The organism is Paenibacillus sp. FSL P2-0121 (genome assembly GCF_037975345.1).
Lineage (GTDB): Bacteria > Bacillota > Bacilli > Paenibacillales > Paenibacillaceae > Paenibacillus_AQ > Paenibacillus_AQ odorifer.
Genome location: NZ_CP150245.1, coordinates 6225321 through 6282991 on the forward strand (window position 1 = coordinate 6225321; position 57671 = coordinate 6282991).

Genomic DNA, 57671 nt, shown 5'->3' on the forward strand with positions numbered 1-57671 from the left:
TGCAGTTGTTGAAGGTGGTGCAGTCGGTGTTGATGTCGGTGATTCTGTTGGCGTTGGTGTTGGTGTTGGCGGTGTAGATGTAACCTCAACCTCCGTTGATGACTTCGGTGTCACGGAGTTCGAAACTTCAGAAGCTACACTACTACCAGCGCTATTAATCGCTTTAACTGTAAACGAATAAGTGGTTCCATTCGCTAGACCAGTTACCTTTATTGGACTTGTTGCCCCAACCGTTACGATATTACCCGGAGAAGCAGTTACCTCATAATTCGTAATTGGAGTTCCCCCGTTCGAATAAGGAACTGCAAATGTCACAGTCACCTCGCCATCTCCCGCTACCGCTATTAAGTCCGTAGGTGCAGATGGTGATGTTCTTGGTTTCGTGCTGACTTCGTTAGAAGCTGCACTCTCCCCGCCCGGATTAGATGCCTTAACTACGAAATAATAAGATTGGCCATTAGTTAACCCTGTCACATCATAGTTGTAGACAGATTCGCTTACTGTAGCCACTTGGGTCTCATAGATTCCAGAAGTGATACCTTGATATATAGTGTATCCAATCGCACCCTTCACCGGATCCCATGTTAAGCCGATGAGGCCATTACTTGCCACAGGTGAATGAAGTATTGGCGCGCCCGGCGCTGGAACCTGAGGCGTTCTAGTTACTTCATTGGAAGCCGCACTGATACCATCAGGATTAACAGCTTTAACAATAAAATAATAAGCAGTTCCATTAATTAATCCTACAGCATCGTAACTGTTCTCAGAGCCACTTATAGTAGCTACCTCAGCTCCATAAACACCTGAAGCTGTAGACTGATATACAGCGTAACTATCGGTACCATATACGGGACTCCAAGTAATACGAATATGTCCGTTTCCTGCTGTTACAGACTCAATACTTGGCGCAGCAAGTTCAGGCCAGGTAAGGTCAATAACTGCACTAGTGATCTCTGTAAGTCCTGTCGCATCAAATGCCAATTGGGCTCCGGTGATTCCAGCTGCATTCGTAGCTCCCAGATCCGTAAAGGAAATGAGGCCCGCTACTGCTGTCAACGTCGTATTCCCCGTCAACGTCCAGCTTCCTGTGTCCTTCTTCGACACAGTAACAACCGTACTGTTGTCACCAAGGTTTACATTCCCAAACTGATCCAGCAAAGTAATTACTGGCTGCTGCGCGAAGCTGCCGCCGTTAGCCTGCGGCGCACTTACGCCCGTAGTGAGCTTCATTGTCGCTGTGCTACCTGCGACAGGTGTAACGTTCAGCGCTGTTGCTGCTGGCGTGGCTACGCCTGCTTGGCTGAACACAACCGCTTGCGCGCCAGCTTTGTTCAGCTTCAGGTTCACCTGTGCTACACCCTCAACGAAATCAACGTTGATCTTGCTCGGTGAAGCTGCCAAAGCGGTACTTCCTAAGCTTCCGTACGTTCCGTCCGGCGCAACACCATAACCCGTTACCGTCACTTCTTTCGTTCCGGTGAACGTTGTATCTGTATTACCCAGCGAATTTTTCACGGTCAGCGTAATGCCATTATCTACACCTACAACTGGTGTCAAAGTCGCCGCTGAGGCAGTGATGCTTTGCGCTCCCTGTGGTTGTGGAAGATTCACGGTAGCGCTAGTGATCTGTGGAAGACCTGTCGCATCAAATGCCAGTTGCGCTCCGGTGATTCCAGCTGCATTCGTAGCTCCCAGATCCGTAAAGGAAATGAGGCCCGCTACTGCTGTCAACGTCGTATTCCCCGTCAACGTCCAGCTTTCAGTGTCCTTCTTCGACACAGTAACAACCGTACTGTTGTCGCCAAGGTTTACATTCCCAAACTGATCCAGCAAAGTAATTACTGGCTGCTGCGCGAAGCTACCGCCATTGGCTTGCGGGGCACTTACGCCCGTAGTCAGCTTCATTATCGCTGTGCTACCTGCGACAGGTGCAATGTTCAGCACTGTTGCCGCTGGCGTGGCTACGCCTGCTTGGCTGAACACAACCGCTTGCGCGCCAGCTTTGTTCAGCTTCAGGTTCACCTGTGCTACACCCTCAACGAAATCAACGTTGATCTTGCTCGGTGAAGCTGCCAAAGCGGTACTTCCTAAGCTTCCGTACGTTCCGTCCGGCGCAACACCATAACCCGTTACCGTCACTTCTTTCGTTCCGGTGAACGTTGTATCTGTATTACCCAGCGAATTTTTCACGGTCAGCGTAACGCCATTATCTACACCTACGACAGGCGTCAAGGTCGCTGCTGAGGCAGTGATGCTTTGTGCTCCCTGTGGCTGTGGAAGATTCAACGCTACACTAGTGACCTGTGGAAGTCCTGTCGCATCAAATGCCAGTTGCGCTCCGGTGATTCCAGCTGCATTCGTAGCTCCCAGATCCGTAAAGGAAATGACACCCGCTACTGCCGTCAACGTCACATTCCCCGTCAACATCCAGGTTCCAGTGTCCTTCTTGGACACAGTAACAACCGTACTGTTGTCGCCAATATTCACATTCCCAAACTGATCCAGCAGCGTTATCACTGGCTGCTGCGCGAAGCTACCGCCATTGGTCTGCGGGGCACTTACGCCCGTGGTCAGCTTCATTGTCGCTGTGCTACCTGCGACAGGTGCAATGTTCAGCGCTGTTGCCGCTGGCGTGGCTACGCCTGCTTGGCTGAACACAACCGCTTGCGCGCCAGCTTTGTTCAGCTTCAGGTTCACCTGTGCTACACCCTCAACGAAATCAACGTTGATCTTGCTCGGTGAAGCTGCCAAAGCGGTGCTTCCTAAGCTTCCGTACGTTCCGTCCGGCGCAACATCATAACCCGTTACCGTCACTTCTTTCGTTCCGGTGAACGTTGTATCCGTATCGCCCAGCGAATTTTTCACGGTCAGCGTAATCCCATTATCTACACCTACAACTGGTGTCAAAGTCGCCGCTGAGGCGGTAATGCTTTGTGCTCCCTGTGGCTCTGGAAGATTCAACGCTACACTAGTGATCTGTGGAAGTCCTGTCGCATCAAATGCCAGTTGCGCTCCGGTGATTCCAGCTGCATTCGTAGCTCCCAGATCCGTAAAGGAAATGACACCCGCTACTGCCGTCAACGTCGTATTCCCCGTCAACGTCCAGCTTCCAGTGTCCTTCTTCGACACAGTAACAACCGTACTGTTGTCGCCAAGGTTTACATTCCCAAACTGATCCAGCAAAGTAATTACTGGCTGCTGCGCGAAGCTGCCGCCGTTAGCCTGCGGCGCACTTACGCCCGTAGTCAGCTTCATTGTCGCTGTGCTACCTGCGACAGGTGCAATGTTCAGCCCTGTTGCTGCTGGCGTGGCTACGCCTGCTTGGCTGAACACAACCGCTTGCGCGCCAGCTTTGTTCAGCTTCAGGTTCACCTGTGCTACACCCTCAACGAAATTAACGTTGATCTTGCTCGGTGAAGCCGCTAAAGCGGTGCTTCCTAAGCTTCCGTACGTTCCGTCCGGCGCAACATCATAACCGGTTACCGTCACTTCTTTCGTTCCGGTGAACGTTGTATCCGTATCGCCCAGCGAATTTTTCACGGTCAGCGTAATCCCATTATCCACACCTACGACAGGTGTCAACGTCGCCGCTGAGGCGGTGATGCTATATGCAAGAGTAGGTCCTAGGTTCAGGGTCATTTTAGTGAAATAATCCCCCACGACCTTAAAGTTAGTACCATCGTAAATAATGCCATTAAGATTAGAGGTAAGATCAGATGTTTCCTGAGTCCACGTGGATCCGTCTGCCGAAGAGAATAACTCCCCCTTCAATCCAACAGCCAGAAAACTCCCATTACCAAAGCTGATATTATTTAGTGCGCTAGCTGACATTGTAACCTTCGTAAAAGTTACCAAATCTTCTGTGGTTAGAATTACTGCCTGCTGGCTAAGTGTATCTTCTCCAACCAGAATATAAGCTCTACCATCATAGGCAATTCCCTTTAAAGAAGTATTGGGGAACCCAATCTCTAAGGGCACATTCCACTGTATTCCATCTGATGATTTTGCGATAACAACGCTCTCTTGCTCATAAGTAGTACTATTGTATTTCATCCCAAGAGCTACAAATTGATTATTCAAGTAAGCTACTGTATTAAATGCAAAATCCCCATTTTTAAATTTCTCTGTCCATGAGGTTCCGTTAACTGAAGAATAAATTCCGCCATAATCGGAAACAGCAACGTACTGATTTGTGCCAAAAGCAACGCCAGTCAGATTGTCCTGCACTCCGGTATCTGTCATAGTCCAAGTATCACCGTTGGTCGAGGTCACCACTTTGGCGTTAAGATTGTAGTTTTCTTTATCTGTAACCGCAATAAACTTCCCTGCTCCATAAGTGACCGCATTCATTCCCGGCAGCTTGGAGGGTGTGACATCGTTCCATACTGCGGAGCTATTAGATTTGTAAATAGAGCCATATTCCCCGGATGAGACGGCAACATAATTGCCATTACCATCCTTAGCAATACTTTTCAGATTACCGCTGACATTACTCCACGCCGATAGGTCAGAAGAAACCAGTAAGCCGTTACCCCCTGAAGCAACATATTTTCCATTTCCGTAAACCATATTGTTCATCATCATTGTTGTATGGGTATCCGAAGATGTCCACTGGGTGCTGTCCAGCGGAGCCGCAGAAGATTTATAAATTACACCCTGCCCAAACAACAAATAGCTCCCATTTAAAGAACCTCCCCCATAAAATTGCTTGTTATCCCATGAGGCATCAACGGTCCAATTAGCACCGTCTGTAGAGGTGAATACTTTTTTAGCATAAGGAGTCACGATATAACTAAAGAAACGATTATTTAAATAGATTACATTCGTAACATAAGGCCAACTAGAGTTATAGTGGTTGATCACAAGATCGGTTAAGGTGACCGTTGTCCAATTGATCAGATTCGTTGAGGTATAATAGACAGCATTGTTAGCAGAGACCACATATTTGTTGTTGCCATAAGCAATATCCGTTAAGCTTTGCATTCCGAATATTGCATTGGTAGAAGTGATTCCTGTGTCTGTCCAGTTAATGCCATCCGAGGATTGTAGTAGAGTTACATCATAAGAAGGTGGATTGGTGCCAGGTTTATATACTGACTGCCATACAAAGAACTTTTCATTGACCGCTTTCAACCTTTCCGGTGTGATAGCTAACGTTTTTTTTGTCCAATTTTCACCATCGAGTGAATTGTATACTGCCTTTTCGCTACCATCAATAGCTAAGAACAGCCCATTAGCGAACACAATAGAAGTTAGTTTGGGGTTCCCCGCCTTTTTTGAGATAGACCAATCTACGCCATTTGATGATGTAGATATCCCTCCTTGGCCCACCGCTACAAAAACATTGTTACCAAATGCAACACTGCTCAAATTTCCAGCTGATGTGGAGCTTTGATCTATGATATTGCTATTGCTGGGTGCTGCATAAATTACTGCAGGCATAAACAGAGAACTGACGATAGAGAATACTAAACTTATTGCTAATAAAAGATTGCCACTCCGCTTAATCACAATTTTCCCCCTTTGGCATTACACCAAAATATAAATACTTCCACCATATGGAGATTAGATGTCTTTTCTAAGATTTGTAGCCATTTGGTTTGATTTTTATATCGGTATAATCCGAGAGAATTATTACGAATTTAACATTAAATTTTGATTAAAAACAACAATAATTTACACGCTTCACCTATCCATTTCCACAACCTTACAAATGAGAAAAAAACCTATTAAATATCAGGACTAATCCTGAATTTAATAGGCTCTCAAGCTTTTGCTCGTAGAACTTTTTAATCTACTTAATCTTTTTTATTAAATAGAAATCGCTGCTTCTAAAGCTACTTCCATCATGCCGTTGAAAGAATTTTGTCTTTCTTCTGCCGTGGTTACAGCATGAGTAACTAACGAATCGGAAATGGTAAGAATACATGCAGCTTGTTTACCTAACACTTTCGCATTATGGAACAACGCATAACTCTCCATTTCTACACAAACACAGCCATGTTCATTGTAAAATTCATTAACTCCAGGCACATTGTCTTCATGATAGAATACATCGCTGGAATGAATTCTCGCCGTCAGAACTGGCTTGTTAATACGTGTAGCCGCTGCTTCAATGACTTCGTTCAATTCTTTACTTGGCAGCTGGATATCTCCTTCTACACCGCTTTGCACATAGGCATATGTAGATTCACTCCACGCGCTATCCGCCAACACCACGTCAAATAAATTCAATTTATCAGTATATGCTCCAGCACTACCGATACGAATGATGTTTTCCACACCATAGTTTTTGTATAGTTCATAAGAATAAATACCGATACTTGGCATTCCCATTCCCGAACCCATTACCGAAACCTCTTTGCCTTTATAAGTTCCTGTATATCCAAACATATTACGTACCGTATTAAATTGGGTTGGGTTCTCCAAATAGGTTTCTGCAATATACTTCGCTCTCAAAGGATCTCCTGGCATTAATACTGTTTTGGCGATTTCACCATTTTGTGCTGCATTGTGCGGCGTTGACATAATTTATTCCTCCTATGTTGATTACTCATTACTATCTTACTATACCATTCATGATTTTAAATATACGTTTAAAATTTTCTTTTATTGCGACAAAAATACTGCTACTGAATCTCTTTTTATAATTTATTAGCAAACTCATTAAGTTTTTGGGACATTATCTTTATTTCCTCAATAAATGTAGAAGTATGCTGAACAGATGCCGCCTGTTCTTGGCCGATAGCTGCTATCTTCTCTATCGAATTAGCCATTTGATTCGTAATTCCCTTAATCTGTAACATGGTTTTATTTATGTTTTGCGTCGAGGCGACGGTTTCCCTTGAAAATTTCCGGATTTCCTTGGCTACGACTTCAAAACTTCTACCTTTCTCACCTGCATGCGCTGCTTCTATTGCAGCATTCAGCCCAAGTAAATTCGTTTGATCAGCAACCCTGTTTATAATGGATAGGACTTCTGTTGTATTCTCCACATCTTTTCCAGCCTGCTGAGATTGAATGAGTAGTTCCTGAGAGTGATCCGAAAGTGAACTTACGCCATAGGAAATATTATTAATTTGCTCATTGGCTTGGGATAATGATTCCGAGATTTGTTCTACAATGGCTTTTAATTCACTTTGTCTTCGAATCTGAACTGCAATCCCGCCAATGACTTGTCCCGTTTGATCGTGAAGAGGTGTTGCTGTACCTGTAAACTCAAATCCATAAAAGTGGGCTGGAACATCGGACTTCAAGGTACGATTCTCTTGTATCGCTAAGTAAAGTGGTTCTTCTTTGTGTAAAGGTTGTCCTTCGTTAATGTTTAAATTTATGGTGTCGCCAGGAAAATAAGCAACGAACCGTTCCAAATCACATATCGCTATTGATAAATCAGCGGGGATAGATAATTTTATAATTGGTATAAGTGAGATAAATTTGTCTAAAGATTCAATGTTGTTAATCACAGAAATATAGTCTCCATTCCAGCAAAACGTTATTTATAGCGCACCAAGTCTAACCAGATTATGCCTTGCAGACATGCATTTAATCTAAATCCTTAATTTTGCTTAATTCATATTTTAGATATGTATTCGCGAAAATCTTCATAAAATCCTCCAAAAAAGTTTACAAACACCCATTTCTCTCTCACAAAAGATAAAAAAAGCCCCCACTTTGTGAAAAGTGAGGGCTTTCGTTCTCTTGCTGTTACTAACAATATCGATTAGTTACGGATCAGATAATCAAATGCTCCTAGCGCTGCAGTTGCACCGGATCCCATCGAGATAATGATTTGTTTATAAGCACTATTAGTGCAGTCACCAGCAGCAAATACTCCTGGTAAGCTAGTAGCACCATGGCTATCTACAACAATCTCACCTACGCGAGTACGTTCAACTGTGTCACCTAGCCATTCTGTATTTGGAACCAGACCAATCTGTACAAATACACCCTGCAATTCAACATGGTGAGTCTCTTCTGTCGCACGATCAACATAAGAAATACCATTTACCTTATCAGTTCCGGTAATCTCTTTAGTTTGCACGTTTTTAAGAACAGTAACGTTAGGAAGGCTATAGAGACGATCTTGCAGTACAGCATCAGCTTTGAGCTCTGGAGCAAATTCCAGAACCGTTACATGCTTCACTATACCTGCAAGGTCAATAGCTGCCTCAATACCTGAGTTACCGCCGCCAACAACTGCAACATCTTTGCCTGCAAACAAAGGACCATCACAGTGTGGGCAGTAGGCTACACCTTTGTTCTTGAATTCAGCTTCACCAGGCACGCCCATATTCCGCCAGCGAGCACCTGTAGACAGAATGACCGTCTTACTCTTTAGAACAGCACCGTTCTCGAGTTCAACTTCAATTAAGTCATTTTTGTCTAGACGTCTGACACGCTGCAATTTCATCACATCAATGCCATACTCTTTTACTTGCTCTTCAAGTTTAGCTACGAGTTGAGGACCTTCAGTGTACTTCACACTAATAAAGTTCTCGATACCAAGCGTGTCGTTAACCTGTCCGCCAAAGCGTTCAGCAACAATACCTGTACGAATACCTTTACGTGCCGCGTAAATGGCTGCACTTGCACCAGCTGGGCCGCTGCCGACAACAAGCACATCATATGGAGCTTTATTGTCAAACTCAGATGCGTCCACACTGCTGCCCATTTTAGCTAAAATTTCTTCAACCGTCATACGACCACTTTCGAAAAATTCACCATTAAGGTAGACGCTTGGAACAGACATAATTTCTTTGCTTTCTACCTCTTCTTTGAATACTCCACCGTCAATCATCGTATGGGTAATGCCCGGATTAAAGATACTCATAAGATTCAGTGCTTGTACAACATCAGGGCAATTATGACAGCTCAGGCTAACATAAGTTTCAAACTTATATTCACCACTAATGCCTTTGATCTGATCAATTACACTTTGCTCAACCTTAGGAGCTCTTCCGCTAACCTGCAACAGAGCCAATACTAATGAAGTAAATTCGTGTCCAAGCGGAGTTCCGGCAAAGGTTACGCCTGTATCTTCACCCACACGATTTACACTAAAGCTTGGGGTTCTAGACAGTTCGGTTCTTTCCACCGTAATCCTAGGTGACATTTTGGCAATTTCATCAACTAGTTCGGTCATCTCTTGTGATGCCTCGTCAGCGCCTGCACTGAGTTTCAGTACTACATCGCCTTCCAAGAGTTCTAGGTATTGCGCTAGTTGAGCTTTTATTTCTTGATCTAGTTTCATTTAGCTTTCGCTCCTTAAATCTTACCTACAAGATCGAGACTTGGTTTAAGAGTTTCTGCACCTTCCGACCATTTCGCTGGGCAAACTTCACCTGGATGATTGCGTACATATTGCGCTGCTTTAATTTTGTTAACAAGAGCGCTAGCATCACGGCCGATACCACCAGCATTAATCTCAACAGTTTGAATAACACCGTCTGGATCAATGATGAATGTACCACGATCTGCAAGACCGTCAGCTTCGATCAATACATCAAAGTTGCGGGAAACCACATGGGAAGGATCGCCGATCATAATGTATTTCACCTTGCCAATTGCTGCGGAGCTTTCATGCCATGCTTTATGTGTAAAGTGTGTGTCAGTAGAAACGGAATATACTTCAACACCTAGTTGTTTGAGGGTTTCATATTGGTTCTGCAAATCTTCTAGTTCAGTTGGGCATACGAATGTGAAGTCAGCTGGGTAAAAGCAAACTACACTCCATTTACCTTTGAAGTTTTCTTCTGTAACATCGATAAATTTCCCATCTTGAAATGCGCTTGCTTTGAATGGTAGTACTTCTGTTCCGATTAATGACATATTGTTTAATCTCCTTTGGGTTTAATTTATGAATAGAGTGGATACTATTTATAATTATTATAATTAACCAAATTAAGGCCTGTCAAGTTATTTATAATAATTCTAATATGATAATCGTTGTCAGTCGCTAAATGTTCATACAAATTCCTTTCTTTCGGATTTAAATACAACACTTTATCATCTGACTGATGCTCATTCGTGCTTATTGACTATTATGGTTTAGTTTACATGTTTTATGTAGTTCAATTTCTACAATTCGATGTCTTCTACTATTAGATTGATAATATTCAAGGATTCTTCCGCTACTGTTGGATTAGAATATCGATTTCCATTATAGGTGATCAGTGCTTTCCATAAAGCCCACCCTCTTGCTCTATTCCACGTTTGTGCATCCATGTTTAATACCTTTTTAAAGATTCTTCTACTAGCCTCATCAAAAAAAGTCCACGCCATTGCAGCATCACAAGCAGGATCACCCACCCCTAATATGCCAAAATCAATGACTGCACAAAGCTGTCCGTCTTTGACTAATATATTTCCAGGTGCGACATCACCATGAACCCAAACTGGTTCTGACTCCCATTCAGAGTCTAATGCCAGTTCCCAGATCTTTTTCAATAGACCTTCATTAAAAATATCTTTATTATGCTCAATCGCATTTCTAGATTCCTCATCATATACAGCTAAGGACCCACCTCTATAAAAATTATGCTCTCCGGCTAAAGGTCCCCCACTAGCATCAATAGACTGTAATTCAATTAAAAAGCTTCCCAAGTCTCTCGCAAATTGATTGAGATTATTAATGTTCTCATGGGATAAAGTCTCTCCCTCTAGCCAATTATTAATAGACCAAGGCCAGGGATATTCTTTGGTAGGTGTCCCTTTCGCTAATGGTGTTGAAATAGGTAACGTAAGTCCTTTCTTTAAAAAAGGTAACCATTTTTGTTCTTTCTCCACTTGAGGAACATAAGCGGCTGCACTTGGTAATCGCACACTCATCTGTTCACCTAAATGAAAAGTCCGATTATCATGCCCACTGAATTTTACAGGCCTGATCTCTAAATCGGACCATTCAGGAAATTGTTCATTTATTAATCTTGCTACTAAATCGACGTCTATAGTATGCATAAATATCTCCAATCATGATTTACAAGCATTATTTGGTTGTCTTAAATATTTTCTTGTGACATATGGTATGTGTAAGCTTTATATATTAGTTATAAAGTACAAAGAGAATATACTTTTTTATAGCTCGATATATATCAGAAGGAGATCTTTGTATATGGAATATGATAGCCTTATCAATGAAATTAAACACTCCTATCAAATAAATATAGAGAATATCAACCTTCATCGTGAGATGATCGGTAGGGTGTATTTTTTGCAGAACCAAGAGAAAAAGTATATGTTCAAAATATTTCGTAGCTTTAAAACGGATGATGCTCTGCAGACGGTTCGCATCCTCGATTATTTAAAAGCTAACTCATATCCAGCAGTTTCTGTGATTAGAACTGTACAGAATGATAGCCACATTATACTCAGTAGTCAGGCTGGCAGCTGCGTTGGAATACTATACGATTATGTCGAGGGAGCAACACCCGATGGTAAAATCGAGGCGAAGAGCATCGGGACACAGATCGGGAAACTCCATAACTTAATGGAGCGATACCCCGAGAAGCTTATCCGTAGAACAAAATTCGATTACATCGATGGTTATATCTCCAATATGCAAGATCTCCAATTTGACCCAGGAAAAATCCTTGAACTAAATCATTACGGCAATGAATTATGGGAACGTTTCACAAGGCTTCCCAAAAGCTTTTGTCACGGTGACCTTCACACAGGAAATATGCTCAGAAATGAGTGCGGTGAATATATTCTTTTGGACTTCGATGATGCTTCGGGTGATTATCCGAGTATGGATGTTGCATACATGTGTGATGCTACCGATTTTAATCACTCAAATGAATCGATGTATGATCAAATCATGCGTTTGTACGAACGTTTTTATTCGGGTTATAGTACAACACGTACAATAAGTAGTAATGAGTTTAAGGCTCTTTTCGATTTTATTGCGATCAGACATTTTCAAATCATCTCAAGAATAGTGCAGTGTCAAGGATTGCAAAGTATATCCAAAGAATTCTGCGATGAACAATATAGTTGGCTTATGAAATGGCAAGAACTTTGCATTAAACACGGGTAAAAATACTGACGTTTCAATCTGTACTATATAAAATCAACCTCAGTACGGGTTCATCCCGAACTGAGGCTATTTTTGATAACTAATATACAAGGTCCTACTTCAAATAGGTTCCTGACTCTCCGATTCCACCACTACCGTTCAATACATACACCCGTGCATTTCCTTTACCGGAGCAGTTGATTGTGATCACACCGTTGGTAACGGTTTTGGTATCACCAGTGACCGCATCCACATATGTTCCGTTAGGAATTCCGGTGAATGTTGCATTTCCTGAGATCGTAACCAAAGCAAAGCTATCGATTCCTTTGCTACTATCAGTGTATCTTCTTTTAAATGCCAAATCACCTGATACATTTTCTGTGGAATATTGGCCTTTTTGCAAAGCAGGAACTGCTCTTCTGATTAAATTAAGTTGTCTGATATGTTTCGCCAGAGGATAATTTAACGAGTCTGCAAGTGTGCCAGTAGCATTGGTATATTTACCGTAATCTTGAACAGTAACACTACCCTCAATATGATCGCCAAAGTAAGCACGGCCTGTTGTACTTAACGGCGCATTTGGACCTACATCAATGACTGATCCTTTTTTGAACTCAATTTCAGAACCATAATAGATCGCAGGTATTCCTCGGAAGGTGAACATCAGCGCGAGATTCTCAGCCCAAGTGTCCTGTGTGCCGGCAAATCTTTGATTTTCTGGTGCTTGGTCAGGTGCATAGTCATGAGAGTCAATATAAGTTACATTCCAGGTAGCATCATTATAGAATTGATCACCGCTTCTCATACTGAATGCTTCCTGAGCAGTTTTGAAAGCCCAGTGCATTGGAAAATCAATAACATCCATACCCGATTTCTTCGAATAATCAGGCGTATGATAAGTATTTCCTGTTAAAAAAGCATTGTTCGAGGTAGGTTGTCCTGCTGTAGTAGAGTTATCTGCCCACTCTTGTTCCACCGATAGCTTGTTGGAAGCGTAGTCATTTTGACCGTCACCTGGATAGGGTTTTGAGCTTTTCCAAGTATAAAATGGTGTTGATATCGCCGGAATTCCACTGTTCCACACATCTCTGTACCGAGTAGCCACTTCCCCAAAGACAAAGAAGTCTGAGCCCCCTCTTGTTTTCCATGCCGGCACAAAATATTTGTTAAAAATATACCGGCTTACATGCTTTACAGTATCGACCCGGAAAGCATCCACACCCATATCAATATATTGATTATAGCTGTCGATTAGATACTGATTCACTAGAGGATTCTCTGTGTTTAAGTCCACACAGTCTCCCGCAATCTGTCCTGTCTGGACGGTGTAAGACTCCCAAGAAAGACTTTTTTCCGTATGGTAAATATTATTGTTAGTCTCCGCAGTCTTCATTAAGGCAAGTCTTGCCTGATATTGCTGATCCGGGGTCATGGAATCATAGTTAGCTGGCAGCTTATCCGTAATTTTGAGCATGTTACTCACGGTGTCCGCCGCCGTTGGATCTTTTTTGAACATCGGGAACAGATTTTCTTCTCCAAAATTACCGGTATGATTGACGACAATATCTTGAATAACCTTTATCCCTCTAGCGTGTGCTGCATTGATCAAATCCTGATAGGATGCCCCTGCGGATTCATATCTTGGATCTACTTTTGCAAAATTTATTGCATGGTACCCATGATAATCATAACCGCTGGCATTCTGCACCACAGGTGTAATCCAGATGGCACTGAATCCTAAGGCTTTAATGTAATCGAGCTTTTGAATCAGTCCTTTGAAATCCCCTCGCCAAGCTGGATCCGAGTCCGGATTTCCTGCCTTGGCATCCTCCCATGCATGCTCGTTGTTACTCGGATCACCGTCATAGAACCGGGAAGTGATTACAAAATAAATCGTATCTTCACGAAAATCACCCTTATTACCAATGTTATAAACAAAACTCTGTTTGGTTTCATTTCCGGCACCATCGATCACAAGGAATTTTAAGGTTGTCGTCTTGTTAATCAAGATAGACGGTCCCGCAAGAGATGTTAGTGCATTGCCTGAAATATAGACTTTTGAACTCGTTGTTGGTTCCGTACCATTATCTGTGTAATATGCTGTGGTTGTTGCCGCCTTGTTGTCTTTTATATTAAAAGATACGGAAACCGCTGAGCTCGAATTCCCAACAGGCAGATTCGCAGTGATAATCGGAGCTTGCAAATCGGCATTCAGATCAATCACATAAGCAAAAGAGCCTACATTACCCGCTTGCCCTATAGAGTTAACGCCGAATGCTTTGATAGTCAAAGAAGAAGGTACTTGGATTGGAGTCGTATACAACGTTGAGGTTGTCGTAGGTGTTGATCCGTCGGTCGTATAATAAATTTTATCGCCGCTATTTGTACTGGATAGTGTCACCGTTTGGGCAGAATCATAGGTTTTGGGCACAGGAGAGACGGATATCACCGGAACCTTAGGAACGTCTGGATTGGCGTCATACCATACGTTATCTGAGTTATACCAGCCCTCTTTTACGCTGCGAGATAAGTCAGCCGTCTGTTTGCCATTGCCGTCATTAAAGATCAGGCTTGCCCCTGTAGCATTTGGAACAGTATAGCTATACCAATCGTTCCCGTCCGATTTCATCAGTATTCCCGGCCACGCTCCACTAGTCGGAACGGTTGCCGGATTCAGATTCCAGTAATGGATGCGGATCGCTGCATTCCAGCTTGCTGGTTTCTTAAAGTGAACGGTTAGCCCCGCTGAAGTAGGTGTAGGTGTTGGCGTCACTGTTGGCGTTGGCGTTGGCGTTGGTGTGGGTGTTATGGTAGGTGTTGGCGTCACTGTTGGTGTAGGAGTTACCGTAGGTGTAGGAGTTACCGTAGGTGTTGGCGTCACTGTTGGTGTAGGAGTTACCGTAGGTGTAGGAGTTACCGTAGGTGTAGGAGTTACCGTAGGTGTTGGCGTCACTGTTGGTGTAGGAGTTACCGTAGGTGTTGGCGTCACTGTTGGGGTAGGAGTTATCGTTGGTGTTGGTGTAGCTCCGGCCGAAAGGGTCACATAGTCGATATTAATATTCCCGCTATCATCTGAGTCATATTTATAAGCAAGCGTGTTATTTCCTGCCTGTAAGGAGAGTGTTTCTGTTTGGTCTGCCCATGTATCCCAGTTGGTCAGGTTGGCTAATGTTGTCTGTGTAACCTTTATTCCATTGACATAAATGGACACCTTTTTAGCACTGCCGGATGCATTAGCATAGTGAAGCGTGGCATTATAGGACCCTGCTGCGGAAGCCTGGACGTTAAAAGTGGTGGCTGCTCCTGTAGTTGTATATCCATCAACAAAACCAGTGCCCGAATATCCGGTGTGATTCGTATTTACTTTTGCACCACCAGACAAGGATGCACTCTCTGCTTCGTATTTCCCGGCGACCGGAATAACAACCGTCCAGTTCTTCCCGCCGTTATTGTCCCAACTATCCGTTGGAGCCGTGATGTGATAACAATAAATTAGGGTAGCACCTTCCTGAACATTGAGGTTGGCGATGAACGTGGTTCCATTTTTGGTCATCACCGTGTCCGTAGTATTAGCCCAGTTATTCGTAGTCCAATGTAAGGTCACAGCTGCCGCTGTAGGATTTGTATAGGTGACTGTATGATCCGTATTGCTGGCCGATGCTCCACCCGATAAACCAAATAAACTAAAAATGAGTAAAAAAATAATTAACCACGAAATATAACGCCTGGATTGTTTGGATACCAAGTAAATAACCTCCTCATAATTTTAAGTGCAGCTTACGATTTTAAGCGCCATCGTGGGGTGCAAACGTTTGCAAAAATGAGAAAAAAAGAAATACTTGATAGGTTTGATCTCCTCCTTCAATGATTAATAAGGAAAAAACTCATTGTATGCGTTTACAAACAGCTCTATATCTGATGGATTTTCCTTGTTAAGATTATAGGCGCCAAACTTTTGCTGGTCAATGCATCTTTTAGGCTATAATTCAATCGTTTTCACTATAAGTTCCCTAAGATAGCAGGTAAATTGTTCAGGTTCTTAGCCAGCCAATTCATTTCTTTTGCAAAACGTTTTGGAGGTACACTATGTTTGTCCATCGCGGCATTAATCCACCACGGGCTTTCCATATACCACAACAACTGCAATGATTTTGTTAAATCCCCTTGCTCCACCGTTCGTTCCTCACGATATCCGTCAATAAATGCTGAAGCTAGCGCTCCATCTAAATCTTCATCTAAAGCACATGACATCACTGCTCGCGCTACATCAAGCTGCGGATAATCATATTTGAACCGATCAAAATCTAGAATTGCAGACAATTGGCTATCTTGAAATAAAAGATTATCAACCCATAAATCACGATGTGCCCATCCAGCTACAAGTCCTTCGAATATTTCCGGATCTATTTCTTCAGTCGCTCTCAGTTGTATCTCTAGGTCAGTGATGAGTGAAGTTTTGCCCATTTCCTTTGATTGTTGTAGGAGTACATTCCAATGTTCTAAACGTTCCTCAGGGCTTTGGGGAATAAATTGTGGGGTTCTTTTCAAACTAAGGGTCCCATCATTTAATAAACGATGCATTTTACCTGTGCCACGACCCAAATCAAACATTTGAAGGATGTTAATTTTGCCCGGCTCTATGACACGCCCTTCACAATATTCCATAACCATAAACGTCTCTCCCATATCTGATTCCAATAAAACTTTATGGTTATAAGCCAACAATCCGGGACATGGGAGCCCCTGTAGATACAGTCTTTTCTGTTGAGAAAAAGCAAAGTTCAGCTCTTCTGGGTTATACAATTTATATCTTTTTTTGTTGTATTGTTTAAGTAGAAATGGTCCTGAATCCGTTATGATTTTCCATTTAAGATTTAACCAGCCACGTTTTATTGGGGTAGCATGAAGGACTTTCAATCCAAAAAAATGATAGAAACTATTACTTAAATCCTCTAAAATGGCTTCCTCTGAACGAATCGCTTCCAATTCATCAACTCCTATCTATTCAAAGTATAAAAGAAGAAGCCGCCAATGACGACTTCTTTTAGATATTTCTTTTTAGCAGAAAAAGTTATCTATAAATGAGGCTCCCGCCTTGGAGAAACTCTTGCGCCTTCTCTTGCATTCCTGATTCAATTCTCGTCGTATTCCGGATATTATGAGAGATCTTCATACTGCAAAATTTCGGCCCGCACATGGAACAGAAATGAGCTGTTTTAGCGCCTTCCGCAGGCAATGTCTCATCATGATATTCGAGCGCTCGCTCAGGATCTAACGATAAATGAAATTGATCACGCCAACGAAATTCAAAACGGGCTTTCGAAAGAGCATTATCCCGGTCTTGTGCTCCTTTATGCCCTTTCGCCAAATCTGCGGCATGAGCCGCTATTTTATAAGTAATGACCCCTATACGTACATCTTCCTTATTAGGCAGGCCAAGATGTTCCTTCGGAGTTACGTAACATAACATAGCTGTACCGAACCAACCAATCATCGCTGCACCTATAGCAGAGGTAATATGATCATAACCAGGCGCAATATCTGTAGTCAGTGGACCTAATGTATAAAAAGGGGCTTCGTTACAAGTTTCAAGTTGCTTATCCATATTCTCTTTAATCAAGTGCATCGGCACATGTCCTGGACCCTCTACCATTACCTGTACATCATGACTCCAAGCTATAGCTGTTAATTCACCTAACGTCTCTAACTCGGCAAATTGTGCTTCATCATTCGCATCAGCAATCGAACCCGGACGTAATCCATCGCCTAGGGAAAAAGAAACATCGTACAGCTTCATGATTTCACATATCTCTTCAAAATGTGTATATAAAAAGTTCTCTTGATGATGCGCAAGACACCATGCCGCCATGATGGAGCCACCTCTTGAAACAATGCCTGTCATACGTTGTGCAGTCAACGGGATATAACGAAGCAGAACCCCTGCATGAATGGTAAAATAATCAACCCCTTGCTCCGCTTGCTCTATGAGCGTATCACGGTATACTTCCCACGTTAAATCTTCCGCTTTCCCATTCACTTTTTCCAACGCTTGATAGATAGGCACCGTTCCAATAGGAACAGGAGAATTACGGATGATCCACTCGCGTGTCGTATGGATGTTTTTACCTGTGGAGAGATCCATTATATTATCTGCACCCCAGCGGGTGGCCCATCTCATCTTCTCTACCTCTTCTTCTATGGATGAGGATACTGCGGAATTTCCTATATTGGCATTGATCTTCACTAAAAAATTGCGTCCAATAATCATTGGTTCACTCTCTGGATGATTGATATTCGCTGGAATGATGGCGCGGCCGCGGGCTACTTCATCTCTTACAAATTCCGGTGTCACATTCTCACGAATCGCAACGTATTCCATTTCAGAAGTAATAATCCCTTTGCGTGCATAATGCATTTGAGAGACATTACGCCCCTTTTTCGCTCGCAAAGGTTTTCTATGGAGCGCTGGAAACACTTCCGCCACAGCTTTTCCCGTTGCATTCCCGTTATCTTCAGGCTTCACGGTTCTTCCTTCGTACGCTTCCGCATCCCCTCGTTCCTCAATCCAGCTCAGACGATTGGGCTCTAACCCCTGACGAATATCAGTATGAATATTAGCATCCGTATAAGCCCCGCTTGTGTCATAGACATGAATTGGAGCATTCTCCTCTTCGCCGTCTATGCCCGCAGTTGGACTAAGTGAGATCTCCCGCATAGGCACCTGAATATCAGACCGTGAACCCTTTACATACACTTTTTGACTTGCTGGAAAAGCTGATAGATTGATTGGATCGTTGTTCAATTCGCTTGTCATCTCAATTCCTCCTATAAGGTGATTTGATCAAGCGGAGACGGTCTACTCCCCACACATAGAAAAGGCCACATCTGTATAAGATGCGGCCTTAGAGTAGACAAATAGAAATAGAGCTCCATTTCCTCCGCTGGCATTATCCAGATCAGGTTTGACGGTCGATAGTTATAACTATCCTCTCAGCCTGGTCCCACCAAGCTCCCGTGACTATATAATTGCTACTTCAAAGTATAACCGAAAAGAGAGAATTATCCAAATCTACTCAAATGTGAGATCAATGTATACGTTAGTTTAACACCAATACCCCAAATCCTTCCAGAAGCACCTCGCCCGACAATGTTGTGCCGCTCAGTAAATCTGTTTTGGTCTCATGAAGATGGATCGTGACAGGAGTCTCATTATAATTAAGCAAAAAAGCATAACTGGAAGAAGCTCCGGTACGGACTTGCAGTTCTACCTCTTCTGGGAGCTCCAGCCAATCTGCTGGCGATTGTAGATCAATTAAATTTATGATCTCAGCCGCTGCCTGTTCATTAAATACGGCTCCGTAATACCAAACCTCACCCTTGCCGCGACGATTTCTAGTTACCGCCGGTTTTCCCGCATAATAATCAGAGGCGTAAACCGCCATCACTTCAACCGAAGCTTCCTCTATTTTGAGAATATCATTAAAGTCATCTGCTCCTGTAACGACTTCGGTCACGCCCGACCAGCTAATTGTTGTTGGCTGACGACTGCCCTTAACCATTGTGAATTCTTCAACTGTGATCCCGCATAGATCCTTAGCAGCACCTGGGAAAGGACGCATATAACATTGACCGTGCTCATCCTTATAGCCGGTTCTACAGCCGAAGATCAGTTTGCCGCCTTGCTGAACATATTCATCCAGCAGTGCTGCTGTCTCATCTGTCATAATCGCTGGGTGAGGATAGATAAGCACGTCGTACCTTGCAAGCTCCTCCAGCGTTGTTTTTTTGCGTAAATAGAGTACGTCATTCGGGATATGCTTCCGCTGAAGCGCCTTGTACCACTCCTTATTGCTCTTCCACATAAACGGGCCATGCCAAACATCGTATTCTCCATCCCACTCATTGTCATAATCACGAACAATAGCAATGTTAGCCTGATTACGAGTACCGACAAACGCATGACCTGCTGCTGCCAGCTCCTGACCGATCTGCCCCGCTTCCCGCACTCTCCGGTTAGGCTGATTATGATAGTCATTGATTCCATGCCAATAAATTTCATTACCCATCGTAGCTGTCCGCCAGCGGAAATATAACACCATATCTGCTCCATGAGCGATCGACTGATAAGTCCATAACCGCATCTGCCCGGGCTTTGGAGAAGGCATATCCATCCGGTTCACCCAGCCACCCGGGCCCGACTGCTGCTCCATAATGCAGAAATTCGGGGATATCGAACGAACAACAGATAACGACAGTCCCCAGCCTCTATCATTCAGCGGATTCCGCTCATTCGGGTCATAAAAAATAGTAGAGAACTGAGGATAGGAATCATAGCTGAAGAAATCCAACAGTTCATCCGTCATTTCATGGCTATCGAGATGCCCGAACAGACCGTTCGTGGTTACCCACTGCTTAGGGGCAAGTTTACGGATGATATCCGCTTGGTTTTTGGCAAAAGAAATTGTATTGTCCGAAATAAACCGTTTTTCATCCAATGCCTGATGAGGATTGGGTTGCTTCGGTACTGGAGTCGGACGTGGAAGATAGACCTGAGACCAGTCACTATAGCTTTGATTCCAAAAAACAGCTCCCCAGGCCTCGTTCAAATGCTCAAGTGTAACATATTTCTGCTGTAGCCATTCCCGGAAAGCCTTATGGTCACTCTCCGAATAAAATTCACTGATCTCACAGTTGAGCTCATTATCAATTTGCCAGCCAACTACACCCGGATGATTGCCGTAATGTTCAGCCATTTGTTCTGCAATACGTGCACACAGTTCCCGGTATTTAGGACTGCTGTAATTATAATGACGGCGCATGCCATGCTGAAGTGTAACACCTTCGTAGGTTACATTTAAAACTTCGGGATACTTATCAGTCAACCAAGCTGGAGGCGTCGCCGTCGGAGTACCAAGTACAACCTGAAGACCATATTTATGTGCTAGATCAATCGCCCGATCAAAGAGCCCGAACTGAAACTGCCCTTCTGCCGGTTCAAAAATAGACCAAGCAAACTCGCCCATCCGAATGATCGTAAAGCCGAGTTCACGCATCCGGCGATAATCGTCCTCCCACATGTTTTCTGGCCAGTGCTCCGGATAATAACAGACGCCAAGCTCGAATTTTTCAGTTGCGACAGGTTTCTTCATCATTACCTCCAAAGTATTAAAAATATGCTTTCAATATTTTATAATTCTATTGTAGTATCAATGATAAGAGGTCTTATATAACAAAATATTGCTATCATATAACAATCTTGCGTTCATTGCCTTAATCCAACTTGCGCTCTGTTGCGCTACAGAAACGGGTGCTGCCAAACATGAAGAAACAATGGTATTTGCCGACACCGGCTTTTTCGAAATATGTCTGTTATCCTGAATTTTTGGGACATTACACTCACTTTCCACAACATACAGAGAGAAGAAGCGAAGGTTTTCTGGGGAGTTATAACCTGCATTTGATCTTTGATGGGGAGGGTTATGTATTCCATGAGGGCGAACGTATTCCGATGAGTAGAGGACGAGGTTTTCTGTACCCTAAAGGGGCTTATCAGCAATACGGCTCTGACCCAGGCGAGCCTTGGGATGTCCGCTGGGTTCATTTTAACACTGAAATTGTCCTTCCCTTATTAGAAGAAGTGGACCAGTCTCGTGCATACCTGTTCACTTTTGATTTGGATGCTAAGCTGGACGAGCTATTCGAGGAAATGTACCTACTGAGTGCTTCCTACGTGACCCGTAGCGAGCCAAGACTATCTGCTCTGCTGTATGAGCTTCTAGTAAACTTGCTGCAGAACTCCGAGCCGCTTCACGGCTCAGTACCGCACGAGGTTAGGCAGTCCATCCGCAGTGCTGCAGATATCATTCATGTCGAATGTGCCAGCCCTTGGTCTCTTGAATCGATGGCAAGATTGACCGGTTACAGCAGCTATCATTTTCTAAGGCTGTTCCGGGTGGTTATGGGTAAAACTCCAAACCGTTATTTAACCGATTGTCGGCTGGCTAAAGCCAAGCTTTTACTGGTTTCCACAGGACTCTCCATTGCTCAGGTTGCGACTCAGTCCGGTTTTGCCCAGTCCAGCTATTTCATTAAAGTGTTCAGAAGGTTTGAAGGCATGTCTCCTGTGAAGTACCGGCAGGCTTTTGGGGCGTAGAGGATCTTCCTTCAGTCCGTAGAGATTCAATCTTAGTCTCTTGGATTTATCACTCTTAAAGATCATCCTTAAGAGAAATTTCACTCTCAATATCTAAACTTATTGTTTCGGAATGAAGCTCCCCTTCATTATCATTCCATGTAATAGATAAAGTGGTGTTTTCATAATTTTGTCTATTTTTATTTAATTCGTCATATAAATATGGACCAGTTATAGACCCGATATCAGTGTTACTTAATATTGAAACGGGTCCATCCGTTGACCTAGCTTCATTTACAAGAACTGTTTCATCCTTATTATTATTGTTTTTTTCATTAACTTCATACTTATAATAGCTACTATTCACTAAAGCGCTTGGGTCTCCCTTGAACACTAACTTCCCATGTCCCCGTAAAATTTTGCTAGATGAAATTATTATTTTGTAATCTAAAACATCCCATGTATCCCCTGTACCCATAAGCGTATATACTTGAACACCAGTGTTTAAATTTGTTTCGACCTCTTTATTGAAATATAAATAACTCCATATCGCATTCGAAATAATAACCACAGCTACAAGTACTAGGATTAGTTTTTTCATATCTGCTCCTTTATAAATACTCCCCAGCCATTATTTATATCTTAAATTCCACTCCTTAGACCATTTCGGGAAAGCTTCTCCGGTCAATTCTTCGAGTGTTTTTCCATCAATGGTGTAAACCCAGCCCATATGTAATTCATCGAAATCAGGAAAACTATAGCCTCCTATCACTTGATCGTCTGCTTCTAGCAGAAAAATCAGGGTTTGTTTTTTTGTATTATCCTTCTCATTATCTAAGGGGTGGTTTTTAACGATGAACTTACTTGTAGTTATTTCCTTGCCTATATAATCGATTGGATCAACACTTTGAACACTCCAATATTGTATGTATGGCATTTCCGTCAGCAGTTTTTTATCTAATAAATATTCAGAAACAATTCCTTCATTACTAATGATCAGATAGCCCATATCGGTAATAAATTGTTCAGCTTTGCTATATTCTTTTTTTGAATTATCGCTAATTTGCTCCTTACTACATCCCAATAAAAAGATTAAGAATAACGGAACTATGATTGCCCTTAATTTGTTCATAGGTTCCTCTCCTTGGAGTGTTTATTATCTCCTTAATAGTCTCATAGATTAATCTTATTGTATGAATTTAGTATCATCAAACTCTTTAGCGTCTTATAGGCTCTCCATTCCAACCTCGCTGTTTCACCGGGAGGCTCCCATGTTATCTGCCATCCTCCATCATCCTCCTGTTGGTGTTCTAATACTTTTAAGTGATCAAGAATGGTTTCATCAGAAAATATGCTGCTACAGTAAGAAGTGGGTGATGGCGAAAATTCTAGAGGAGAGAGTCCATAACTGTGGGATGCGGCATCCATACAAAAGAAGTTGGCAGTAATAAGCTCCTTAGATAATTTTTGAAATAATCCTTTGATATAATCCGATTGAGGTAGGCTTTCCAATAAATAAAATGCAGTCAAAATTGTATGCGCATCGTCATATGCTTGTGCGTGAATATCTTCCAAACAAATTTCTGTCGCTTTATCAAGCCAGGAATGTTCTATCCCTTGCCACTTAAGAAGCCCGACAAGACCAGTAAGTCTGCTAAATGATGGCTCTGTAGAAAGAGGGTTACTCCAATGTTCTGCTCTTGGATAGTTTGCTGATGAAGGAAATATTGTTGGAATCCCTTTTTTTAAATCAGCATGCTTTGAAATATAATCACATGCTTTTTGAGAAAGTTCTTCGTCTTTTATGTTACAGTCATATAAAAAACGTAGTGCAAATTCCATGAAAAGTGGCTGACTACCGGGTACCCGTAAATCCGGCTCTATTGCATTTCCAAACCCACCATCTTCGTTTTGGTAGGCTGTTAGTGAAGTCATAACATTGCTCATTGATCCACCGTGGAAAATATATTCAAAAACCCTTCTTTCTAATAATCTGCCATGTGTCCAAATGAAATGGGCTGCTTTCTCAAAATCCATCTGTTCCCCTCCTCAAAATTTAGGCTAAGTATTTAAGTATTCAATGACACTTTTAATATAGGATTCAATCGGTTCCTTTGTATTAACAATATGTATTCTGACATTAGATGGCTTTTTAGCATTTTCAATAGTTTTTAGCAATGTCTCTTCAGAAGGCACTCTTTCAATCTGGCTAATCATTCTTTTTCTATTTCGCAGTCTATTATTGAGCTCATCATAGTCATTTAATAGACATTCTACATATTTATATTCCACATTATATTTCCGGGTCAGATTCAATCCTCTCTCTATCATTTCAGAGTATAAACAAGGGCTATCGAGTATAACATTATGACCTTGAGATAAGTGGAAATCTATCAAAGCCCATTCAATGTCATACGAAATTTTTCCAACTTCCTTGAACCCAATGTTTGCTCCAAGTGATTCCATAAGAGAAGACTTTACAATGTCGTGATCAAGAATAACAGCAGAAGTATGCTGCGCTATTACTCTGGCTAATGAAGACTTCCCTGATCCGGGGTATCCAGACATCTGAAGAAAAAACAACGAGGGCCACTTCCTTCAGCATTAATGAATCTGCTAAGTATTTGATATATGTTGTCGGGATTCATTTTCTAAAATATTAGCTATTTGCTCCCTTAACATACGAACGTATGTTTGTTATAATGAACAAACTGGTTATGATTACATATAATAAACTAGAAAGGGGTTTAGTATCTTATGCTAATTTATGAGAACTTACGTCAACAGTTCCCGTTTACTTTCCTTGAACCACTAATTCCTGCGCATGTTCACGAGCATATCATAAGAATTATGAATGCAAGCTCAACATCTGAATTTTCTTGTAAGATTGAAGATACGACTCCAAATATCTACATTTATTTAATTGAGAGTAGTCTAAAAGAATCCTATAAAATAGGACACTTTTTTTTCTGTGATAGAATCGGAATTGATTACACCTATCAAAGTATGCCTTTAGAACAGATAGTGACTTTTGGCCAGTTTATTTCCCAACTATCGAATTTGTAGACGATGAATTTTTTTCTTTCTTAATACGTTCATACTCTTCTTCTATTGATCTTGATAGTAGTTCTGTTGCTGTCATTCCCATCTGTTTAGCCGCTTCTGCCAACTGTTGTTTAATGTAAGCTGGTACATCATAATGAAATTTCACCTTATTACCATAGGCCATTTTTGTATCTCTCCTATCCAATAATTTCTTGATATTTTTTTTCAATAATACGAATCAATAGTTGAGTAGCAGACATTTCTTGCAAGGAAGCAGCCTCGATTAGTTTTTCCTTGATTTCGGGTTGAAACTCATAAGGTAGCTTTAATTTAGGCTCGGCCATACGGCCCTCTAGCGTTTTTTCCGCATCTAAGGCAAGCTCCAGCAGTGTTTGTAATGAAGAAGCGCTAGAAACCTCTCTCCCATACTTAGGCAACACTCGAATTAGATATTGCTTCAAAGCCCGCTGATCATCTTCAAGAATGTTAATATGCAATCCTTCATTTCCCACGGTTAATTGACAATCAACGTTATAACCAAATAGATTTATGGTATATTTCATGGTTAACCTCCTTATTTATTTTGATCATTATATAGCGATTTGTTACGTCCTACCATATTCTTCACTTTTTCATTTGTTATATCCTTTAAAATTTAATTAATACTCATCAAATCATTACAATGATTTTTGGAATTTTGATAATTAAGTGAGATAAGCCTTCCTAATCAGAAATATTTATAGAGATAGGATTTAATAATATTTATAGTAACACAAAAAAATATTATAAAAAGATATAACGTATCGTGACAATACACTTTATTTTTATGTTCTTAAACCTTAGTAAAGAAAAGTTTCCTCATGAATGAAAAGTCTGTTTTTTCATAATTGGATATTTTTATTAATTAAATATTGCGTTACGTTACGCTATATGATATATTAATCTTTGAAAAGAATGTTTGTTCCTAGAAGAAGGGGATTCTTCTTGTGAACTTACATCCCCCATTCTTTCAATAAACTTTTTGGAGGAGTTAAAATGAACGAAAACAATCAATTTATCAAAGAATCATCGCTGGAAGAATTACTAAATATAGAACGGGCAGAAGCAAGAAATCAGCAAGTAATGGCAGGTGTTGGAAGTCCGGAAGTTCGTGCTACGGAAACCAATTATATTTCTAAGACCCAGCTTGTAGATATGATTAACTCTCACGTTGGGAGTAGTTATACCGGTCTCGGTCTCGCTGTTACTTCAGTAGGAATCGGGCTAGCTACTAACGCTATAAAAGCTAAGCTTCCACCCTTTATTGCAGGTGCTCTTGTTGCCGCAGCAACACTAATTACAGTTGGTCAACTTATTCAACAGGTTGATAGCTATACACCCGCTAATCAGTTGAAAGAAATTCTTAATACCCTCTTAAATGACTATAAAAATTTCACTAGAATTAAAGTTACAGTTACTACTTGGCAAAAACTTATTGTAAATCCAACCATGTCCTACTGGACGTATTACACAACTACAGAATATACAGCAGTAGCGTAAGTACATTGATATATAAAAATGAGAGGCGACCCAAATTGGGGATCGCCTCTCATTTTTATTTGCAGATTACTATTATTTAGTCAGTCTATTTTTTGATGTTCTTGCTTCAATTAACATTTTAATTTCCGCATAAGCAAACGCTCCTTGAGCAATTAATAGAAATATCTTATACCAAATAGGTACTTCAATAAAAAAGGCGATGATAAAACTTACAATACCAATTAACACTACTAGTCCACCTATAACGATTACACGTCTCTGATTCTTTTTAATTTGAATATTAGAAGAAGAAATGAGAATTACTTGGATAAGTAAAAGTAAAACGAATAACGATATATAAGTAATAAATCCAAAAATATATGACACACTAATCCACACTAGAATTAGGCCAATAATACTTATCCACTTTGAAGAATCTCTAAAGAATTTCATATTACACCTCCTATTGATCAAGAGTCCGCGATTGTCGAAAGATTCCTAGACCTCTAAATTATAGTTTAGTACCCATAATAATTCAAACAAACACATTTAGAATACTTCCTAATCTTAAATTCCTTATAAATAAATGAATCACTTTATCATCGATAGAAAACACCAGCATTAATTTAATATGAGATTACGATTGAGCGTGATGAAGTTATCAGCTGAATCAACCTGGGAATACACGCCAGTTAACGAATGGCGACAAAAGTAGAAATGTAGAGTTCATTTAAGCCACTGTTCATGGCATTCTAACAACAGCTGCAGAATGTACAAACGAGAATTTTAGCGAATTTTTTGAAGTACGTACTTTTTGTTGTATATAATACTTCTTATCTCAATACCTAATACAGTTATATCCCAATTATTCCACTTCAGCTTATACAATGTAACTAAATAATGGCTTGTTGACTTACAACTTGTTAGTGGTCTTTCAATCAAACCTAACTAAATCCTTATAAACATTTATCGACTTCCATATAAGCTCCTCATCCTTAATTCCATCATGGACAAATAACTTTATTGGAAAAAAGATTCCTTCCATAATCGATAATCTAACGTCCTCCACAAATTGTGTGTACGTGTATGCGCTCCTGATTTTATTGTTAATTGAATGAAAATACAGATCAAAAATACGTGTAGTCTCCTCACTGCCGTGAAACAAATCGTGGATAAATAACATAACGATATCCTCAGTACAAAGCCCAACCTTCACTGCTTCAAGATCAATGATGCACGGCCTTGAACTGCTGAACATCGGATATAATAAATTGACAACATTTAGATTACCATGGATGCATGTTGTATTTTGATATCTGGATATAATTTATCAGAATCAATAGGCACTTCCCAGTCCGCTAAATTGTTATGTGTCGGGGTCAGATCTTCCATCAACAATATTCCCTCTTGTCCGACTGTGTCATATTTATTAAAAAAGACTCTTTGAATGGAAGCAGCCATTTGTCTCACTTCCATTTTTCATCATTCAGCAGGTTGAACTAACGTGTATAAATTCGCTTCCAACATTCCGTCCACCTTCCAAAATATTGAATATTTCGTGCTGAGAATTCAAATAAAAAAGACAAATCACATATTAAAAGTGACTTGTCCTCCGGTGCTTCCACATATAAATTTGCTTAAAATGAATTGAACGCTAAATAATACATTTTATTTCCGCCAAAAAGTTGAACAGTCTGCCTTATCCAAAATATTAAACTCGATCATTTTTTTAAGTAATGAGAAATCAACGGGACTTTCCCACCGGATGCGTAACAACTGCTTGGTGTGATCATAACCTGCCTGCACTATTTCATCAGAAAAACGATTAATTCCTGCAATTTCAGGGGCAACCGCCAAATGATGTTTGGATACACTAAAACCAATAATAAAAGTCTCGTGATCGGTAAACATAGGCTGATTCCACGCAACTTTTGGCTTTAAATCAGTAAATTTTCCAGCTACCCAAGCCAAAACTTCTTCCATTCTTTCCCGATGTTGCGGGTTATCAATTTGCGCTAAATATTCTGAAAATACTTCCATGTCATTCTCTCCTAATAAAATATTTTCGAATGGTCTAATTGATGTTACGTCATTCCAATTACATTCTCTTAGCATAATAATTAAACAGGAAAATTCCTAAGGAGATTTGAAAAACAAAAACACCACATAACACAGTGACTACAGTTTGATCTACTCCCATTAAACTAAATACAACAGTTAGAGCCATTAGGATGTAAAAGTTAACAATATTAGTTTTCCAACCCGCTTTTTCTCTTATTCTTATTTTCCGTTCATCATTAGCCTCAATTTTACTCATTCTAACTTTCTCATCATTCTTTATTTTGTTCTGGGGCTTATTAAGCCATAACGAATACACCATATTTCCTACTCCAAGCACTGCAAGGACTGAACCCACACCAATGAGCAAACCGGAAATTCCTTTTAGCTTCTCGTCAGTTAAAATAAATCCACCCATATAAACCATAATAGCACCTGCAATTGTTAAGAGCACCCATTTACTTGCCGTTTTCATTACCCAGCTCCTCCTCGTAAATGAAAATATCTTCAATACTCATTTCAAAAAATCGCGCAATCTTAAATGCAAGAATGATGGATGGGTTATACCGGCCATTTTCAAGTGAACCAATCGTTTGCCTGGATACTTCCAATTTATCCGCTAGTTCTTCTTGTTTAATGCCCTTTTCTTTTCTAATCTCTTCAAGCCTGTTTTTCAATATCTTACCTCCTGAAGCAATTATGGAAAGTTAACTTTCCGTAAGAATAACATATTGGATTATACATGTAAAGCTAACTTTCCATCAGCTGAAGTTGATTGCAATTTAACCCGTGATCTTTATAGGTGTAATGATTTAGGGCACGCCTTGTTGATACTACATCTGTAGAATCGGGCATGAAAAAACGCCACTCGTTAACTCCCTAATAGGAGTACGGGTGACGTTGAGTGTTTCACGGGCGACAACTTATAAAAAAACACTTCAGTTAGCTTAGTCTGCCTCAAGAATATACCCTCCGAAAGTTTGCCTTTTGGATAAAAAAGTGTCATTGTCAGCAGAAAATAAAATATTAAGACTGTCTCTGTTTCATTGAACAAAAGTCTCCTGTTAGCTTAAACGACATTACGCACCGAGTTTAGCCTTGCAGGGGTGTCTGTTGGCGTAGATATGATTTAATAAGCTGTCGGCAGCTTCTTCGACTATAGATTCAAATTTTTCTCTTACTTACTATGGTTTATTAAATGAGCAATTTCTTTAACTCTCTCCATTGTAATTCCTTCTCTTTGTTCAACTGCAAGTGGATGATTCGTTTGTTCTAATTCTATTAACGGAACAGCACCAACCTCTTGTGTATGCACCATTGTCTTTAACGATAATGTAGTTATTGGATATATTGAAAGTTCAGTCGATAACCAACCAAAATAAGGTTCTTCCGTCTCCCTTCCTTCTACGTGCAATAATTCATTAGACTTCAGAAAGTTTTCTTCACTAAGAGAAACCCACACACTCCATATAAATTTCTCTTTGCTATCGATTATTGGTATTTCAATATGGCCTCTAATAAAGAAATGCTGTTCATCAATTACACAAAAATCTCTAATTAATTCTGTTCTTTTCTCTTCTGGTACAGTGTAAAAATAATATGGTGCTTCACTTCCGTAACATAAAGGAAGTTCACTTAATTCGTTGTTACAGTGAGGGCATTTCATGTTTTCTGCTCCTTATAGTTTCTCGCCGATTTCTTATAACGTCTTATTCGGGAACTTTGTGATAATTCCATCTTTTGAGTATTCGCGAAATTACTGAGTTATCCTGCCCCTTTACTTCAATAAAAACGGCAGCTGATCCTCGGATCGGCTGCCTTCTTGTTGCGATTAAACTATCGTGATCCGTTATTTTAATCATATCAACTCTGAGATAAACATTGGTGTAGCTCCATCCTCTGTATTAAAGCCAAACTTATTATAAAAATCCACTGCATGCGGATAAGAAATTAATACCTTTGTTTTACACCCTTTATATCTATCAAGCATTATATTCATCATTTCCTTACCTATACCTATACTCTGATAACTCGGATTAATAAGCATATAATGAAAATATACCGTTAAAACACCATCTGACAAAGCATTTATTAAACCGACAAGCTTTCCTCCTTCCCAAGCGGTAACAATTGAATGAGACCCTCCGATTGCTTGTAAAAGCTCGTTTGGATACTTGCCAGACTCCCATTCTACCGAAAGAAATAACTCTTGGAGTGCATCCTTAGTGATATCCTCTTTGCTTGAAGCGTAATAAATACTCACCCCTACACCTTCCTTTCATAAAACTAACTACGGCACACATCTGTTTTAAACTCCCATATTTCGATGGTTTTGCAATCCTTACGAAGCCATAAAATAATACCGACAAAGCAATTTCGGATTTATCAAAGTGAATAATCACTTTATTTACCTCAATATACTATAAAAATATGTATAGAAAATGGATTAACTGCAGTGGAATTTGTATTTATTCACATTAGAGAATTCATGAGAATACTTTTTTCACTTAAGCATACTATTCCTAAGACTTATAGCGTTAATCTGCCAGTTAGCTAAATAGATAACATTGAACTATAGTTAAATATTTAGCTAATCGGCGAAGTATAACATTCTTGTCCTCAGCCTGGGGCAAGAAACGTGCTTCCTTAATCAAAAAAAGCCGCTAAATTAGCGACTTTTAATCAAACAATTTTCTTTTCCTAAACCCTTTCCTTTGTATTTAATCTAACATGTGCGTTTTTTAATGAACAGTTGTATCTGATAATCCCACTGCAATATTCCAGTCACAATAATGTTATGAAGAACAAAATCTGGACACACATCGTATTCCGTCTTTGCCCTTTCAAGTAAATTTTGTAATACAGCATTCTTATTCTCTTCGGTACAGTTTGCACACAGATAGTCCCCTTCTGGTAGCACAGTTAACCCCTCTAAAGACGGATATTTCAAGCAAACAGCAAATAACCGTGTTATTCCTTCAGTCGTGAACATTCCCGCCATATCTTCAAACAGAAATTGTGAATGCACAGAAGTCTCAATTTGTTGATAGAAATGTCTGTGATAGTCCCATAAATTCTTAAGTGTGGGGCTTTCCATTTTATTCGAAAGCATAATTACCCTTTCCTCTATGTTTCTGACAAAGTAATTTTCACTTTGACTATAACCGTTGTGGAACTTATTTTCATAATGTAGATAGGCACGTTTAATTTTCGATTTTGCATACTGCAGACGAGCAATTTTATCGTCTGCTCTTTTTTCTGCCTGTTTTAGAAATTCAATTACTTTAGAGAGATCATTCTGCTGCAATATATCTTTAATATCCATTAAAGTAAGATCCATTGCTTTGAGCAGTTCAATGGTTTGCAGCTTTACGAGCTCCTGCTCGGAATAGTATCGATATCCCGACAATTCATCTTTATGGCATGGCTTGACTAATCCAATACGATCATAGTGCCGCAAGGTCTCACTGGTCGTCTCTACGATTTCTGCTGCTTGCTTAATTGTAAAATAGTTGTTCATATCTACCCTCTTGACCTTTTTGTAACACAAAAGTTTATGATGATTAAAACATATGCGACTGATAAACGCAACGAAATACAAAAATGGATTTATTACTTTTTCAAGATGATTATGTTCAACTCTAATACTTTGTTGCATATCGCAATTTTTTTGCAGAGCAGCTTAGGTTTGGTATTCGTAGGACTGGCTATATTAAAAAGAAAAATGATTTAACGAAGGAGCATTTTATAATGAAAAGTACTGCAAAAAAATTACTAACTACTATAGGCATATTGGTGACACTATTGATAGCATTGGCAGGATGCTCCTCCCACTCCACTTCCATGGAGAAAAAAAATTACATCATCCCTGCCCAAAAGATTGATACCTTAACAATTGATGCAAAGGACAAAAAAATAACTATTCTCCAATCTAAAGATGAACAAATTCATATTGTTTACTATGAAAGTGAGAAAGATTTTTACAAGATTGATCTATCTGACGATAAAGAACTGTCAATGGTAAGTGACAGTAATAAGGAATGGAACGACTATATCGGAGGAAAAGACTCGCAAGTAACCAGAACTATTCAGGTATGGATACCTGATGCAACTTTAAAAAATTTGACATTAAAAACATCAAATGAAAATATTGTATTACCAACAATCGCGTTTTTAGGGACAGTGGAAGTAAACATAAATAACGGAAATATCCAACTGGACAAATTGAATGTAGGGACGGCTATAACCCTTGAAACAAAAAACGGAAATATTAGCGGTTCTATTCTAGGGCCATATGATGATTTCGCGATCTTAAGCAAGGTAAAGAAAGGAGATAGCAATTTGCCTGCCAATAAAGAGAATGGTTCAAAAAAATTATCTGCTTATACAAATAACGGCGATATTACCTTACAATTTTCTGAGTAGCCAGTAGTTAAATATTAGCTCGTATGAAGTCAGATACAATATTGAAAGGGATAACCCCTGTTTCACTTTTGAAACTTCTGGTCCTACCTCTTCGACTATTCCACCGGCCTATAACCGATAAAATATCCGTCTTGTAATGGAAAATCACCTTGATAAAGTTGTTGATCCGACCCGTAAATCGATTATCTTATGATGTACCCGAAGGCCAAAATATATAAGCTTGATAGTGAATTCCATCAAAATAAGGTATAAGCCGCATTACAGCGGCTTATACCTTCATGATTTTGTTTGACTGTTTTGAACCATCCTTTGGAACTCAATGTATCCGATGCATATAAAAAGTACTACTATCGATATAATTAATATAATACCGTATATTGGATATTCAAACTATCCTGCCAGTTAGCTTAATGAAGCATCGTCAGTCTAATCGGGTTTTCATCTGTTTCATTTAAGGTTTCATTTAAGATCAACGAATTGGGATACGATTTAAGAAATGTTGATTCATCTACTTTTAAAAAAAACTCGCCTTCAAAAATTAGTTGATTCGTATTAGGCCCGATTTGATCTAAATTTCTTGCTATCTCCGATTCCTTAAAGATACTTTGTTTATCTGCTCGCAAGAACATGCCATGAGGTGTATATAGTTGACTATAATACCCTTTTGCGATTTTTGATTCTACGGATTCTACGTTTTTTACTGATTCTACGGATTTTACGTTATTTGTTGAAAAATTAGTGTTAACAGGATTTTCAACTGCCTTATTTACGGTTTCCATTTCTGGATAGGTGTCTGCTTTTGAATTTGATATTAATGCCACTCCTGAAATAATAGTCACTGCAAAGGCTATTAAATATATTTTTTTAAACATATTATCCCGCCCTTTCTATACCAATAAATTATTTCCTACTTCAAAACATTATATTCACTTAAATGTTGAACGAATGGATAAGGTCCGTAAAGGAAAAGATCAAACTAAAAAATGTATTATTTTCCTTATTTTATTATACTACCTTTTAAAGTGCATGTGAACATCAGTTTACTATAATATTAATTTCCTTACGCAATAATCTCCAATTCTCCTCTATGTAATATTATGTTCTAATAAGTCTTTTAATGTGTAGTCTACATGGACACAGATCAATCCACTTACAAAGAGTAGCCGAAGTATGGTGAAATTATTGAAGAGCAGGTGCTTCGGTATCCTGTCCTTTGTTAAACTATTCTCCCTCTATGAGGAATCACTTTTCTCTTGAATGCTCGTAATATCTTAGGTTTCTGATTTTATTCGTTCAGTGCAGACGACTTCATGGTGGAATCAAGTTGAAATCGAAGAAAATGTTGGGACGAGGAAAAGCGCAAAAGAACATCTCCTTAACCACAGTCTGAAGAAAGTGGTTACCTAGGAAAAGTATGGTTGCACTTATGTATCTCCACATTCCTCATGGAGGTCAACCCTCCCAAGTCTCACAGTCCACGCTCTCACATTCCTTCATTCAACCTGTCCATGAGGTGGAGGTCAGATATGCTGCCCGACAGGATCTTCGTCCGTATGATAGTTTCGTTCCGACTCATCCGTGCTTCAGTTGTCTGTATCTCACTGTTTTGGTTCGAACGCTAATGAACTACTATTTCGTTATGCTGCCGTACTTAAAACATTGAATTGAGGGATATCCTCCCGTTAGTTTAATAAAAAGAACGCTCCCGCGCCTTCGCTTGGGCTGCGTCCTCCTCATTATATTCCATTTCCAATTACCTATTAAAGAACGTACGCGGGTAGCACACCATCAACATATTAACAAAATTAAATATCCTCGTCGAATAACCAGTTTAAATCAACATTAATTTCTTTCCTTAATTCTTTTAGAGTTTCGGCAGAGGGTTTAGTCTTTCCCTGCTCAATTTCACTAAGTCGGCCTTGTGAGATCATCTTCCCCCATATAAAAAAAAGATAAAGCCGCCCTGTATTTTCAGGACGGCTCTAGATGTCAGTGTTGCTGTTCCACACTCATTTTTTTCTTAAGCTTTTCAAAACACAACTTTATTGCAATTTTGTTACTCAAAACAATACTTTAATGTTCAGAACGACACATTAATGTAATTAGTCAATGTTCAGTGACATTATAGTTGGTGTCTGAAAAAACCAGTAAAATTAAGTGATTTTCTTATTTTACCTCTAATTAATTTCACAATATAGTTGGTGTCTAAGAAAAACACATAAAATACTTGATGACATTAAAGTTTGTGTCTGATTTTTACATTAGAGTTGGTTCCTAATACTTATTTGCAACTACCAATTTTACTTTTCCGTGGTTGCATAATGTTTTGAAATATTGCAAACTCTTGTTGGCAGTAGGTGTTTCCTTTTTACATCATAAGATACTTTCTCTTAATAAATATCCATGTATAGAACCTCGTTCAATCATGAAATCAAGAATCGGAATAATCTTGTTTTTCAATCTTATTTCTTCTTTAATTTTTTGTCTATTAATGAAAATATATTTTCTCAAAAACATTTCCAAATAGTATAAGGTATTTGATTCTAAATCATCAAGGTTTAAAAACTTGTTATTCGATACAATTGTATGAAGCCACTCAATACCTTCATCTTTAAAATTGCTTCCGATTGAATTCGAAATTTTGACAATAGAATACAATACAGATGGAATATTTCCAATTTCTTTAGAAGCGCTAGTATAGAGAGTCAAATTTTCCTTCTTTAAGCTATGCCACTCTTCAATTCCTTCACGCCACCAACGCCATGCGAATTAGTAATTTATTATGATTTCTGTTAAATGATAGCCACGTGGATTTGAACATAGTTCTTTTATTTTAGGATACAGGTTATCCCAAATATGCCAAAATTGTTCATGACGGTTTAGGTTATCTTCCGCCAATACTAATTCTTCAATAATTGAAGCCGTTTCTTCTGTTGAAGAAAACGAATCAACAAATGGTTTTAGAAACACATCAATTTCACTTTTTTCTCTTTGTAAAATGAAATAAGCAAATTTTTTGAAAATATGATTGCGTAACAAGTATATGTTAGAGTTGTCCCCCGAATCATCTTTGTAACTTCTTCTGTCTTTTAATAACTGTGAAGCTAATGAAGGCAACGATTTCGTATAAATGTCTAAGTGTATTTTATCTTTCGTCTCCGAAGGAATTAATTGAAGAACTATTTCCAAGTCATGAATATCAAGTGAGGCAATATCATTTATATCAAATGATATATTTTCAAAAGTGAAATCGTCATCTATCTTGCCTAACCTTTCAAAAATTGAACTTTTAGAAATTTGTCCCCAACCTTTTTCTTTCCTTATTTCAGCAATGATATTTTTATAAATAGGTTTGAATTTTATATAACCAAACAAAATTGATTGTGCAACTTTTGAATCCCGTTCCCATAAATTTGATTTGTGAATTGATTCAATAACGTAGTCACATATTCTCTTGTAATGCCCAATTGGTGTTTCATCTAAAAGTGCCAAAACCATTATCGAAACATAATCTTCTGTTTCTTCTGGATTTTCAATTACTAATGCTGGAATTGCATGGACAGCTGCTTCAACTCCGTCACTTATTTGATAACCGTAATCATCTGCAAAAAGATTAGATATTGTTGCAAGAACTATTTCTTTGCAAAAAGCCTTATCTTCTTTTGATAGTTTGTCACTGTGCTCACGTAATAATTTAGAACACGAAAACGCAGGTATGGAATATTCAAACATACCCATTCCGTCTCGTCCCTCTTTCAATTCTTCAACAAGTTGTTTTGTCTCGGATAATGCTAAAAGAGGATTGTTGTCATATTCCTCTTGTTTTGTGGTTTTAGTTTGATTTCTTGCACCAGCCAAAAAATCTGCCCACACTCTTAGCGAAGAATATTTAAAAACATCTTGGTATTGATTTAAGGCTTCTTCACTTTCCTTTTTAAGTTCATCAGAAAGCTCTATGGGACTAAATTCTATTTGTAAATGGTCGTCGTCATGTTGTGATACTTTTGGTTCTAAATTTCGTCTGTCCATTCTTGCCATCAAAATTCCGTAAGATTTACTTGCTAAGGTGTTTGATTTGTGTTGGTCAATTATCCCATACAATTTTTTGATGAATTCAGTATTTTGTTCCTCTGTAAAACCTTTTACGCCAAAAAGCTGATAATTTAAAAACAGTGATTCTAAATTTGAGTTTCTATGTTTATCCTCGCAAGTTTTCAATCTTTCATCTGTGTATAAAATATCTTTAATTTTATCCATTCCATATCCTATTGAATATAGCGATTTTGCTTGAAATTCATTTGTGCACCTGAAAGTGTCCAAATGAAAGAATTCTATTGTTTTGAATAAAATTAAAGCGACATCATAAAACTTATCAGGATTTGCAAGCACAACGCTACATACTAGCGTGGGTTATTGCAGATATTAATCCCCAAACTTTACTATCAGTTGCACGTGTTTCACGCATATTTTGTTTCCTGGTTACTATCAAAATAAAACATGAACTGCTTATTTTTTGCGTGATAATACATCTATTGTTTTTTCAACTTCTTTCACGCCTTCTTCATCCATACAACATTTTAAGACTATCGTTCCATCATTATTCCAACGTAAAGGTATTACATCGGTATCTATATTTACCTCGCCGTCCATATCATAGGAATTATATATTTCTTTAAGTGGAATTTTTGTCGGTTGGGAAAAGTCGAAAAAGAATGTACTTGAAGGGCAAGCCCAATAGCATCCATCAACTGCCAGAATATTATTTTGAGCACAGTATAAAACACTCGTCCAAATAAATGTTTCTTTATGTTCCTTAAAACTCTCGGCTGGGATGAAATGATGTGTACTTAAATCAGACAAATCTAAAACACTATAGCCATATAGCTCAGTCGAAAACAACAGATAATTCTTACCGTTGGAATGTTCAACCATTGAAAAAAAATCAACATGGTAGTCTATATTCTTTAACTCTGTTATTATATTTCCCCTTAGGTCCAACACGTCAGTTTTTGAAGCTCTTACATTGTATTCTGATACTTGGTGGCTATCATCATAGTAATAATATGTCTTAAGTATATGCTTCCCATCCGGCAACAGTCTTTCATTGATATCTTTGGACATAAACTTTTTATTAAAAATATATTCGAACTTTTTCTTATGCTCCTGATATTCATTTGTATAAGCAACATTAATTTCTGACATAATTTTCAACTCCAAATTTATTGTGTGTATTTATGTTCAGCGTATTTCAAAGAACTAATAATTATACGAACAGTTAGACCCCTAATTAATTTTCACAGGTATTCCGAGGTTCCCCGCATAACGTATTATTTACGAATTTCGTGAATATTCTACAATTAAATTATTCGCGAAGTGATTGAACTATCCTGCCCGTTAGCTTAATGAAGTGTCGTCAGTCCAATACTTTATTTTCTCAGTCTACAACTTTGTTTGCTGCTTCAACATAGAACTTTATTTTCATTTGACGGTTTATACATAAGTGAATTTTGAAATAGGATAAAGTTTCATTAATTAACCTATCATAAAAAAGCCCGATGATGTAAGACATCATCGGGACTTTTTTATGATATTTAATGGGCCTATTCAACTTCTAAGACCAACTATTTTGTAAAGGTACTGACATTATTGTCTGAACACTTTCATTAATGTCTGTTCACCAACTTTAATGTCACCAGACAAACAACTGTACTTTTACATCACCAAACCTACTCCACAGTAACACTCTTCGCCAAGTTACGTGGTTTATCCACATCATGACCCAGCGCAAGAGAAGCATAATAGGACAATAATTGCAGAGGCACTACGGACAAAGCTGCTGTCAGCATTGGAAGTGTTTTAGGAATCACGAACACTTGATCAACTGATCTAAGCAGGTCAGTTAAATGCTCTTGGTGCGTGATTGCCAGCACATCTGCGCCCCGAGCTTTCACTTCTTTGATGTTGCTGACGGTCTTCTCAAGTACAGCTTCCTGAGTTGCCAGGGCAATAACTGGAACGCCTTCTTCGATCAGAGCCAATGTACCGTGTTTCAATTCACCTGCAGCATAAGCTTCGGAGTGAATATAAGAAATTTCTTTCAGCTTCAAGGATCCTTCTTGAGCAACAGCGTAGTCTACGCCACGGCCGATGAAGAACAAGTTTTTGTGCTCAGAAATTTGTTCAGCATAACCTTTGATCGCTTCTTTTTGAGCTAGGATCTCTTCTACTTGCTCTGGTAGAGATTGCATAGCTGCAAGAATCTTAGTAACTTGTGCTTCGGTTTGTGTACCACGAACTTCAGCCAAGTAAAGAGCAAACAATCCAAATGCGATCAATTGTGAAGTGTAAGCTTTGGTCGAAGCTACTGCAATTTCTGGACCTGCCAAGGTTACAAACACATCATTTGCTTCGCGAGCGATAGAACTGCCCACAACGTTAGTGATCGCCAATACATGTGCCCCGTTAGCTTGTGCTTCACGCAGAGCTGCCAAAGTATCTGCAGTCTCACCGGATTGGCTGACTACGATAACCAAAGTTTCTGGAGTCACGATTGGTGAACGGTAACGATATTCCGAAGCGATATCATTCTCAACCGGAATACGAACCAAAGATTCGATCATAGTACGTCCTACCACACCAGCGTTGTATGCCGTTCCGCAAGCAACGACTTGAATGTTACGAATGTTCTTGATTTGTTCTTCAGTCATGTTCAGTTCAGGCAATACAACCTTGTTACCTTCGGCATTGATACGACCACGCATGGTGTCGCGGTAAGCCTTAGGTTGCTCGTGTATTTCTTTCAGCATGAAATGCTCGTAGCCGCCTTTTTCTGCGGTAACTGCATCCCAATCGACAGTAATCATTTCCCGAGAAATAAAATTGCCTTCAATCGTCATCAATTCGACAGCATCTCTTGTCAGCACAGCCATTTCGCCGTCGTTCAAAATATATACGTTACGGGTATATTCAAGCAGTGCCGGAATATCTGACCCGATAAAGTTTTCTCCTTCGCCAAGACCGATAATGAGCGGGCTAGCTTGACGCACAGCCACCAGTTTATCTGGTTCATATTCAGTCAGGACGCCTAATGCAAACGCACCGCGCATGAACGTAATCGCTTTTTGTACAGCCTTCACGATATCTCCGTCATATTCGCGAGCAATCAGATGTGAAATAACTTCTGTATCGGTTTCAGAGACAAAGTGGCATCCGCCAGCGATCAGCTCTTCTTTCAGATCCAGATAGTTTTCGACAATACCGTTGTGAACTACCGAGAACTTCATGCTGTTATCCGTATGTGGATGTGAATTCTCATCGGATGGTTTACCGTGAGTCGCCCAGCGTGTGTGTCCGATACCTGCGCTACCTGCCAGCGGGCTGTCTTCGAGCTTCGACTGCAGATTCGCCAAACGGCCTTGAGCTTTCACTACTTGCAGTCCTTCTTGGGTGAATACAGCAATACCAGCGGAATCATATCCACGATATTCCAATTTCTTCAAACCCTCAACCAAGATCCCCTGCGAATTCTGATTACCAATATATCCTACAATACCACACATTATAATTTCCCCCGTCCGAGTTATCGTAATGTGGCGGCATAAGGAAAGAAACGTGCCGTGCGGCATGTTTTTGAGAAAAAGCAAATATTCTGTTGTATTTTAGGATCAACAAAATAAACTGTCACTTACATTCTAATGTTCATGAAATGCACAGCCTTCTCCTCTGCCGTGGCAGAAATAACGTGTTTCCTTCTGATGCGCGCACACATGAATAATATAATTTGTTGCACCCATGAAAACGTTGTGTGAAAGGTCGCCCTTTCATTTTCCGTATCCATTTACGGCTCTGGTGCATCACCGGGAGGTCCCCGCCGAACATTTCGAACACCTCCACCTCGTCAGCTTACGTCTGCCGTGATCCGTTCAAGCCATAGCCTACATAACAAGTAAGCAGCTTTCCCTTCTCCCCCGCGCTAGACCAAGCTCTGGCGCTTGCTATTGCTAACCTCACAATCCCCGCTTTCCTTCTAGAATGACACTTAATCTATTATATGCACCTTGTTGTACTTTGGCAATGGCGCATCAACCTAAATTTTACAAAAGCAGTTCAAACGATCCAATCCTAAAATAAAATAACACTGGTGCAACGAGTCCGAATCGCTCTCGCTCACTGCACCAGCCTTATAGTTAAGGTAATGGATTATACCAATTCGCGTTGAACTACTTCCACAATTTGATTCACATAAAGATCTAAATCTGCCTTATCCGGTCCCTCTGCCATAACGCGGATTAGAGATTCCGTACCTGACGGACGTACAAGCACACGGCCATTGTCACCTAGCTTACCTTCAACTTCAGCGATAGCCGCTTCTATAGCCGGGTTATTAGGGTAATTAGTCTTATCCTGTACACGAACATTAACCAGCACCTGCGGGTATTTAGTCATCATACTCTTAACTTCGCTAAGCTGTTTGCCTGTAGCCTTAAGCGTATCTACCAGCTGAATAGCTGTAAGAATACCATCACCAGTTGTATTGTAATCCAGGAAAATAACATGTCCAGACTGTTCTCCGCCTAGATTAAAGCCCCCACGACGCATTTCTTCCATAACATAACGATCCCCTACAGCTGTCTTAGCAGTATTCAGGGATAATTTCTCGGTAGCTTTATAGAATCCGATGTTACTCATAACAGTTGATACAATCGTGCTATCCTTCAGCTTACCTGCACGGTTCATGGCATCACCACAAATACAAAGGATAAAGTCGCCATCGACTTCATCACCGTTATTATCAATAGCGATCAGGCGGTCAGCATCTCCGTCAAAAGCAAGTCCCAAATCGGCTCCATGACGCAAGACTTCTTCACGCAAAGTCTCTGGATGTGTCGAACCAAATCCATCATTAATATTCAATCCATCTGGCTCAGCCCCGATAGAAATAACCTCAGCGCCAAGCTCTCTGAACAGTCTTGGAGCAAGCTCATACGCTGCGCCATGCGCACAGTCCAGTACAACCTTGATTCCCTTAAAGTCCTGAGAAATGGTAGTTTTCAAATACTCCAGATAAAGATACTTAGCATCATTATCTACGGTAACCATACCTAAACCCGAACCGATAGGACGTGGCAATTCATCTACCTCAGCATCCATAAGCTCTTCAATGCGCAGTTCAGTTTCATCTGTAAGCTTGAAGCCATCCCCACCAAAGAACTTAATGCCGTTATCCTCTACAGGATTGTGAGAAGCTGAAATCATGACGCCTGCGTCTGCTTTTAACAATCTCGTAATATAAGCAACAGCAGGGGTACTCACTACGCCTATACGGATTACATCGGCTCCAATAGACAATAAGCCCGCTATCAGCGCGGATTCCAATAAAGGACCGGAAATACGTGTATCCATTCCGATAACAACCTTCGGTTTATCCAAGTTACCCGCTAGTACATATCCTCCACAACGGCCAATACTATAAGCCATTTCTGCAGTCAATTCACGGTTTGCTACTCCCCGCACACCGTCAGTTCCAAAATACTTCCCCATTATTTTTCTCCTTTGAATACGCTACGTTAGCTTAATGTACTATCATATGAATTGCATACTATTTTGGTGTACCTCTGGGCTCAAAAGATTACGTCCCGCCTGTACCTACAGGATTCTCGGAATTCGTACTTGTGTTAGCTGTGCCGTTATTCTCCGGATTGCTATCCGTCGGGACAGGCGTTGGTGTTGCTCCACCAGCCTCTCCACTATGCGTGGGCTTCTCCGTAGGTTCCACATCGCCTATAACAGGTTCAGAACTCGGCTCAGGAGTAGTCACACCCCCCGTATCTGGATGAGGCGTAGGGACTGGTGCTGCAGGCGATAGCAGCTGCACGGTCACAGTAAGTGGCACCCCTGCATTGGCTAGTGCGATGAACTTGGGTAATGATACCCGCAAAGAAACCTCGTGAGTTCCAGCTGAAAGTCCGCTAACATCAGCCACAACCCCTATATTTTTCTTATCTAGTTGATCAAGTAAAGCAGGTGCACCCTTTAAGGTAAGCGCAATTTCCTTGCTTGAAGGATCAACAATACTTCCTTCCAAATCATCCCCCACGCCTTGGAGCTTGATGGGTACCGCCTCAATGGTCCGCTCAGCAATTTCTGAGATGGTTAATGAAACATTCACAGCTTCTGGCATAACTTTCTCCGTTCCAGCCGGTGCCTTCAGATCCACCTTTACTTGTTTCGTCCCCGCAGAATCTATTGCACTAAGGTCGACTGTAGCTTCATAAGCAGATAAAGCTTTTAAAGCCTCTGCTTGTCCATACACTACGACCGTTTCTTGCTCAGGGGTCACTTTGGATAATACGAGTGAATCTGGAAGTTGCCCAGTAAAGCCAATCTCCAGCGGCACACTCTTAAAAGGTAAAGTAATCGGCAATTCCACAGATACAGTAGAAGGCTCAATTACAGCATTTTTAATTTCATTTCCATTATTATCATAAGCGTGTAGCTTCAGCTTTTTTTCTACAAAGGTTTCGTTCTCACCGTTAAGCTCAATAGTCCCTTGTATCTTGGCTACCTTGCTTAGTTCATTATCCGCAAGTGTCACTTTTACAGTATCTGTAGGCTGCAAGACAGGCGTGCCTATTTGATAGCCCGCTGCAGGTTTTCCCTTTGTAACCAATGTTATGGGAAAAGACTTCGTGTTTCGCGGTTCTACATGTACAGTAACCTCTTTAGGATTCATTCTTACCAGAGATACACCTTTGGGTAATTTATAGTAAAGTGGCAACGTGGTATCCCCAGGTTCAACCTTACTCAGATCAAGCATCACTTTATAGTCATCCGAGAACTGAAAGGAGATATCGGAATTTTTACCCGCTACCTCCAGACTGACACTATCGACAGCCAAGGGTTCAAGGACATATTTGTCCTCGTCAAGGCCGGTCACTTCAATCTTCACATTCTCAATAGTTTTTGTTTTAATATCCACTGTTGTCTGTCCAGAAGGCGCAGTATCGACATGAACCATCGTAAACAAAATGATCCCAAACACAAGGGCCAGAATCTTATTGAAATTGTTATTATTCATCCACTTATCCATGATTCTTGTCCCCCTTCCGTTTCCAGAAAGTTGAACCCTTCTCCTTCAGCGATGAACTTACACTAAGCTCTTGATGGAGCTTCGATATCATGGATTCTTCCTTAATGTCTCTAACGATCTGGCCATTGATGGCAAGGGAAATCTGCCCTGTCTCCTCCGAGACAATGACAGACACCGAGTCTGCAACCTCACTTATTCCTATAGCAGCCCGATGCCGGGTTCCCAGTTCTTTGCTGATAAAAGGATTCTCGGACAAAGGCAAGTAACAAGCAGCCGCAGCAATCTGATTTCCCTGCATAATAAGGGCTCCGTCATGCAAAGGTGTATTGGGAATGAAGATGTTAATAAGCAATTCGGAGCTGACCAGGGAACGCATGGGTATACCTGACTCTGTATATTCGTTTAGCCCCGTCTCCCGCTCAAAAACGATTAACGCCCCTATTTTTCTGCGAGATAAATAATTCACGGCTTTAATCACTTCGCCGATTAACTTACTGATCTCTTCGTCACTTTCTCCAGCTCGTCCGAAAAATCTGCCCCGTCCAAGCTGCTCCAGTCCCCTTCGTAGTTCCGGCTGAAAAATGATAAAGACAGCTAGGACCCCGAAAGTAAACATTTGATTCATTAGCCATTTAAGTGTATACAAGTCCAAGATTGTGCTTACCGCCCAAATCAAGACCAGAACCAGTATCCCTTTTAAAAGCTGAATCGCCCGCGTCCCGCGTACCATATTAAGCACTTTATAAATAATGTAACTGACGATTAGGATATCAATTATATCTTTAATGGAATCTTTCCATGTTAGCTCAGTAAAATAACTCATTGCCTAAAACCCCCGTCATTTCAAATTAGCTGGGTTTATGTAAAATGTCTGTTAGCTCTGTATCATATCTAGGTTATAACGTTCGGGCTTCAGTTGCAAGTTTAGTCCCTCAATCCTTTCCGAAACCACCCAATTTAAGGAAACAAAAAAGCGCCATCTTTCCGGAAAAAGAGGCGCTAATTAATATTCCTGCTCAAGGTAACCACTGCCCGCATTAACGGTAGGCAACTTCAGAGAACATGTTCGTCACTTTATACCAGAACCAGCTTACTGCCTGGTCTATGCTTTTGACTTGCCCAGAAATATGAGCTGTTGAAGCCTGATATAGAGATCCGTCAATGACTGTCACGTTGCCGTTCACTTCTCCATATACCTGTGCTTTACCGTTCTCTATGGTAAGGTCCCCGGTAATTATTTTGCCGGAAGGTACAATTACAGTATCCCCTTTGATGACCACTTGATCCAAATCAACACCTCTAACTACAAGTTGTCTGTCTGGACTCCAAAAAGTTACGGTGCTCATCAGCATAACGACAAGGAATAGAGATGCCGCTGTAAGTGCAGGGTGCCTCTTGATCCAGGTAATAAAGGCTTTTTCTTTCTTAGTCTTTGGCAATGAACTCATTATCCGGCTCACAAGATCATCTGAAGCTACAGGATTCTGATGCATTAGGGAGAACATCAACATATCTGTCTGTTCCAATTCTTTAAACTTTGCACGGCAATCTGGACAGGATAGAAGATGCTCCTTCAATTCCCTCTGCTGCTGTTCGGGCAAGTCGTCATCCAAGTAGTCATGCATCATAGAGACGGCCAGTTTGCATTCCATAGGAGCCAATCCTTTCATGAGTGCTATTTAATTATCCTAAGACAAAGGGTCAGGACACATAAGACTTGCTTAACTTACATACGTCGCTCTCGAAAAGATGTTTCATAAATAAAATCTATTTTTACATTTTTGGGCCTAATTTTTTACGCAAAAATTCACGGCCTCGGTGTACACGCGTCTTAATCGTGGTCACGGGCATATCCAGGACATCACTAATCTCCTGAAGGGACAGATCCTGCAGGTATCTCAGAATCATCACCGACCTGTATTTCACAGGCAAACTGTCAATCGCTTCATAGATTAGCCCCTGCGTCTCAGAGAGCAATAGTTCGGTCTCAGGTGTCACATTGTCGCTCGGAATCAACGAATAGCCATCAAGGCCCTCCTGATCGTTCATTTCAGCATCCAGCGAATAGGTTGGTTTTCGTTTACGCAATCTATCAATACAGAGGTTCGTTCCAATCCGGTAAATCCATGTGGAGAACTTCTGTTTATCATCATAACGATCCAAATTCCTATACACACGCAAAAAGGTCTCCTGAACAATATCCTCCGCCTCATGGCGATTGTTCAACATCCTGTAAGCTAAATGATATATTTTGTCTTTATATAGTTCCACAAGCTCGGCAAATGCCCTTTGGTCGCCCTTCAAGGCGAGCTTTGTCAATCTGCCTTCCAAATTCTCCACCTGTTAACTCCCCCAGACTTGCCGCCCTTGGTATTTCTTCGCAAATATCCACGGTACAAGCAATTAAATCGTAATTCAAGTTTGTGTAAAAATCAAGGATTGTATTGTAACCTTCTATGTAAACTGAGTTAAAAACTGGACAAGTTGGTATAGGCGATTAAGTGCAGCTCCGAGAAATATTTGGACTTCCGGTCGCTGTTATCCTCACATTTCCTGATTATAAACCGCATATAGCGGTCGAAATCTGAGGATAAAGGCGAACGCTGGCGCTCCTACAGTTCCAAATATCCTCTACGCTGCTCCATCACCGAAGTAATAAGTGCCACGTTAATTACCTCCGATTACATCTCGGTTACTTGGGTAGGGTAATAAAGAAATATCGGGTATGACTCTCCAATATTTAGGAACAAATAAAGTTCACAGCAGCAATATACAGTTTATGATCACAACAACTTGTATTAGGCAAAAAAAGTCCGCCCCAAATAGGGCGGACTTTTTGTTGTTAAGACTATATCAGCCGGTATTCCGAAGACCGGCGGCAATGCCGTTGATGGTAAGCAATACTTCGCGAAGCAGCTCGCTATCATCTCCATCAATTTCACGGAGCGCTCTAAGCTCAGATAGCAATTGAACCTGCAGGTAGCTAAGCGGATCAACGTATGGATTGCGGAGTCTGATCGACTCTTGAATCACAGGAACGTTATCCAGAATATCCTGCTGGCCTGTAATCTTCAGGATTAGCTCAGAGGTCAAATTAAACTCATCTTCAATCTGGCCAAAGATCCGTTGACGTGCTTCCTCGTTCTTGCCCATGCTGGCGTATTCCTTAGCAATGATCAAGTCCGCTTTTGAAATAGCCATTTGCAGCGTATCTATCAGTGTAGTAAAGAATGAGAAGTTCTCATACATATGTTGCATTATCTTCAGATTCTCTTCCTTACCCTCATAGAAACTCTGCAGTCCGGTTCCAGCAGCGTACCAGGCTGGGAGCAAATAACGGCTTTGTGTCCATGCAAATACCCAAGGAATTGCGCGCAGATCTTCAAAACGATCGCTGTTCTTCCGTTTGGAAGGACGGGAACCGATATTAAGCTCTCCTACCTCAGGCAGAGGTGTTGATTCTTTGAAATAAGTCAGGAAATCCGGATCACGGAAGATCAAATCCTGATATTTGTTCAGCGAGACCTCAGAAATACGGGCAACAATCTCTTCCCATTTCTCTTCATAAAGATCGGCTTGTGGCACTCTCGCACTAATTGCTGCTGTTACAAGCGCAGATGTCGCTTGCTCCAGACTGCGGTAAGCAATTCCTTGCATGGAGTAACGGGAGGAGATTACTTCTCCCTGCTCGGTAATCTTAATCCCGCCGCCAATTGTCGAAGCAGGCTGAGCAAGAATACTGCGGTTAAGTGGCATACCCCCGCGGCCGAGCGCTCCACCACGACCATGGAAGAACTTCAGCTTGATTCCGAACTTATCCGCTGTCGCTGTAATTTCTTTTAGGGCAACACGCAGTTCCCAGTTAGCAGTAACCACGCCGCCATCTTTATTACTATCTGAATATCCAAGCATGATTTCCTGCAAATCATTCATTGCTCTTACCGCATCACGGTAGATCGGCATATTGAGCAGTGTGTTCATAATTTGCGGTGCTTCATGCAAGTCATCAATCGTTTCAAAAAGTGGCACAGCTTGCAGGGTACATACAACTGTACCGTCGTTATCCTTGCGGAATAGTCCTACCTCTTTGGCGAAGACCATAACCTCCAGAATGTCACTCGCAGCTTCAGCCATACTGATCAGATAACTGGTGATACATTGTTTGCCGTACTCTTCCTGCGATGCGAAGATCGTCCGGTAAACAGCCAGACACTCCTCTGTACTTTCAGTATACGTCTGGTAAGAAGAGGTCAACGGACGTGGATCATTCAGCAATTTCTCCAGCAGATCAATCTTCTCAATCTCCGTCAATTTAGAGTAATCCGGCGAAATGTTCATCTTCGCCAAAATTTCTGTCATGGCATTCTCATGTTCTTGACTGTGTTGACGCACGTCAAGAGTTGCCGTATGGAATCCGAACAGCTCCACTTGGCGGATTAGCTTTTTAATATAAGTATCGGCCACATAGTCGGCGTAGTGATGCCGTAGACTGCGGTCAATGACATTCAAATCATCTATGAACTCCTCAGGTGTAGCATAACGCTCAGGAGTATCTTTTTTCTCATCATCCAAAACATTTTGTGTCTTAGAGATCATGTAGCTAAGTTTAATACGGTAAGGTTCATTGTCATTGCGCCATTCTTCCATCTTGCCTAGGTTAATGATCTGACGATCAGCTTCGATGGATTCTACGAGCTCAGGCGTCACTTTAACAATACTTGTGCTAAAGCTTAGATATTTCATGAGTTCACGCATAATACGCTGATATTCACGAATGGCCAGCTTGCGCTGCATGCGTAAAGTCTGCGCAGTGACTGTTGAGGTTACCGATGGATTACCATCACGGTCTCCGCCAATCCATGATCCAAAACGCAAGTAGGTTGGCACATGCCAATTCTGTCCTGGATAATATTTGCTCAGACAGCGTTCAAGCTCTTGATACACGTCGGGCAATACATGGAAAATCGTCTCATGGAAATAATACATTCCATTACGCACTTCATCGAGTACTGTAGGCTTGCGGTCACGCAGCTCATCCGTTTGCCAAAGCGTAATCACTTCATTCAATAACTTCTCGCGAAGCTGTTCACGTTCACGGAAAGTTAAGGTAGGGTTATCAAGACCCATAACATCATCGGATATCCGTTTATGAATATCGAGAATCGCACGGCGCATAGCTTCCGTTGGATGTGCCGTCATTACAAGTTCCAGAGACAATCCTTCAATAATCTCGTTGACTTCCTCATGAGAGAAATCACGTTCACGAAGCTCTTGAATAGCGCTTTCTATAGAACCGGGTTGTACTGTCTCCCCAGCTGAACGTTCATAGTCACGTTTACGGCGAATCCGGTGGTTCTGTTCGGCAATATTCACCAATTGAAAATAAATGGCGAACGCTCTTATTACCTGATGACGGTTCTCCGGATCCAAAGAATTGATTAACTCCTTAAATTCACTATGCAGTTCAGGTAAAAATAGTGAGCGTAGCGATTTACTGGTCTCGCGGATCTTCTCCACGATCTCTAGCAGTTCGTTACCGCCTTGGTGAACCAAGACCTCTCCTAAAATGTTCCCCAAGAACCGTACGTCCCGTCGCAGCAGATTGTTAGAGTTGCTTTTGCTGACGGTAGTCGTAAGTTCGGTCATGCTGCTCCCCCCATTCTCTTCCGGATCAATGTGTTAAGTTTGTCTGTCTAAATATCGTCTATTAAAGCTTCCTCATATCATACAATAAAACCGTTTGAAAATCTGCAACTTTTTTGTGCTGTAAAGCGACACAGCACCTAAGATTATACACCAATTTCTGAATTTATACAGTCCTTATATTTTATGTATTCTTTCATATATATAATGGCTCTATCGTATATTCTCTATGTATGCTTATATTCGGATTGTACGGAGCTGATCTATGAACAGTCCAATTAAAGGAGAATAATGGCGATCACGGTTATACGAATAATAAATATGTCTTTCAAAATTATAATCCGGAATGGCTCGCATTAGCAATCTTCCTCTGGCTACCTCGTCCTCCACAGCAAGTCGTGAAATAAATGAAACATGTTGTCCACTCATGAGCGATTGCTTAATTGCCTCCAGTGAATCGAGTAAAATATGCGGTTTTGATTCTTTTCCCTCTCGTTCAAACCATTTATCCGTCAACTGGCGTGTGCTTGATTCCTTGTCATGTAAAATAAAGCTGGCTGAAGCAATCATCGCCGAGTTTAAATTAGAAAATCCGGCAAAATCATGTGTAGGTGCAAAAACAAGGACAAGCTCATCCTCACATAAGGCTTGAGTATGCAGATCAGGCAGATAAAAAGATTCCGTAGACAAGATACCAAGATCAATCTCATGGCTGGCAAGCATTTCTTTGATCACCGGTGAAGGCTTAACCGATAAAGAAATGGTAATCCCCGGATGCTGTTCGCCAAACTGCCCCAATATTTGTGGAAGAATATAAGTAGCTGGAACATAACTGGCGCCAATTTTCAGCGTCCCCCGACCTGCCTGACTGAACTCTTTTACCACCCGCTCCGCTTCCGCAGCAAGCGCATTGATTTTGATCGCATAATGAAGAAAAGCTTTGCCACTCTCCGTAAGAATCATTTTATCCATTCTGGATTCAAATAACTTCTCCCCCAATTGCTGCTCTAAATTCTTCAAATGATACGTAACGGTGGGCTGCTTTAGTCCGAGTTTATCTGCTACCGTGGTAATTTTTTTATGTTTATTCAGCAGTTCTACAATTTCCAGCTTCATTAGATTAAGGTTCATTCTCTTCCACTCCCTCGCCTTTTCCTAAACGGTAACATAGAAGAATTCTATGAATGTTAAAATAAATCGGCAAAAAAGTTAATATCACAGTTACATTCAGCAAATATAGCGGGAATTCTTTACCTTTACACTAAGAACAAGCTTAAGAACAGGCAGGTAGATAGAATGAAGGAAATTACAATCCACAGATTGGAAAAGAAATTCGGAGATGTGCATGCCTTGAAGGCTGCAGATCTGAAGATTCCCGCTGGAAGCTTTACGACATTACTCGGTCCTTCAGGTTGTGGAAAGACGACACTACTCCGTCTGATTGCTGGGCTGGAAACACCGGATGCAGGAGAAATTCTGATCGATGATGAGTTTATTTTTTCAGGCAACAAAAGAATTAGCCACCCCATTCATCGCCGTAACTTTGGCATGGTTTTTCAAGATTTCGCCCTCTGGCCGCATCTGACTGTGTTCGAGAATGTAGCCTTCGGCCTTCGAGCTTCCAAACAAAAAAAGAATTTACGGGTTCGGGTGCAGGAGGCGCTTCGATCGGTCAAGCTGGAGGGGCTGGAGCTGCGTTTTCCACATCAGTTGTCTGGTGGACAACAGCAGCGGGTTGCTTTTGCCAGAGCCGTAGTCATGCGCCCTCAGCTTGTATTATTCGATGAGCCCTTAAGTGCGCTGGATGCGGTCTTGCGAGATGAAATGAGGCTGGAGTTAATCTCCTTGGTAAAAAACATGGGCATTACAGCCCTGTATGTGACGCATGATCAAACCGAAGCGATGTCTATGTCAGATGAAGTAGTTGTAATGCAAGGTGGTACTATTTTACAAAGTGGATCTCCTGAGGACATTTATCGTAAACCGAGTCATCCTTTTGTAGCCCACTTTATTGGTAAATCCAACTGGATCGTTCCGGATAAACAGATGCTGCGTCCAGAACATTTACGCTGGTCTCAGGAGAATGCTTCCTCTCTTCTTTTTACAGGGACTATTCAGCATGTGAGTTATATGGGGGATCGCTATGAGATCATTCTGGACATGGAGCACAATGGGACTTGGACCGCTTATCATGAGCGGCGCCTACCTGTAGGGGAAAAGATTCAGCTGTACGCTTCAGAGCACCAAATCCATCATCTGAATTAAGCGTCCACTGCATGGAATGGCTCTATATGATGCTGTTCCATGCAGCAAGATGCACACAACAATATTAGGGAGGCAATAACATTGAATCAAATGAAAAAGACAAAAGGGTTAAGTTCACTTCTTCTAACAACTGCACTTGGTATTACTTTAGTGGGCTGCGGCTCCTCGAACACCCCTGCGGCTAACGCAAGCAACAACCAAACCGATACTGCGGCGGCGACGCAAACTGAAGCCCCACAACCAACAGAAAAGACACTAAGCGGCAATCTTGTCGTTTACAGTGCAGGCCCTGAAGGCTTAGCTAATAAAATCAAAGACGGCTTTGAAGCCAAAACTGGCGTTAAGGTTGAAATGTTCCAAGGCACTACAGGAAAAATACTTGCCCGCATGGAAGCAGAAAAATCCAATCCGGTCGTTGATGTTGTTGTCCTCGCCTCTCTTCCGTCCATGCAAGGAATGAAAAACGACGGATTATTACTTCCATATAAAGAAGCGATTAACGCAGACAAGCTGGTTAGCGATTGGTCAGATATAGATGAAGGTAACTATTTCAGTTACAGTGCATCCGCACTCGGTATTGTCTACAATACTAAAAAAGTAAGCTCACCGCCGACCTCCTGGGATGACCTCAGCAAAGCGGAATGGAAGGGTGCAGTCAATATCCCTGATCCTTCACTTTCCGGCTCGGCTCTTGATTTCATGACTGGGTATTTAAGTGCTAAGGGGGACAGTGGCTGGGAACTTTTTAAACAATATAAAAGCAATGAAGTAGCTATGGCAGGCGCCAATCAAGAGGCACTTGATCCGGTGATTACCGGTGCTAAATCCGTCGTTGCTGCTGGCGTAGATTACATGGCTTATAAAGCAAAAGCTGACGGAGAACCTGTGGATATCGTCTATCCTGCTGAAGGAACTGTAATCAGCCCTCGTCCGGCTGCGATCATTAAGACAAGCCCAAATGTAGATAACGCTAAGGCTTTTATCGACTACCTGCTCTCCGATGAAGCACAAGCCCTTGTTGCCAAAGCCTATTTGCTGCCAGGCAGAACTGACGTGAAGGCAGAAAATCGTGCCAATCTTGAAGAAATCAAAACATTTGATGTGAATTGGGAATGGATGAATGAGCACAGCGATGAAGTTTCCTCGACCTTCACACAAATTTTTAAATAAGCGTAATGAATACTAACTCTTTGCGCTCATTTAAATGGGTGAGCGGTGGACTGGCTTTATTTATACTAACCGTGATCGTGCTGCTGCCACTCCTGCTCATTTTCTGGACCAGTATTTATCCAGAGGAGCATCTCGACATAGCCGCACCACTACGAACCATTATGGGGAGCAATGACCTAGTAGAGGTGCTGCTGAATTCTATCGGGCTTGGGGTAAGCGTCATTCTGCTAACTACTTTGTTTGCGCTACCTCTAGCCTGGATTATGGCAAAAACCGACTTAGGGCGCCACAACTGGCTGGATGTCGTGCTGTTAATTCCATTTATGACGCCGCCTTACATTGGTTCTATGGGCTGGATGTTGTTTATGCAGACGGGTGGGTATATGGAGCAGTTTCTGCCCTCCTCCTCCGTGTTGACACCATATTTCTTTAGCTATGGGGGTATGGTGCTGATCATGAGCCTTCACCTGTTTCCCTTCCTGTACCTGCTGCTGCGCAATGCGCTTTTGCAGATCGGGGGCAATCTGGAGGAAGCAGCCTCTGTTCACGGCGCCCCCTTCTTTTACAGATTTAAAAGAGTGATTATTCCTTTACTGCTCTCTAGCTATGGGCTTGGAGCACTGCTCATCTTCGTCAAAACCATTGCTGAATTCGGTACCCCTGCGACCTTTGGCCGCAGGATCGGCTTTTACGTGCTGACCTCTGAGATCCATAAATATATCTCCAGTTGGCCGATTGATTTTGGTAAGGCTACTTCACTAGCCTCCTTGCTGCTCGGAGTTTGTCTTGTCATGTGGTACATCCAAACTATAATTAGCAGCCGCTACTCTTACCGTCTGATCGGTGGAAAAGGAACTCGTACTAAACGTTATAAGAGTACAGGAATCGTAGGGTTTCTTAGCTGGGGTTATGTTCTTCTATTGCTTCTGGCATCCATCGGCATTCCTTATTTCTCTATCATAACAGCCTCATTATTGAAGCTTCGGGGAGAAGGTGTATCCTGGAGCAATCTAACCTTAAAACATTATGCAGAGCTGTTATCCCCGGGTTCGCAAGGACTAGAGGCCTTATTAAATAGCTTTACATTAGCTATCGTTGCTTCCAGTATCGCTGTTATTCTCGGGACTTGGTTTGCCTTAACGGTAGGAAAAGGGGCTACATTCAAGCAGAAAATTACAGATTTATTCAGCTTGCTTCCAAATACAGTCCCTGGAATTGTAATTGTAGTAGGGCTAATTCTGCTGTGGAATGCCCGCTGGATGCCTATCCCGCTCTATAATACCTACTGGATGGTTGTACTGACTTATGTCGTACTTTTCCTTCCTTATACTGTTCAGTATGTAAAAGCAAGCTATGGGCAAATCGATTCCTCTCTGATGCAAGCGGGACAAGTATTCGGAGGTAGTAAGCTGTATGTGTTCCGCCGTATCCTGCTTCCCCTCATCCTTCCGGGGATGGTGGCTGGCTGGATGATGACTTTCACCATTTCTAATCGGGAACTGGTAGCCTCATTACTCATTCTGCCACCTTCAATGCAGACCTCGGCAACCTATATTTTTGCCCAGTTTGAACAAGGTGCGGTAGCCATGGGGATGGCCATGGCTGTAATCTCTGTAGGCATCACTACCTTATTACTATTAGTCTTAGAATATTTAAGCCCAGATAGAAAGCGGAGACAACAATGAGCACACTAACGATTTGGGGAGGGGCCGGAGAGCATGGCCGTTCCTCCTATCTTTTGCAGGGCAAGGATTCACGAAATGGCATCCTGCTCGATTGTGGCGTAAAAAAAGAAGGCCCCGGTGAATACCCCCTACTTGATACGGATATTATTCCACATTTGCAGGCAGTATTTCTGTCTCATGCGCATGAGGATCATTCCATAGCGCTGCCCTTACTTTATAAACACGGATACAGAGGTAAGGTATGGACTACTAGATCTACCTCATTACAGCTTCCTGATTATTTCGAGGCCTGGGATAAATATGTGGCGGCTCAATCCGCCCCGCTCCCCTATGAGGAAACGGATAAAAAAGCTATTCAATTCATGTATTTAGAGGAGTATGTCTCCCCTCACACTTGGCTGACGCTTGCGCCTAACCTTCGAGTTCAATGGGGACGTAGCGGGCATTTAGCAGGTTCGGTTTGGTTGGCCCTAGAATGGGAGGGCAAGACTGTATTTTTCTCGGGGGATTATTCGGAGGAATCGCAGCTGCTCACGGCAGACACACCAGCAATTATGGAAGCCGAAGCTAAAAATGTGGCTGATCTGTCCATTATCGATGCCGCTTATGGGGCAGATCCTGATGAGCAGCTTGTAAAATTACAGCAATTAGAGATAGCCATCCACAACACCTTGCAAAAAGGGGGTTCTGTTCTCCTTCCCGTGCCTATCCATGGCAGAAGCCAGGAATTGATCGTATGGGCAAATGAATGTTTTCCAGATCATCAATTGATCGTTGAAGAAGCACTCGTCGCTCCTTTACGAGCATTAAGCGACAAGGTGGAATGGCTGAAAGAGGACGCTATTCAGCGCGTAAATGCACTTTTTAACAGAAAAAACTTGTGTGTTGTATCTAATTCGGACGAACGCGCGAAGGCAATGCTGAATCTTAAGGGCGCTATCGTATTTACCAATGACGGGATGATGCAGTCAGCAAAAGCACAAGAATACTTTCAGCAACTCTCTGTTTCTCCTGACAACCATGTGATTTTTACGGGACATTTAGCGGCGGGAAGCTTTGGACATCGTCTTGTTGAGCAAGCTATGATCGGAGAATCTAGCAGCGTACGCTGTACAGTCTCACTTATCCGCTATAAAGTCCATCAAGGCTTGCCGGACATTCGCAAAATGCTCCAAACGATTCCCAGCCACCGGACAGTGCTTGTCCATGCTCCCAAACCACATATCGACCAAGTAGCTTCTATATTAAAAGGAGAAGGTTTCACAGGACTATATTCTTTACAACCCGGCAGCACGCTTTCGTTCTGAAACTTATTTATGTAATATCATGAGAAAAACAATGGGGCTCTTCCTTAGGTCTTTTTCAGACTTTTTGGAACAGCCCTTTTTATAATTCGTACCTATTATCCACTTACCCTTTCGTCGTGCCCGGGCGATCCTTAAAAGCTAGCTCAAACAACCCCGTCGCAGATAAACCTGCAAGGCCCCCAGCCCAAAGGCGAAGCACTAAATCTAGTTCGGTAAAAGGATACGCTACTACGCCGATGAACAAACCTATCAATAGTCCGATAATCGGTACTGCATTACGCGGGATGTTGATACTATTTTTGACCAACTGAACCAGTGCCAGTACGAATACTGCTAATATAGAGGCGAATGCCACAACATTATCTAAAATTGTTCCAGTTTCCATCCTTTTCCCTCCTTAGCGGGTACTTATAATCTCAACCGTTCGAGTCGCAGAATCATAACCTACCTGAGCACCCAGCGCTTCTGCAATAACACGTACAGGGACGTAGGTGATGCCTTTTTCAAGCACTCCATCTGCAACCTTAACCCCGTTAACCTTTACGACAGCAATAACATCACTCTTCAATTCTTCCTCCTCCTTCCGATTGATGACCTTATACGCTGACTCCACCGCAGATGTTGAGGGCTTTGTCCCTGCTCGTAACTGTGTGAGTGTTAACCCAAACGCCATTTGAAAATGGGGGTAATCCTTGAAGCTTGTCCAGTCGCCACCCCACTCGAAGCCCAGCCCTTTTGCCTCCTTCACAACCTCCTGCCAATCTGCGATCTGGTTGTTATTGCCGTCCCGGCACATATCCCATGACACACTCGATCCATTCGGCAGCAAAAGAGCAAAATCTACGGCCAATCCAAAATTGTGATAGCTATACCCGCCTCGCGCATTGGTTACAATCGCTCCGGGCTTGGTGCGGCCTTGTGCATAAAGAGCATCCTGCTCGGCAATTGTGCGAAGTCCCTGCGTAATGAGAATGGGGATGTTGAGTTTGTAACACCGCTCGATAAGCGCAGTAGCAGCGGAACGAACTACGGGGTGTAGGCCTGTTAGGTGTTGGGCTGATTTATTTTTCACCTGAGTTATTGTCAGCATGAAGTTCCTCTTTTCTGTCTATCTTTTTCAGATAAATAAATTGGTCGTATTTCCCGGAACGTGTCAGTATCGCTAATATGATAATTCCACCAGTTGTACCGAATTGGGCAATAGCCCAGCTATAATGAAGCCAAGTCAGCCCTGTTGCCATGTCCACTCCTAGTAATTCTGCCAAACGGAATAGTAGAACGATAAGCATATTGAATGTATAAGCCAATAAGAAAAAAA

The 57671-nt window shown here is 41.2% G+C and carries 46 protein-coding genes, 1 pseudogene and 1 riboswitch (2 of these 48 cut by a window edge); of the genes and pseudogenes, 8 read left to right on the forward strand and 39 right to left on the reverse strand.

The window, feature by feature from the left end:
• The 6 genes from MKY54_RS27415 to MKY54_RS27440 all read right to left on the reverse strand — a co-directional run.
• Nucleotides 1-5511, reverse strand: the 5' portion of a protein-coding gene (locus MKY54_RS27415; RefSeq protein WP_339188573.1) for a fibronectin type III domain-containing protein. 702 nt of this gene lie to the left of the window's left edge; the window shows 5511 of its 6213 coding nt (coding positions 1-5511); it begins with the start codon at nucleotides 5509-5511; its stop codon lies off the left edge, out of view.
• A 300-nt stretch (nucleotides 5512-5811) separates the two neighbouring features.
• The gene (gene deoD / locus MKY54_RS27420) at nucleotides 5812-6528 is read right to left on the reverse strand and encodes a purine-nucleoside phosphorylase (RefSeq protein ID WP_036681380.1); all 717 of its coding nucleotides are present in this window, start codon (nucleotides 6526-6528) and stop codon (nucleotides 5812-5814) included.
• 116 nt (nucleotides 6529-6644) lie between these two features.
• Complete coding sequence (locus tag MKY54_RS27425; RefSeq protein ID WP_076129804.1) at nucleotides 6645-7466, reverse strand: methyl-accepting chemotaxis protein; 822 nt, start codon at nucleotides 7464-7466, stop codon at nucleotides 6645-6647.
• Nucleotides 7467-7723: 257 nt separating this feature from the next.
• Entirely contained in the window at nucleotides 7724-9253 is a 1530-nt protein-coding gene (gene ahpF / locus MKY54_RS27430; RefSeq protein ID WP_076277814.1) for an alkyl hydroperoxide reductase subunit F, read from the reverse strand.
• A 14-nt stretch (nucleotides 9254-9267) separates the two neighbouring features.
• Nucleotides 9268-9831, reverse strand: a complete 564-nt coding sequence (ahpC, locus tag MKY54_RS27435; RefSeq protein WP_036681373.1) for an alkyl hydroperoxide reductase subunit C — start codon at nucleotides 9829-9831, stop codon at nucleotides 9268-9270.
• 249 nt (nucleotides 9832-10080) lie between these two features.
• Nucleotides 10081-10959, reverse strand: coding sequence for an aminoglycoside phosphotransferase family protein (locus MKY54_RS27440; RefSeq protein ID WP_339188575.1), 879 nt, complete (start codon nucleotides 10957-10959; stop codon nucleotides 10081-10083).
• A gap of 154 nt (nucleotides 10960-11113) precedes the next feature.
• Here MKY54_RS27440 and MKY54_RS27445 point away from each other — a divergent pair, with 154 nt between their 5' ends.
• Nucleotides 11114-12037 carry a phosphotransferase gene (locus MKY54_RS27445; RefSeq protein WP_339188577.1) on the forward strand — a complete coding sequence of 308 codons (924 nt, stop codon included), beginning with the start codon at nucleotides 11114-11116 and terminating at the stop codon, nucleotides 12035-12037.
• Nucleotides 12038-12131: 94 nt separating this feature from the next.
• Here the strand turns inward: MKY54_RS27445 and MKY54_RS27450 are convergent, their stop codons facing one another.
• The 4 genes from MKY54_RS27450 to MKY54_RS27465 form a co-directional block, all read right to left on the reverse strand.
• On the reverse strand, nucleotides 12132-15761 hold the full coding sequence (locus MKY54_RS27450; protein WP_339188580.1) for an alpha-amylase family glycosyl hydrolase: 3630 nt from the start codon (nucleotides 15759-15761) through the stop codon (nucleotides 12132-12134).
• A 254-nt stretch (nucleotides 15762-16015) separates the two neighbouring features.
• On the reverse strand, nucleotides 16016-17002 hold the full coding sequence (locus MKY54_RS27455) for a phosphotransferase (protein ID WP_339188583.1): 987 nt from the start codon (nucleotides 17000-17002) through the stop codon (nucleotides 16016-16018).
• A gap of 85 nt (nucleotides 17003-17087) precedes the next feature.
• Nucleotides 17088-18830, reverse strand: coding sequence for a phosphomethylpyrimidine synthase ThiC (gene thiC / locus MKY54_RS27460; RefSeq protein ID WP_339188585.1), 1743 nt, complete (start codon nucleotides 18828-18830; stop codon nucleotides 17088-17090).
• Between the two features lie 103 nt (nucleotides 18831-18933).
• Nucleotides 18934-19042: riboswitch (TPP riboswitch) on the reverse strand.
• 71 nt (nucleotides 19043-19113) lie between these two features.
• Nucleotides 19114-21165, reverse strand: coding sequence for a beta-galactosidase (locus MKY54_RS27465; RefSeq protein WP_339188587.1), 2052 nt, complete (start codon nucleotides 21163-21165; stop codon nucleotides 19114-19116).
• Between the two features lie 170 nt (nucleotides 21166-21335).
• On the opposite strand from MKY54_RS27465, the gene MKY54_RS27470 reads away from it, so the two are divergent.
• Complete coding sequence (locus tag MKY54_RS27470; RefSeq protein ID WP_076308998.1) at nucleotides 21336-22169, forward strand: AraC family transcriptional regulator; 834 nt, start codon at nucleotides 21336-21338, stop codon at nucleotides 22167-22169.
• Between the two features lie 55 nt (nucleotides 22170-22224).
• On the opposite strand, the gene MKY54_RS27475 is transcribed toward MKY54_RS27470, so the two are convergent.
• The 6 genes from MKY54_RS27475 to MKY54_RS27500 all read right to left on the reverse strand — a co-directional run bounded on the left by MKY54_RS27475 (nucleotide 22225) and on the right by MKY54_RS27500 (nucleotide 25756).
• Nucleotides 22225-22749 carry a hypothetical protein gene (locus tag MKY54_RS27475; RefSeq protein WP_076308999.1) on the reverse strand — a complete coding sequence of 175 codons (525 nt, stop codon included), beginning with the start codon at nucleotides 22747-22749 and terminating at the stop codon, nucleotides 22225-22227.
• 30 nt (nucleotides 22750-22779) lie between these two features.
• A complete protein-coding gene (locus MKY54_RS27480; RefSeq protein ID WP_339188590.1) occupies nucleotides 22780-23280 on the reverse strand; it encodes a hypothetical protein in 501 nt (166 codons plus the stop codon).
• Nucleotides 23281-23321: 41 nt separating this feature from the next.
• Nucleotides 23322-24185, reverse strand: a complete 864-nt coding sequence (locus MKY54_RS27485; protein ID WP_339188593.1) for a hypothetical protein — start codon at nucleotides 24183-24185, stop codon at nucleotides 23322-23324.
• A gap of 24 nt (nucleotides 24186-24209) precedes the next feature.
• On the reverse strand, nucleotides 24210-24731 hold the full coding sequence (locus MKY54_RS27490) for an AAA family ATPase (protein WP_076186542.1): 522 nt from the start codon (nucleotides 24729-24731) through the stop codon (nucleotides 24210-24212).
• Between the two features lie 457 nt (nucleotides 24732-25188).
• A complete protein-coding gene (locus MKY54_RS27495; protein WP_076219833.1) occupies nucleotides 25189-25377 on the reverse strand; it encodes a hypothetical protein in 189 nt (62 codons plus the stop codon).
• A gap of 13 nt (nucleotides 25378-25390) precedes the next feature.
• Nucleotides 25391-25756: a hypothetical protein gene (locus MKY54_RS27500; protein ID WP_076277820.1), complete on the reverse strand. Its 366-nt coding sequence runs from the start codon at nucleotides 25754-25756 to the stop codon at nucleotides 25391-25393.
• A gap of 472 nt (nucleotides 25757-26228) precedes the next feature.
• Here MKY54_RS27500 and MKY54_RS27505 point away from each other — a divergent pair, with 472 nt between their 5' ends.
• Nucleotides 26229-26732, forward strand: a complete 504-nt coding sequence (locus MKY54_RS27505) for a hypothetical protein (protein ID WP_076220913.1) — start codon at nucleotides 26229-26231, stop codon at nucleotides 26730-26732.
• Nucleotides 26733-26804: 72 nt separating this feature from the next.
• Here the strand turns inward: MKY54_RS27505 and MKY54_RS27510 are convergent, their stop codons facing one another.
• The 8 genes from MKY54_RS27510 to MKY54_RS27545 all read right to left on the reverse strand — a co-directional run bounded on the left by MKY54_RS27510 (nucleotide 26805) and on the right by MKY54_RS27545 (nucleotide 32289).
• Nucleotides 26805-27164 (reverse strand): hypothetical protein, encoded by a 360-nt coding sequence (locus MKY54_RS27510; RefSeq protein ID WP_076282697.1) that lies wholly within the window; start codon nucleotides 27162-27164, stop codon nucleotides 26805-26807.
• Nucleotides 27165-27992: 828 nt separating this feature from the next.
• Nucleotides 27993-28187 (reverse strand): hypothetical protein, encoded by a 195-nt coding sequence (locus MKY54_RS27515; RefSeq protein WP_179086848.1) that lies wholly within the window; start codon nucleotides 28185-28187, stop codon nucleotides 27993-27995.
• 192 nt (nucleotides 28188-28379) lie between these two features.
• Nucleotides 28380-28751, reverse strand: coding sequence for an iron chaperone (locus tag MKY54_RS27520; RefSeq protein WP_076309004.1), 372 nt, complete (start codon nucleotides 28749-28751; stop codon nucleotides 28380-28382).
• A gap of 58 nt (nucleotides 28752-28809) precedes the next feature.
• The gene (locus MKY54_RS27525; RefSeq protein WP_076129794.1) at nucleotides 28810-29244 is read right to left on the reverse strand and encodes a hypothetical protein; all 435 of its coding nucleotides are present in this window, start codon (nucleotides 29242-29244) and stop codon (nucleotides 28810-28812) included.
• Nucleotides 29228-29446 (reverse strand): helix-turn-helix transcriptional regulator, encoded by a 219-nt coding sequence (locus tag MKY54_RS27530; protein ID WP_036681352.1) that lies wholly within the window; start codon nucleotides 29444-29446, stop codon nucleotides 29228-29230. Before MKY54_RS27530 ends, MKY54_RS27525 begins: the two co-directional genes overlap by 17 nt.
• 500 nt (nucleotides 29447-29946) lie before the next feature.
• Nucleotides 29947-30435 carry a DUF2199 domain-containing protein gene (locus MKY54_RS27535; RefSeq protein WP_076309005.1) on the reverse strand — a complete coding sequence of 163 codons (489 nt, stop codon included), beginning with the start codon at nucleotides 30433-30435 and terminating at the stop codon, nucleotides 29947-29949.
• A gap of 192 nt (nucleotides 30436-30627) precedes the next feature.
• Nucleotides 30628-31032 carry a GNAT family N-acetyltransferase gene (locus MKY54_RS27540; RefSeq protein ID WP_038573410.1) on the reverse strand — a complete coding sequence of 135 codons (405 nt, stop codon included), beginning with the start codon at nucleotides 31030-31032 and terminating at the stop codon, nucleotides 30628-30630.
• Between the two features lie 462 nt (nucleotides 31033-31494).
• A complete protein-coding gene (locus MKY54_RS27545) occupies nucleotides 31495-32289 on the reverse strand; it encodes a MerR family transcriptional regulator (protein WP_076309006.1) in 795 nt (264 codons plus the stop codon).
• Nucleotides 32290-32519: 230 nt separating this feature from the next.
• On the opposite strand from MKY54_RS27545, the gene MKY54_RS27550 reads away from it, so the two are divergent.
• Nucleotides 32520-33194, forward strand: a complete 675-nt coding sequence (locus tag MKY54_RS27550; protein WP_076309007.1) for a DUF4097 family beta strand repeat-containing protein — start codon at nucleotides 32520-32522, stop codon at nucleotides 33192-33194.
• A 54-nt stretch (nucleotides 33195-33248) separates the two neighbouring features.
• Here the strand turns inward: MKY54_RS27550 and MKY54_RS27555 are convergent.
• From MKY54_RS27555 to MKY54_RS27610, 12 genes and pseudogenes are all read right to left on the reverse strand, one after another.
• Nucleotides 33249-33376: pseudogene (locus tag MKY54_RS27555) on the reverse strand (glutathione-dependent formaldehyde dehydrogenase); the annotation flags it as partial.
• 225 nt (nucleotides 33377-33601) lie between these two features.
• The gene (locus tag MKY54_RS27560) at nucleotides 33602-34066 is read right to left on the reverse strand and encodes a hypothetical protein (RefSeq protein WP_076309008.1); all 465 of its coding nucleotides are present in this window, start codon (nucleotides 34064-34066) and stop codon (nucleotides 33602-33604) included.
• 1897 nt (nucleotides 34067-35963) lie between these two features.
• Nucleotides 35964-37583, reverse strand: a complete 1620-nt coding sequence (locus MKY54_RS27565; RefSeq protein ID WP_339188604.1) for a hypothetical protein — start codon at nucleotides 37581-37583, stop codon at nucleotides 35964-35966.
• 117 nt (nucleotides 37584-37700) lie between these two features.
• Nucleotides 37701-38396, reverse strand: a complete 696-nt coding sequence (locus MKY54_RS27570) for a hypothetical protein (protein ID WP_076303161.1) — start codon at nucleotides 38394-38396, stop codon at nucleotides 37701-37703.
• 524 nt (nucleotides 38397-38920) lie between these two features.
• Nucleotides 38921-40753 carry a glutamine--fructose-6-phosphate transaminase (isomerizing) gene (glmS, locus tag MKY54_RS27575; RefSeq protein ID WP_076309009.1) on the reverse strand — a complete coding sequence of 611 codons (1833 nt, stop codon included), beginning with the start codon at nucleotides 40751-40753 and terminating at the stop codon, nucleotides 38921-38923.
• Nucleotides 40754-41393: 640 nt separating this feature from the next.
• Entirely contained in the window at nucleotides 41394-42734 is a 1341-nt protein-coding gene (gene glmM, locus MKY54_RS27580) for a phosphoglucosamine mutase (protein ID WP_076208470.1), read from the reverse strand.
• 88 nt (nucleotides 42735-42822) lie between these two features.
• Nucleotides 42823-44283 (reverse strand): CdaR family protein, encoded by a 1461-nt coding sequence (locus MKY54_RS27585; protein ID WP_081388384.1) that lies wholly within the window; start codon nucleotides 44281-44283, stop codon nucleotides 42823-42825.
• The gene (gene cdaA / locus MKY54_RS27590; RefSeq protein ID WP_036681290.1) at nucleotides 44276-45106 is read right to left on the reverse strand and encodes a diadenylate cyclase CdaA; all 831 of its coding nucleotides are present in this window, start codon (nucleotides 45104-45106) and stop codon (nucleotides 44276-44278) included. Before cdaA ends, MKY54_RS27585 begins: the two co-directional genes overlap by 8 nt.
• 214 nt (nucleotides 45107-45320) lie before the next feature.
• Nucleotides 45321-45935, reverse strand: a complete 615-nt coding sequence (locus MKY54_RS27595) for a zf-HC2 domain-containing protein (protein WP_036681404.1) — start codon at nucleotides 45933-45935, stop codon at nucleotides 45321-45323.
• Between the two features lie 121 nt (nucleotides 45936-46056).
• Nucleotides 46057-46623 carry an RNA polymerase sigma factor SigW gene (gene sigW / locus MKY54_RS27600; protein WP_036681288.1) on the reverse strand — a complete coding sequence of 189 codons (567 nt, stop codon included), beginning with the start codon at nucleotides 46621-46623 and terminating at the stop codon, nucleotides 46057-46059.
• Nucleotides 46624-47136: 513 nt separating this feature from the next.
• The gene (gene ppc / locus MKY54_RS27605) at nucleotides 47137-49929 is read right to left on the reverse strand and encodes a phosphoenolpyruvate carboxylase (protein ID WP_038573414.1); all 2793 of its coding nucleotides are present in this window, start codon (nucleotides 49927-49929) and stop codon (nucleotides 47137-47139) included.
• A 234-nt stretch (nucleotides 49930-50163) separates the two neighbouring features.
• The gene (locus MKY54_RS27610; protein WP_076129777.1) at nucleotides 50164-51057 is read right to left on the reverse strand and encodes a LysR family transcriptional regulator; all 894 of its coding nucleotides are present in this window, start codon (nucleotides 51055-51057) and stop codon (nucleotides 50164-50166) included.
• 165 nt (nucleotides 51058-51222) lie between these two features.
• Between MKY54_RS27610 and MKY54_RS27615 the strand changes: the two genes are divergently transcribed.
• The 4 genes from MKY54_RS27615 to MKY54_RS27630 all read left to right on the forward strand — a co-directional run bounded on the left by MKY54_RS27615 (nucleotide 51223) and on the right by MKY54_RS27630 (nucleotide 56353).
• Nucleotides 51223-52191, forward strand: coding sequence for an ABC transporter ATP-binding protein (locus MKY54_RS27615; protein WP_076282707.1), 969 nt, complete (start codon nucleotides 51223-51225; stop codon nucleotides 52189-52191).
• Nucleotides 52192-52281: 90 nt separating this feature from the next.
• Nucleotides 52282-53361 (forward strand): ABC transporter substrate-binding protein, encoded by a 1080-nt coding sequence (locus MKY54_RS27620; protein ID WP_076307214.1) that lies wholly within the window; start codon nucleotides 52282-52284, stop codon nucleotides 53359-53361.
• Nucleotides 53362-53366: 5 nt separating this feature from the next.
• Complete coding sequence (locus MKY54_RS27625) at nucleotides 53367-55046, forward strand: iron ABC transporter permease (protein ID WP_076193939.1); 1680 nt, start codon at nucleotides 53367-53369, stop codon at nucleotides 55044-55046.
• Entirely contained in the window at nucleotides 55043-56353 is a 1311-nt protein-coding gene (locus MKY54_RS27630; protein ID WP_076307203.1) for an MBL fold metallo-hydrolase, read from the forward strand. The genes MKY54_RS27625 and MKY54_RS27630 overlap by 4 nt, the downstream gene beginning before the upstream one ends.
• A gap of 103 nt (nucleotides 56354-56456) precedes the next feature.
• Here MKY54_RS27630 and MKY54_RS27635 read toward each other — a convergent pair whose 3' ends face one another.
• The 3 genes in view from MKY54_RS27635 to MKY54_RS27645 are tightly spaced (at most 12 nt apart) and all read right to left on the reverse strand, a layout consistent with a single transcriptional unit that may run on beyond the window.
• On the reverse strand, nucleotides 56457-56738 hold the full coding sequence (locus tag MKY54_RS27635; RefSeq protein WP_076280160.1) for a holin: 282 nt from the start codon (nucleotides 56736-56738) through the stop codon (nucleotides 56457-56459).
• 12 nt (nucleotides 56739-56750) lie between these two features.
• Entirely contained in the window at nucleotides 56751-57443 is a 693-nt protein-coding gene (locus tag MKY54_RS27640) for a M15 family metallopeptidase (protein ID WP_339188614.1), read from the reverse strand.
• A protein-coding gene (locus tag MKY54_RS27645; protein WP_339169929.1) for a hypothetical protein crosses the window boundary here: on the reverse strand, nucleotides 57415-57671 show its 3' portion. 133 nt of this gene lie beyond the right edge of the window; only the last 257 of its 390 coding nucleotides appear in the window; its start codon lies beyond the right edge, outside the window; its stop codon occupies nucleotides 57415-57417. Before MKY54_RS27645 ends, MKY54_RS27640 begins: the two co-directional genes overlap by 29 nt.

Bases quoted from the DNA above. Each gene is read 5' to 3' on its own strand.
- deoD (WP_036681380.1), bottom strand. From the start codon at position 6,528: ATGTCAACGCCGCACAATGCAGCACAAAATGGTGAAATCGCCAAAACA.
- ahpF (WP_076277814.1), bottom strand. From the start codon at position 9,253: ATGAAACTAGATCAAGAAATAAAAGCTCAACTAGCGCAATACCTAGAA.
- ahpC (WP_036681373.1), bottom strand. From the start codon at position 9,831: ATGTCATTAATCGGAACAGAAGTACTACCATTCAAAGCAAGCGCATTT.
- MKY54_RS27440 (WP_339188575.1), bottom strand. From the start codon at position 10,959: ATGCATACTATAGACGTCGATTTAGTAGCAAGATTAATAAATGAACAA.
- MKY54_RS27445 (WP_339188577.1), top strand. From the start codon at position 11,114: ATGGAATATGATAGCCTTATCAATGAAATTAAACACTCCTATCAAATA.
- thiC (WP_339188585.1), bottom strand. From the start codon at position 18,830: ATGACAAGCGAATTGAACAACGATCCAATCAATCTATCAGCTTTTCCA.
- MKY54_RS27465 (WP_339188587.1), bottom strand. From the start codon at position 21,165: ATGAAGAAACCTGTCGCAACTGAAAAATTCGAGCTTGGCGTCTGTTAT.
- MKY54_RS27470 (WP_076308998.1), top strand. From the start codon at position 21,336: ATGAAGAAACAATGGTATTTGCCGACACCGGCTTTTTCGAAATATGTC.
- MKY54_RS27475 (WP_076308999.1), bottom strand. From the start codon at position 22,749: ATGAAAAAACTAATCCTAGTACTTGTAGCTGTGGTTATTATTTCGAAT.
- MKY54_RS27480 (WP_339188590.1), bottom strand. From the start codon at position 23,280: ATGAACAAATTAAGGGCAATCATAGTTCCGTTATTCTTAATCTTTTTA.
- MKY54_RS27485 (WP_339188593.1), bottom strand. From the start codon at position 24,185: ATGGATTTTGAGAAAGCAGCCCATTTCATTTGGACACATGGCAGATTA.
- MKY54_RS27495 (WP_076219833.1), bottom strand. From the start codon at position 25,377: ATGGCCTATGGTAATAAGGTGAAATTTCATTATGATGTACCAGCTTAC.
- MKY54_RS27500 (WP_076277820.1), bottom strand. From the start codon at position 25,756: ATGAAATATACCATAAATCTATTTGGTTATAACGTTGATTGTCAATTA.
- MKY54_RS27505 (WP_076220913.1), top strand. From the start codon at position 26,229: ATGAACGAAAACAATCAATTTATCAAAGAATCATCGCTGGAAGAATTA.
- MKY54_RS27510 (WP_076282697.1), bottom strand. From the start codon at position 27,164: ATGAAATTCTTTAGAGATTCTTCAAAGTGGATAAGTATTATTGGCCTA.
- MKY54_RS27515 (WP_179086848.1), bottom strand. From the start codon at position 28,187: ATGGAAGTGAGACAAATGGCTGCTTCCATTCAAAGAGTCTTTTTTAAT.
- MKY54_RS27520 (WP_076309004.1), bottom strand. From the start codon at position 28,751: ATGGAAGTATTTTCAGAATATTTAGCGCAAATTGATAACCCGCAACAT.
- MKY54_RS27525 (WP_076129794.1), bottom strand. From the start codon at position 29,244: ATGAAAACGGCAAGTAAATGGGTGCTCTTAACAATTGCAGGTGCTATT.
- MKY54_RS27535 (WP_076309005.1), bottom strand. From the start codon at position 30,435: ATGAAATGCCCTCACTGTAACAACGAATTAAGTGAACTTCCTTTATGT.
- MKY54_RS27545 (WP_076309006.1), bottom strand. From the start codon at position 32,289: ATGAACAACTATTTTACAATTAAGCAAGCAGCAGAAATCGTAGAGACG.
- MKY54_RS27550 (WP_076309007.1), top strand. From the start codon at position 32,520: ATGAAAAGTACTGCAAAAAAATTACTAACTACTATAGGCATATTGGTG.
- MKY54_RS27560 (WP_076309008.1), bottom strand. From the start codon at position 34,066: ATGTTTAAAAAAATATATTTAATAGCCTTTGCAGTGACTATTATTTCA.
- MKY54_RS27570 (WP_076303161.1), bottom strand. From the start codon at position 38,396: ATGTCAGAAATTAATGTTGCTTATACAAATGAATATCAGGAGCATAAG.
- glmS (WP_076309009.1), bottom strand. From the start codon at position 40,753: ATGTGTGGTATTGTAGGATATATTGGTAATCAGAATTCGCAGGGGATC.
- glmM (WP_076208470.1), bottom strand. From the start codon at position 42,734: ATGGGGAAGTATTTTGGAACTGACGGTGTGCGGGGAGTAGCAAACCGT.
- MKY54_RS27585 (WP_081388384.1), bottom strand. From the start codon at position 44,283: ATGGATAAGTGGATGAATAATAACAATTTCAATAAGATTCTGGCCCTT.
- cdaA (WP_036681290.1), bottom strand. From the start codon at position 45,106: ATGAGTTATTTTACTGAGCTAACATGGAAAGATTCCATTAAAGATATA.
- MKY54_RS27595 (WP_036681404.1), bottom strand. From the start codon at position 45,935: ATGGAATGCAAACTGGCCGTCTCTATGATGCATGACTACTTGGATGAC.
- ppc (WP_038573414.1), bottom strand. From the start codon at position 49,929: ATGACCGAACTTACGACTACCGTCAGCAAAAGCAACTCTAACAATCTG.
- MKY54_RS27610 (WP_076129777.1), bottom strand. From the start codon at position 51,057: ATGAACCTTAATCTAATGAAGCTGGAAATTGTAGAACTGCTGAATAAA.
- MKY54_RS27615 (WP_076282707.1), top strand. From the start codon at position 51,223: ATGAAGGAAATTACAATCCACAGATTGGAAAAGAAATTCGGAGATGTG.
- MKY54_RS27620 (WP_076307214.1), top strand. From the start codon at position 52,282: ATGAAAAAGACAAAAGGGTTAAGTTCACTTCTTCTAACAACTGCACTT.
- MKY54_RS27625 (WP_076193939.1), top strand. From the start codon at position 53,367: ATGAATACTAACTCTTTGCGCTCATTTAAATGGGTGAGCGGTGGACTG.
- MKY54_RS27630 (WP_076307203.1), top strand. From the start codon at position 55,043: ATGAGCACACTAACGATTTGGGGAGGGGCCGGAGAGCATGGCCGTTCC.
- MKY54_RS27635 (WP_076280160.1), bottom strand. From the start codon at position 56,738: ATGGAAACTGGAACAATTTTAGATAATGTTGTGGCATTCGCCTCTATA.
- MKY54_RS27640 (WP_339188614.1), bottom strand. From the start codon at position 57,443: ATGCTGACAATAACTCAGGTGAAAAATAAATCAGCCCAACACCTAACA.